This is a genomic window from Alcanivorax sp. 24 (genome assembly GCF_004360225.1).
GTDB lineage: Bacteria > Pseudomonadota > Gammaproteobacteria > Pseudomonadales > Alcanivoracaceae > Alloalcanivorax > Alloalcanivorax xiamenensis.
This window is the reverse complement of sequence record NZ_SNUA01000003.1, coordinates 173,015-229,128: the sequence shown is the minus strand read 5'-3', so window position 1 is coordinate 229,128 and position 56,114 is coordinate 173,015. Positions and strand designations below refer to the sequence as shown.

Below are 56,114 nucleotides of genomic sequence, written 5' to 3'. Positions count from 1 at the left end.
TCGGCGTCGGCGGAGCCCTCCACTGCGCCGGAATGTGCGGCGGCATCGCCGCCGCCCTGAGTTTCTCGATTCCCGAAGAACGGCGGTGTGGCAGCAGGCTGATCGCCTGGCAGGGACTGTTTGGCAGCGGTCGTCTGTTGACCTACGCGGGCCTGGGGGCGCTGGCCGGAGGTCTTGGCGGTCAATTGAGCAGAGGCTCGGCCGCCGGCGGCTGGCACTGGCCGGCATTGCTGTCGGCGCTGCTGATGGTGTTGCTGACCGCGCATTTCCTGGGGCGCAGCGCGCCAATCCGGGCTCTCGAACGTCTCGGCGCCAGGTTGTGGCGCCGGCTGTCCCCGCTGACCCGCCGCCTGATGCCGGTGGATCATCCGGTCAAGGCGCTGGCGCTGGGGGGGCTGTGGGGCTTCCTGCCATGCGGACTGCTGTATTCCGCCCTGGTGCTGGCCGCTGGCACCGGCGAATGGGGCGATGGCGCTCTGGTCATGGGCATGTTCGGCGCCACTACCCTGCTGCCGGTGGGGGCCGCCGGAGTATTTGGCGGGCAACTGTCGCGGTTGCGGCGGGGGCCCGCCCGATATGTGGCGGCGGCGATGACACTGGTGTTGGCGCTGGTATTTCTTCAACACGGACTGCCCGGAGACGTCCATGTCCATCACCACCCTTGATCTGCATCAAGGTCAACGATGCCAATAGTGGCATGATGCCGCCATTCCCCTTTGGAGCGCTGACATGACGCAATGGAATCCGGATCTGATCCGCCGATTCGGAGGTCCTGGGCCTCGCTACACTTCCTACCCACCGGCCACCCAGTTCCACGAGGAAGTCGGCGAGGAGGACTATCGGCGGGCCGTTGCTCGCGGCAATCAGGCCCGTCGGCCACTGTCCCTGTACTGCCACATCCCATTCTGCGCCACGGTGTGTTACTACTGTGCCTGTAACCGCATCATCACCGGCAACCGGGCCAAGGCCGAGGATTATCTGACCTTCCTGAAGCAGGAAATCAAAGACAAGGCGGCGCTGGTGGACCCGCAGCGGCCCGTGGTGCAGATGCACTGGGGCGGCGGCACCCCCACTTACCTCAGTGACGCGCAGATGACCGAGCTGGTCTATGACCTGGCCCGTCATTTCAACCTGCTCGAAGAGGACCGTGGCGAATACGCCATTGAAGTCGACCCGCGCACGGTGGATCGGGCCCGCCTCGGATTGCTGCGCGGACTGGGCTTCAACCGTCTCAGTATTGGTATTCAGGATCTCGATCCGGTGGTGCAGAAGGCGGTGAATCGGGAACAATCCCTGGAACTGATCACCAAGGTATTCGACGCGGCCCGGGACTTTGGTTTCCAATCCATCAATGCCGACATGATTTACGGTCTGCCCTGGCAGTCTTCTTCCAGTCTGGCCCGTTCCCTGGAACAATTGCTGGCGTTACGCCCGGAGCGCATCTCCCTTTACAACTACGCCCACATGCCGGCGCGGTTCAAGGTGCAGCGCCAGATCCAGGAAAGCGCTCTGCCGAGCCCGGAGGAGAAACTCGCCATGCTGAAACTGGCCGGCGAGACCCTGGAGGAAGCCGGCTATGTGTTGATCGGCATGGACCATTTTGCCTTGCCGGACGATCCCATGGCGGTGGCGCAAGTCAACGGCACTCTGCACCGTAATTTTCAGGGTTACTCACTGCATGGTGATGCGGACCTGCTAGGCATGGGCGTCAGTGCCATCAGCGCTTTCGACGATTTCTACGCGCAAAATCAGAAGATCCTGGGTGCTTGGCAGGAGGCCGTGCAAGAGGGCCGCATGCCGATCGAACGCGGTTTCCTGCTCGACTGGGACGATCGCCTGCGCCGTGACGTGATCATGGGGCTGCTGTGCGATCTGCGGCTGGATCTGGTCGCTTTCCGGCAGCGTTGGGAGGTGGATTTCGCCGATTATTTCAGGGATCAACTGGACGCACTGGAGCAATTCGAAAAATTGGGGCTGATCGATATGAACGGCCCCGTGCTGTTGGTCACCGATGCCGGGCGCCTGGTGGTGCGCGCTCTGGCGATGTTGTTCGACCGCTATGCCGGCACCCCCAACCCACAGCGATTCAGTCGCATTATTTAGCTCGCCGTTACCGATCCGGGAGACCATAATGTCTCAAGCCGTAATTGCAATACGCAGTGTATCCAATATGGAGGTGCGCAGCATGCCTCGTCACGTTTCATGCAACGACTGTAGTCTCAGCCCCATTTGCCTGCCGTTGGCGGTGGCGCCTTCCCAGCTCGACGAACTGGATGGCATCATTCGCCGTGGCCGCCCGCTGAAGCGCGGAGAGCACCTGTTTCGTGCCGCCGCCCCGTTCAGCGCCGTTTATGCCGTGCGCTCCGGCTCACTGAAGACCTATGTCCTCTCCGATGAGGGGGAGGAACAGGTTACCGGCTTCTACTTGCCTGGCGAGATCGTCGGCATGGACGGCATCAGTACCGCGCACCATGTTTCCAATGCCAAGGCGCTGGAAACCGCCACTGTGTGCGAGATTCCCTTCCATCGCCTGGAAGATCTGTCCCAACGCATCCCCTCCTTGCAGCATCACTTCTTCTCGCTGATGAGCAACGAGATCCGCGCGGACCGCGAACTGCACATGCTGTTGAGCAAGAAGAGCGCGGATGACAGAGTGGCTTCTCTACTGTTATCCCTGGCCGCGCGTCAACAGCGCAGGGGCTTGAGCAGCCGCCGCTTCCGCCTGCCCATGTCTCGCTATGACATCGCCAATTATCTGGGACTGGCGGTGGAGACGGTGAGCCGCATTTTCACCCGTTTTCAACAGCAGGATATGCTGCTGGTGGATGGCAGGGATGTGGAAATTGTGGACCGTGAGGCTCTCTGCGGCGGCGGCAGATTACATACGGAGGCACCATGACTATTCCGACCGATGGCATTCTCGTTGTCCTGGACCGCCAACTGATGGCCCCGCAGCCGGCGCTGAAGAAGGGGCGGCTGCTGGCCGCCGCACTGAACTGTCCACTGGTGGTAGCCGTCAATAGCGATTCCTCGGCCATGCGCCGGGCCGTGGGGCTTGACCAGAAACGTCGCCAAACGGCCGAGCAGCAAATCCGCAATGCCTGGGAGCGGCGTATACAGGATTTGCTGGCCGACACCGAGGCCACTGTGCATATCACCACGAACAAGGACCAGGATGAGGATTTGCGGCAGACGGTGATCGCCGCCAAACCGTGCCTGGTGGTGGTGCATACCAGCGAGGAAGGCACGCTGCGACGCCATTTGTTCACGCCCCGGGACTGGCTGCTGATCCGCAGGGCGCCCTGCCCGGTGCTTTGCGTACAGGACCGCCCGTGGAGCGAACCGCCAGTGTTTAGCGCGGCGATTGAGCCCGAGGAAGAGGACGAGAGCGGCCTGGATGCCACGGTGCTGGCCGCCGCCCGGGAATGGTCGGCGCCGCTGCGGGCATCACTCAACGCCGTGCATGTGCTGGAACATCCGGATGAAACCTTGTTGTTGGTGGCTGGCGAAGCATTGCCGGAGTACGCCGCCAGTGCCGAGAGCATTCGCAAAAGCCACCGCGAAGCTCTGGACCGCTTCGCCGAACGTCACGGTTTGCCGCTGGAGCGCACGGAAATGCTGGAGGGGCCGATTGCCGGCACTCTGGCGGACTATTGTGAAAACAACGGCACCGATGTGTTGGTGGTGGGAACCGTTCGCCGCAATAAAGTGGAACGGCTGCTGCTGGGTGCCACCGCTGAATCGCTGCTGGTGCATGCCCGCAATGATGTTCTGGTGATCAAACCGGACGGCTTTAACACCGACTGGCGGTGATGGGGCATACAGCCCATCCGCTGCCAAGGCAGCTTCCCACAGCGACATCACTACGAAGCCACCGTGAGAAGTTGCCTTGGCAGCGAATACAACCTGAATCCATGCCTCCATGACCAATAGACTAGCCACAGCTATCGGTTCGGCGGTTAACCACCCTGCTCCGCTCTTCGGAACACCGGTTTGGTGTCCGTGGAAGAGGCTTTGTCATATCGATACCCGGCTTCCTTGAACCGCTTCAGATCCTCCGGCTTTTCAATCCCTTTACGCAGTATCCAGGCCGCCATCAGCCCTCGGGCTTTTTTGGCATGGAAACTGATGACCTTGTATGTGCCGTTTTTCTCATCCTGAAAGACCGGTTCGATGACCGGGCCCGGCAGCAGTTTGGTTCGCACGGATTTGAAATACTCATTGGAGGCGAGGTTCACCAGGGTGTCGGTACCCGCGGCGCGCATGTCCTTGATCAACTGCCGGCTAATGCGGTCGCCCCAGAAAGCGTACAGGTCCTTGCCCTCCGACGTATCCAGCCTGGTACCCATTTCCAGGCGATACGGTTGCATCAGATCCAGCGGCCGCAGGACCCCGTAAAGACCGCTCAGCATGCGCAGTCGCTGCTGCGCGGCGGCCAGGTCATCCTTACTGAAACGGCTGACGTCGAGCCCGGTATACACGTCCCCTTTGAAGGCGAAGAGTGCCGGGCGGGCGTTGTCCTTGTTGAAAGGGCGTTGCCACAGAGCAAAGCGTTCGACGTTGAGGTGGGCAATCTTGTCACTCACTCCCATCAGGCTGGACAGATCCGCCGGTGACAGTTTGCGGGCTCTTTCCACCAATGTTTCACTGTCATCGAGCATGCGCGGTTGAGTAGCGCGCAGCGCCGGCAACGGTGACTCGTAATCCAGGGTCTTGGCCGGCGAGACCACTATCAGCATGGGTTTTCCTCCGTGGCGTGAAATCGCGAATACCGCCATCATAATAGTCCGGTAACCGCTCTGTTGGGGCGGTGCGGTGGCGGCTCAGGATCAAGCAGCCGTAGATGGTAGCGCAAGCGGCCATGGTTTTGACCATTGGCAGATATAGGCAGGGCCGGTTCCAATCCCGGTGATGCTGGCGAAGGGCCGTGGTATCACCGGGAAAACAAGACAGAAGGATAAAGAGCATGCGGTATTTGTTGGTTCTGGCGGTGGTTACCGCGGTGGTGATATTGCTGTGGGGCAGCTGGCAGGCCGGACGGCGTCCCTTCTATCTGGTGCTCGCCGGGGTCGGCGCGGCCAGCGCGGTGATGCTGATTTCCTTTCTGTTCACTGACCAGGAACGATTGCTGCCTGGTGATCCCGCCTCGGTCACCGTTACGGTCACCGGCGTCAGTCAGATGGAAACCGGCGTGCGGGTAAGCGGCGAGATCAGCAATCGGGGGGACCACGCCATCGCTCACGTAGTGCTGGATACCGTCGCCCTCTCCTGTCCGCCGGCGAAAGCCTGCGAAACACTGCATGAAGAGCGTATTCCGGTATCCATTCATGTGCCCGCTGGTGGCCGCTATCCGCTGGCGGTGGTGGCCGACCGTGACCGCGGCATGCCGCCCCCGGATCGCTGGGAGTTAAGGGTCCGGGAAGTACAAGTGTACGGTGAATAGCGCGGGCCGCCACCATACCGGGGGGTTTGCAAGCCGGGACTAAATGGTCACAATGCGCTTCCCGAACCAATGGAGTTACCATGGCGGCGCTGATCCCCGGCCAGTCCACGGCCATCGCTACCAACGCTTGGCGTGTGCTGGGCCGTAACCCCGGCATGATGACCGGCCCCGGCACCAACAGTTATCTGGTGGGTGGCCGAGCCCTGACGGTGATTGACCCCGGCCCCACGGATCCGGAACATACCCAGGCTCTGTTGGCCGCGGCCGAGGGGCTGGAGCGGCCAATCGAACGCATCATCGTCACCCACACCCATCGCGATCATTCCCCGGGCGCGCATGACCTGGCCGCCGCCACCGGTGCCGTGCTGGAAGGCCCCTGGGTGCCGGATGATGGTTTGCAAGACACCACCTGGGAACCGGCGCGGGAGCTCAAGGATGGTGATACCGTGGACTGCGGTGGTCTGACCCTCGAAGTGATCGCCACCCCGGGGCATGTCGGCAACCACCTGTGTTACCTGCTGAAGGAAGAGGCGCTGTTGTTCACCGGTGACCATCTGATTCAGGGCTCCACCGTGGTGATCGCCCCGCCTTCGGGATCCATGAATGCCTACCTGTCGTCCCTGGACAAGCTGCGGCAGTGGGATATCAAACGCATGGCGCCAGGGCATGGCGACGTCATCGATGAGCCGCTGGCGCTGGTGGACCACACCATCAAGCACCGGTTGGAACGGGAAAAGAAAGTCTTCGCCGCCCTTACCAACGACGCCACCAGCGTGCCGGATCTGGTGAAACGGGTTTACGACGATGTGCCTGAATTCCTGCACGGGGTGGCGTGTTTGTCACTGGAGGCGCATCTGATCAAGTTGCATGAAGACGGCCGCGCCCACCGTCAGAACGAACTCTGGTGCCTGCTTCCCTGAGACAGCCGGTCCGTGGTTGTGAGCGATCCCGTTTACACTCGGATTCGCTGCCAAGGGAGCTTCCCACAGCAGCTCTGTAGCTCTTCTGTGGGAAGCGTGTTTACACGCGAATCGGCGTGCCCGCGAATTTACAACCAACCTTTCCGCTTGAAATACCAGTACGGGGCGAAACCCGACAGGAACATCAGCCCGATCACCGCCGGGTAACCGAATTCCCAGTTCAACTCCGGCATCACCTGGAAGTTCATGCCATAGATACTGGCGATCATGGTCGGCGGCAGGAAGACCACGGCAGCGATGGAAAAGATCTTGATGATCTGGTTTTGCTCGATATTGATGAACCCCTGGGTGGAATCCATCAGGAAGTTGATCTTCTCGAACAGAAAAGTGGCGTGGGACATCAGCGTGTCCAGGTCATGCTGGATTTCCGAGCAGGTGCGGCGGCGCTCCTTGTCGGCCCGCACATAGCGCTGGATAAAGGAAATCGAGCGCTGGGTGTCCATCAGACACAGCCGGATTTTCCCGTTGCTGTCTTCCAGATGGGCCAGCTTCTCGATGCCGTCCTCCAGCTCCGCTTCCTCATCCTCCAGCACCAGGTAACTGACATCCTCCAGATCCCGGTGGATGTCCTCCAGCGTATCGGCCAGATTCTCGGTCTTCTGTTCAAGAATGCTCAGTAGAATGTCCAGCGGCTCCAGCGCCCGCACCCAGCCGCGCCGGATGCGCATACGCATGAGACGGAAATCCGGGGCACGTGAGTCACGGAAGGTCAACAGCCGGCCTGGCTGCAGCACGAACGCCACGGTCGAGGTGCGATGCCGTCCCTCGCTCTGATGAACGAACAGGGAATGCACATGAAGGCCGTGCTCATCATGGAAGAAACGGGCGGAGGATTCGATTTCCTCCACATCGTCGGATTCCGGCAGCGCCTGACGGAACAGATGCTGCACCTCCTGCCGTTCCTCATCGGTGGCGTCCACCAGGTCGATCCAACTGGCTTCCCTGGCGGTGTCCGGGGTCAGCCCCGCCACATCCCGCTCGCGGAGCACTCCGTCTTCAATATCGTAAACGTACAGCATGCTAGACTCCTGGCGACGGACCTTCCACTAACCGCGCATAGCATCATCCACGCGTACATAGAGGGTCAAAGGCGCTTAGATAGAGCAGGTTGCTATGACTGTCAACCACACCCTTTCCCGGCTCGACTCCCTGCCCTCTCCTCTGGAACTGGGGCAAGGGGCGCGTATCTGGCTGATTGAGCGGCTTCTCGGCCCTTCGGCCACTGCCCTGTTCAACACGCTTTGTAACGAACTCCCCTGGGAGCAACCCCGTGTACAGGTGTTCGGCCGCTCTCATCCGGTGCCACGACTGGTCTGTTGGCTGGGTGACGCCGGGGTCACCTACCGTTATTCAGGGCTCACCCACCGGGCCGGGGGCTGGCCAGATCCGTTGATGGCGTTGCGGTGCGCGGTGACCTCACTGACCGGATTGACGCCCAACGGTGCTCTGGCCAATCTCTACCGTGACGGGGACGACACCATGGGGTGGCACCGGGACAATGAGCCGGAACTGGGATCGGCCCCCTGGATTATCTCCTATAATCTCGGTGCCACACGGGACTTCTGCCTGCGCCGCCACGGCGAGCACCGGCAGAGCCACCGACTGCCACTGTCCCACGACAGCCTGTTGATCATGTCACCTCAGGTGCAGCGTTTTTATGAACATGCCCTGCCCCGTCGCCGGAGAGTGCGCGAGCCCCGCGTCAATCTTACCTTCCGCCATATCGTGACCGGGACGATGGGCGTGCCAGGCCAGAAACCCGGCGCGTTCAACCGAAAAACAGGTAGCTCATCAGAATCGCCGTGATCAGGCCGGCCGCGTCGGCGGCCAGGCCGCACCACAACGCATAGCGGAAGTTTCGCACTCCCACACTGCCAAAGTAGACGGCGAGAACGTAAAAAGTCGTCTCGGTGGAGCCCTGCATCACTGCCGCCATGCGGCCCGCCAGCGAATCCACGCCTTGCGTGTGCATGACATCCAGCATGGCGGCGCGGGCGCCGGACCCGCTTAATGGTTTCAGTAAAGCCACGGGCAGGGCGTCAACGAAACGGGTATCCCAACCAAGCCAAAGGGCGGCATGCCGGATCGCCGATAACACGGCTTCGAGCACACCGCTGGCGCGCAGCATGGCGATGGCGGCCAGCATCGCCACCAGGTACGGAATCAGCCTCACCGCCAGGGTGAACCCTTCCTTGGCACCCTCGATGAAAGCGTCATAGCTGTCCACCCGGGCCCGCCAGGCCGCCACGAAGAAAGCGCCGATCACCGTCAGCAACAGGCCGTTGCCAAGCAGACTGGAAATCTGGGCGCTGGCCTCGGCCGGCACCCACCACACCGCCAGCCCGAGCAATCCGAGCACGCCCAACCAGACGCCGGCGACGGCCAGCAATACCGGATCCCGCAGTCGTATACCCTGCAGGCGGGCGGTCAGCGCCACGCCGACAAAAGTGGACGCGGTGGTGGCCATCAACATGGGCAAATAGATGTCGGCGGGATCCGCCGCGCCCTGCTGGGTGCGGTAGAGCAAGACGGTTACCGGCACCAGTGTCACCGCCGAGGTATTCAGCACCAGGAACATGATCTGGGCATCGCTGGCCGTTCGCGGCCGTGGATTGCTTTCCTGCAGCGAGTTCATCGCCTTCAGGCCCAACGGCGTGGCGGCGTTGTCCAGTCCAAGCATGTTGGCGGCCATGTTCATGGAAATGCCGGCGCCGGCTCGTGAACCTTCCGGCACCGATGGCATCAGACGATGGAGTATCGGTTGGACCAGAGCGGCAAGCCGGTCGGCGAGACGGCTCTGCTCGGCCAGACGGAACAGGCCGCTCCACAGCGCCAGCACGCCGATCAGCCCGAGACTGACCTGAACCGCCAGATCGGCCGCTTCCCACAGCGCGCCCACCACGCGGGCGGGAGCTCCGGTATCACCGAGCAGCAGTTGCAGGATGGCGCCGGCGATGCCGATCAGGAAGAAGCCGGTAAACAGGCGATGCATGGTGTGCGGTGCTCTCCATGGTGGTGGATGGCATGGTGGCGGATGGCGTGGCGGTGGTCACACACAAATCAGGACCTCCCATACGAATTAATCAGAGGTTCCCGTATACTGCCAGTAAATGAATCATTGAGTGAGTCCATGAGCGTAATTCGCAAGCTGAGTGCCTTGATCGTCGCCGGGTTGCTGCTGGGCGGCGCCCTGCATATTGGAGACGGCCTGCAGGCGGCGGCGCCGGAGGTCCAGGGCAGCATCAAGCCGGATAAAGTGCATCGGGAAGCGGCGAAGGAAATCGTCGATCGCCTGAAATTGCATTACCGGCGGCTGGATTTCAATGATTCCCTGTCCGGGCAGATGCTGGACCAATACATCAAGGATCTGGATCCGAGCCGCCTGTACTTCACCGCCGAGGATATCGGTGAATTCAACCGCTATCGCGATCAGCTCGACGATCAGTTGCGAAGAGGCACTCTGGAAGCGGGCTACACCATCTTCAACCGTTTTCAGCAGCGGGTGGAACACCGTTTGCAGAAAGCGCTGACGCAGTTGCGTGGTGATATCGATAAATGGCAGTTCAGCAGCGACCGCAAAGTGCTGGTGGACCGAACCAAAGCCGATTGGGCGCCGGATCAGCAGGCCCTGGATCAAATCTGGGATGACTATCTGCGTAATTCCGTACTGTCCATGCGCCTTAATGGCACTCCGGAGAGTGAAATCCAGGACCGTCTGGTGCGCCGCTACGAAGGTCAACTCAGCCGGGTGCAGCAAAACAGTTCCGAGGATGTGTTTCAGCTCTATATGAACGCGCTGGCGCAGACGTTCGACCCGCACACCAATTATTTCACCCCGCACAATTCAGAGAACTTCGACATCAGCATGAGCCGCTCCCTGGAAGGCATCGGCGCCGTGTTGCAGTACGAGGATGGCTACACCAAGGTGGTGCGGCTGGTGCCGGGCGGTCCCGCCGCGAAGGCCGGGCAATTGAAACCAGCGGATCGCGTCATCGGGGTTGGCCAGGGTGAAAAAGATGCCATCGTCGACGTGGTCGGCATGCGCCTGGATGAAGTGGTAGATATGATCCGTGGCCCCAAGGGCTCGGAGGTGCGACTGGAGATCATTCCGGCTGGTGGCGCGGGAGAGCACAGTACCCGCACGATCACCATAGTGCGGAACAAAGTGGTGCTGGAGGAACAGGCCGCCAAGAAGGAAGTGATTGAACTGAATCACGACGGCGAGAACATCAAGCTGGGCATCATCGAAATTCCGGCCTTCTACCTCGACTTCAATGCCTTTCACCGCGGCGACCCGAACTACACCAGTACTACCCGGGACGTGGCCAAGCTGTTGGTGGAATTGCGCAAGCAGAATCCGGACGGCCTGATCATTGACCTGCGCAACAATGGCGGCGGCTCGCTGCTGGAAGTCAACAAGCTGGTGAGCCTGTTCATCAATCGTGGTCCCACCGTGCAGGTGCGTGAATCATCCGGCCGGGTCAGTGTCGAGAACGACCAGTACCCGGGCATGCTCTACACCGGCCCGATGGCGGTTCTGGTGAACCGTTACAGCGCTTCCGCCTCGGAAATCTTCGCCGGCGCCATGCAGGACTATGGGCGTGCGTTGATCGTTGGCGAGCCCACCTATGGCAAGGGAACGGTGCAAACCCTGCTGGATCTGAATCACGGCAAACTGAAAATGACCAACGCCAAGTTCTATCGGGTGTCCGGTTCCAGCAATCAGAACCTGGGCATTGTGCCGGACCTGCTGATGCCGTCGCTGATCGATACCAACGAGGTGGGCGAAGGCGCTCTGCCCAATGCCCTGCCCTGGGACGAAATCGACTCCGCGGACTATCAGCAGGTGGCGGATCTGATGCCGTTCCTGCAAACCTTGCGTCAGCGTCATGAGCGGCGCATCGAGAAGGATCCGGAGTTCGTCTATGTGGAGGAGCTGCGGGCCTTGCTGGACGAGGCCCGGGAACGCAAGGAAGTGACGCTGAACGCGGCCAGCCGGGAGTCTTGGCAGGAGGGCTTCGATCAGCGCCGTCTGAATATTGAAAACGCCCGCCGCGAAGCCCGCCATGAGGAACCGCTGAAGGACATGGCGGAGCTGCGTACGCTGGAAGAGCAACGGGCACTGGATCCGGAAGCGGCGGAGGATCCGATGAAGAAAGACCCCTATCTGCGTGAGACCGGCCACATCCTGGCGGATATGATCGAGCTGGCGCAGGCCCAAAGAGTGGCTGACAAACGGGACTGAGGCCGCGCCGCTTCAGGCCCCCGGAGTCACCACCCAGCTCTTCAACTCTCGCGCCAGCCAGTCCGGCGCGTCCAGGGAGAGATCGTGACCGGCCTCCGGGTGGACGCTCAGTGGCCGGTTCCAGGCCCGGGCCAGCGCTTGTGAGCAGCATGGACTCACCAGACGGTCCCCACCGCCATTCACGATAAGCACCGGGCTGCTCCCGGGCAGCCGCGCCGGAGCCTGGAAGCGGGCGGCGGCCCATAGCTGGCGAAGGCTGTTGGCCGTGGATACCGGCCGTCCGCCGGCAATCAAGGCCCATTCCCGGGCCACCTCCGTCAGGCGCTCCGGCGCCAGCAGATTAGTGGTGAGCTCAAGGATCGCCCGCTCCTTGTTTTCGGTGTCCCGGCTTAGCAACACATCGCGCAGCAGGCGTGGATAATTGCGCGCCCGCAGGCGCTGATGGAAAGGACTGAAACGTGCCGTGCTGCTATTAATCAGCGCGGCGCCACCAAGCTCACCTGGGAAACGCCGCAGCCAGTCCATTCCCACCATGCCGCCGAGGGACAGGGCCACCAGTCTGGGCCGCCGGCTCAGCACCTCATCGCCCAACTCGGCACGGGCGGCGTCCACCATCTCCGCCACCGTGGTGGGGCTACGCTCATGATAACGCTGGCCATTGCCGGGCAGATCGACACAGCGAACCTCGTGCTCTCCTCCCAGCACATCCGCCAGATGGCGGTCAAAGCCCTGCCAGTGGGCCTGCTCACGGATCAGCCCGCGTAGCAGAATCCAGGTTGTCGTCATAACGTTTCCGTTCTCCCGAGCCGGGGCGCCGCTGGCGGCGCCGGGTTGTTGTTTGCACCTGTTTCTGGCGATACCGGCGGCGCCTTGTTGTTGGCGCTGCCATACCACTAGGATCGGAGCCGGGCTACACTGCCCTCTATTAACCACGATTGGTGGCGGGTGGTTCCGCGCCGCCGTCCGTGGCTGATGCCATCGCCTTAGCAGATCTTGGAGTGCGCGCAAATATGGCACGAAAAACCGTCAAGAGGGTTAAAACCGGTTCTTTGGAACGGCGATTTACCCTTGCCCGCGCCGGCTTTCTCGCTGGTGCCCGCTACGCCACCGCCAGTGCCGGTACCTTGTTCTCCTCCCCGGACAAGCGAGAGGAAAGACGGAAAGCCATTCTCTCTCAACGGGCCGAGGAATTGGTGGCTGAGTTGGGTGAATTGAAGGGCTCGGTGGTGAAAATCGGGCAAATGATGGCCCTGTTCGGCGAGCATTTCCTTCCCGAGGAAGTCACCGCCGCCTTGCACACACTGGAAAACGACACCGCCGCGCTTGAGTGGCCGGCCATGGAGCGCCACCTCAAACAGCAGCTGGGTACTGTGAAACTGGCGGAACTGGACGTGGATCCGGAGCCGCTTGGTGCCGCCAGTCTGGGGCAGGTTCATCGCGCCCGGCGCAAAAAGGATGGCCGCGAGCTGGTGTTGAAAGTGCAATATCCCGGAGTCGCCGACGCCATAGACTCGGATATGCGCGCCCTGGTGCGGCTGCTAAAACTGAGTCGGCTGGTGCCGATCACCGACCAGTTCAATCAGTGGCTGGATGAGGTGCGTGCCATGCTTGGCCGGGAGGTGGACTATGATCTCGAGGCCCACACCACTCGCCATTTCCGTGAAGCGTTGCGCGAGGACCCCCGCTTCATCGTTCCTGAAGTGTTTTCCGAGTACTCCTCCCACAACATTTTGTGCCTTTCCTTCGAGGAGGGGCTGCATATCAGTGACCCCAAAGTGGTGGCCCTGAGCCAGGAACGCCGCAATTTTCTCGGCCGCGCGATCATGGAGCTGTGCTGTCGGGAGGTATTCGAGTGGAACAAGATGCAGACCGATCCGAACTTCGGCAATTATCTGTTGCAGATCGATGCGGAAGGCCACGACCGCATTGTGCTGCTGGACTTCGGTGCCATCCGTGATTTCGATGACGAGGTGCTGGGCCCCGGCCGGGAGATGATTCGCGGTGCCTGGTACCACGATACGGAGCGCCTGGTGCGGGCAATGAAGGCGCTGCATTTCCTTTCCGGCGACCCTCCTCGCCGGGTGCAGGAGGATTTCGCCGGTCTCTGCTTCGAGGCCATTGAGGCCTTGCAGGACCCGGAGCGCTTTCCGCCGCCGGCGTCGGTGGTCAATGAGAAAGGGGAATATCTGTGGGGGGAAAGCAACCTGCCCAGCCGGGTGCTGAATCGCGCCAGCCGCAACGCTCTGTCCGTGCACTTCGACGTACCGCCGAAGGAATTTATCTTTCTGCTCAGGAAGTTACTGGGGGCTTACACTTTTTTGCATGTCATCAAAGCGCAGGTGCGTGGCGATACCATCCTGGGTCCTTTTATCCATATGCATGAAGATGATGACAAGGCCCGTGTTGATCAACAATTAAGCAAAAATGCGAAGAAATCATGATCTTTATGATCAAAATCTAGCCATCTATCCGTCAAACCGCGATTTCTTGTTTGCCAAGCTCGCCACTCCACAATAAGGTTAGCAGCCTGCTCGACGGCCGGTTTTCTTGGAGCCTGTTCAAAGTCTCTACGCCACCGCGCCGGAGTTCCCTTTCTACTTGGTAGAGAGTGTCGTCAGGGCGTGATTTCGATTGTGCGGTGTAGTCACTCTACATAAACAAGCGTAATCGCGGTCTGACGGCACTCTCCACCTGGAGAAAGTGGGCCCGGCCCTTCGGGTTGCGCTGGAAAAACCGCCAGAGGGCGTTGTGGCCTTTGACTTTGGAACCACCAGAGCCTGCAGTCCCCAACGCCCTCTGGCGGTTTTTCCAGCGGCAACGCGGCGGCGTAGAGACTTTGAACAGGCTCCTAACCGGCCTTTTTGTGAGGGCCCCTGTGTATTTCCGGCTATTGCCGTGGCATGGGGGCTGCCCAACAAACCATATAAAACGGGGGTAACGCAGGTGATTATCGGTGTTCCCAAGGAAATTCGCCCCGGCGAGGAGCGCGTCGCCCTGACGCCCGCCAATATCGCGGCTTTATTGAAAAAGCACGATATCCAATTCCTCGTTGAAACGGGTGCCGGCGTCGCCGCCGGTTTTACCGACGGCCAATATGAAGCCGCCGGTGCCAAGCTTGCTGACCGGGATCAAATCTTCTCCAGCGCCCAGGCTATCCTGCAGGTGCAGACGCCAGGCAGCAATACGACCAATGGCCAGGACGATTTGGACAAGATGAAGAGCGGACAGTTCCTCATCGGCATGACCGATCCCCTGGCCAACCCGGGTTTCGCCCAGCAACTGGCTCAGAGCAATGTCACCGGCATTGCTCTGGAACTGGTGCCGCGGATTACCCGGGCCCAGGCCATGGACGTGCTGTCCTCCATGGCAATGATCGCGGGCTACAAATGCGTTCTGCTTGCGGCGGCCACCGCCAACCGTATGTTCCCCATGAACATGACCGCCGCCGGCACGCTGAACGCTTCGCGGGTGTTTGTCATGGGGGCTGGCGTCGCTGGTCTGCAGGCCTGTGCCACCGCCAAGCGCCTCGGCGCGGTGGTCGAGGCCTATGACGTCCGCCCTGCTGCCCGTGAGCAAATCCTGTCCGTTGGCGCCAAGCCGGTGGAGCTGGATCTGGATACCGGCGAAGCGGAAGGCAGTGGCGGTTACGCCAAAGCCCAGGGCGAGGATTTCCTCAAGCGTCAGCGTGAGCTGATGACCGACGTGATCAAGGAAATGGACGTGGTGATCACCACCGCGGCGGTGCCGGGCGCCAAGAGTCCGATCCTGGTCACCGCCGACATGGTCAAGGCGATGAAGCCGGGTTCGGTGATCGTCGATCTGGCCGCGGAACGGGGTGGTAACTGTGAACTGACCCAGTCCGGCAAAACCGTGGTCGAACATGGCGTGACCATCATCGGTCCAGAAAACGTGCCCTCCACCGTGCCGCACCATGCCAGCCAGATGTTCGGCAAGAACATGGAGAACCTGCTCAACCTGCTGCTTAACGACCAGGGTGAGCTGGCGCTGGACTTCGAGGACCAGATCGTGGCGGATACCGTTATCAGCCACAACGGCGACGTGCCGCACACACGCCTGCGTGAGCTGCTTGGTCTGCCCGCGCTGGAGAAACCGGAACCCGAGGCGGCGGATGCCGACAACGGGAAGGAGGAGAAGTAATGGACTTCGTAGCCGAACTAACGCTTTTCGTGCTGGCCATCTTTCTCGGCGTGGAGCTGATCACCAAAGTTCCCCCCACCCTGCATACCCCGCTGATGTCGGGCTCCAATGCCATCTCCGGTATTACGCTGGTGGGCGCGCTGATCGCCGCCGGTTCCGACGCCGGGCTGCTGGTGAAGGTGCTGGGTTTCATCGCCGTGGTACTGGCTACCATCAACGTGATTGGTGGCTTCATGGTGACCAATCGAATGCTGGCGATGTTCAAGAGGAAGTAAGCAATGCAGATTTCCCAGAACTGGATCGATATCGCCTATTTGATCGCCGCCGTGCTGTTCGTGCTCGGCATCAAGGGGCTGACCAAACCGAAAACCGCGGTGCGAGGCAACATGCTGGCTGGCGCCGGCATGGCGGTGGCCTGCGTGGTGACCTTGCTGCACCGGGACATCGTCAGCTATGAAGTCATCATCGCCGGCATCCTGGTCGGCGGCATTATTGGTGTGCTGCTGGCGAAGAAAGTGCAAATGACCGCCATGCCACAGCTGGTGGCGCTGCTTAACGGCTTTGGTGGCGGTGCTTCCTTCTCCGTGGCGGCGGCTGAGTTCTTCCGTGGCGGCCATCCGGACACGGTGGGCATCATCGCCACTGGTGCCGCGGTGCTGATCGGCGCGGTGACGTTCACCGGTTCCTTCGTGGCCTTCGCCAAACTGCAGGAACTGATCGACGGTAAGCCGATGGGTTTCCCGGGCATGAAAGCGGCCAATGCCGTGTTGCTGCTTGGCTCCATCGTGGCGATCGCCTACTTGGTCTCCAACCCCGGTTCACCGACGGTATTCTGGGGGCTGGCCATTGCCGCCGCTCTGCTGGGCATTTTGTTGGTCATGCCGATCGGCGGGGCCGACATGCCGGTGGTGATCGCGCTGCTGAACTCCTACTCCGGTGTGGCCGCTTCCGCCGCTGGTTTCGTCATGGGCAACAGCGCCCTGATCATTACCGGTTCCCTGGTGGGCGCCTCCGGCCTGATCCTGACCCAGATCATGTGTAAGGCGATGAACCGTTCTCTCACCAACGTGCTGTTTGGTGTGATGGCGGAAGGCGGCGAAACCATCGATCAGGATGAAGTCTACGCCGGCAAGATCAAATCCACCTCCGCGGACGAAGTGGCGATGCTGCTGGAAACCGCGCAGCGCGTGGTGATCGTGCCGGGCTTCGGTCTTGCCATGGCTCAGGCCCAGCACGCCGTACGCGAACTGGCCGATACCCTGGAAGCCAACGGGGTCGAGGTGGAGTACGCGATTCACCCGGTGGCGGGACGTATGCCAGGGCACATGAACGTGCTGTTGGCCGAGGCGGAAGTGTCCTATGACAAGCTCAAGGACATGGACACCATCAATCCGACCTTCGAGCAGACCGACGTGGCGATCGTACTGGGCGCCAACGACGTGACCAACCCGATGGCCCGCGAAGACAAAGGCAGCCCGATCTACGGCATGCCGATCCTCAACGTGGACAAGGCCAAGACCGTGGTGGTGGTGAAACGCTCCCTGAGCGCCGGTTTCGCCGGCCTGCCCAACCCGCTGTTCGCCAAGGACAACACTCTGATGTTGTTCGGCGATGGCAAGGGTGCGGTGGTGGACATTACCGCCGCTCTGAAGGAAGGTTGATCGACGCTTTTCTTCAAGTTCGCTTCAACGAAAAAGCCCGCTCAAGCGGGCTTTTTCGTGTCCGGCGATCACTCTCCAGCCTACATCTCGCTGATATCATCTCGCGGCGTCGCCGTACCGCCGGCTGACCCGGCGGGGCCGTGGGCGCCTTGCGGCGGAGTGGCGCCGGGGGTGGCGCGCGCCGTCCTGGACAGGGCATCGTGGATGCCCAGTGCCAGTTGCGCCACCTTCAATGGGTCGCTGTTGGCGGCCAGTACATAACCACGCCCGTTCTGGCTCCAGCGCACCAGGGTGACCGGTGACTGGGTCAGCACATGCAGCCAGCTATCTCCCGGGGCGCTCTGCCCTATCTCATACAGTGCCACGCGTCGTCCCTCGGCGTTCTCGAAGCGATACTCCTGAATATGCTGTCCGGAAACCAGTAGCGGCTGTTGACCGGACGCGCTCAGACCCAGGCGATCCAGCGGCAGCGCCGGGGCCGCGGCGGTATCGGGTATCACGGCGGGATTGCTGAAGGCATGGACGATGGCCTGGGTCAGGTCGATAGCGGGCTCCGTGGTGGCCGGAGACGTGGCCGGTGTTTGCCACCAAATCGCCATCATCACGCCCGCCGCCACCAGGGTGCCGGCAACTCCGACGATCTGCCGGCGGCGCCGGGAAACGGTGTTTGGGGCCTGTGTCGGAGACGACGACGGCGCGGCGGTGCTCTGCTCCCTGAAGGCGCGCCACAGCGTTTCGTCATGGCGCCAGTAATCGCGCAGCCGATCCGCGTAGGCCGGATGCCGCCGGATACCCGCCGCCACCCGGCGGGCCCGCCGGCGTGGTAATTCCCCGTCGGCGAAGGCGCTCAGTTCCTCCTCGCTAACCGCCTCGCGGGACAATAGCCCTCGTTCCCGCCAGCTCATTTTACTCTCCTCAACCGGGGGCGCCCGCCGTTCCGGGATGAATCGTCGAGCTCTTGGCGCAATGTCTCGCGGGCTCTGGAGAGGCGCGAGCGCAGCGTCCCCACTTTGACACCCAGGATACGGGCGGCCTCGGTGTAACCAGGGTTTTCCAATACCATCAACAACAATGCCGCCCGTTGCTCCGAGGGCAAGGCCCTGATCGCTTCCATTGCCTCGTGACAGGCCAGGAACGGCTCTTGGCGCGCCGCTTGAGGCCTTTCCAGACCGGCATCCGGGGTCAGTGACTCCCTCCGGTGCCGGGCGCTGGCACGGTCATTCAGATACAGCCGGTACAGCATTCTGAACAGCCAGGGGCGTACCGAACGACCGGGCATCCACAAATGGCGCTTGCGCAGCGCTCGCTCCAGGCAATCCTGTACCAGATCCTCCGCCTGTCCCGGATTGTCACACAGCGCCCGGGCGTAGCGTTGCAGGTGCGGGATCTGGTCGCAGATCCGGCGTTCAAAATTCACTCCGGCGGTTCCTTTCCGGCTGACCGTGAGGTCCTTACTAGTACCTACAGCCAGATAGCCGGTTTGGTTCCCAAAAAAGAATGTTGCCATGGAACCAAACCCCATCCCGCCCTGTAGACAGGAATGAGGCGGCGGCAAAATCGGTTTTCCGGCGCGTCCCGCCCGCTGAAGTCACCGGATGGATCGGGAGGTAGCAATGAAGTTCCACACAACGCTGTTGCTGATCCTCGGGGTTGCTTGTCTCGGCGCCACGGTCGCCGCCACGGCGGTGGACGGTAATCGCCCGGCCCGGGACCAGCCCGACTACCAGCGCACCATGCCGGCCCCGCCCGGGCCGCCAGCTGATCCGGACCGACCCGGCCAGCCCGCTTACGGCAATCCTGGCGGCCTGGACGGTGGCGCCGGAGAGAGGGGGCAGCCCGACGACCGGGGTTGGCCCACCGGAGAGGATCGCGACGGCGGCGACGATACACGGGGTGACGACCCCGGCCGCCCATGATTTCCGGGCGGCCTGGAACCGCCGACGCACAATCACTTAAATCGGAGGAAAGACCATGAAAGATGGAAAAATGGAACCGCGGACCGGGTTGCGAAGAGGCGTGGCCGGCACACTCGCCCTGCTGGTGATGGGATCGGTACTGGCCGCCTGTGATCCGAAGCAGCCAGACTCACCGGCCCCTGGGGACCCGCAGCAGCCTTCTCAGCCCGGCATGCAAAGTGGTGGCGACCCCGCTGGTGGCGGCTCCGCCGGGGGCGCGGGTGGCTACGGTGACACTCGGCAATAAGCACTTCACCGGCTCTGGGTTTCGGGATTCCGTTCCGGGCTCAGAGCCGGCTTTTCAACGATTGCCGCCAGCGTACCTGATAGCCATGCCGACTCTCATAGAGGATCACTTCATGGACATCAAACTCAATATGGTCTTCAGGTGGACCTTTGACTCTCTCGCCCGCCCTTGTCGTGGCAAGCCGGCCGCGGCCGCGAGCCAGCGTTACATGGGGTAAAAAGCCCCGCTCCTCGCGTTCCATCCCAAGATCCTCCAGAAGGCGCCAAACGCGCTTATGCAGTGCCATCAGCGCGGGGGATGGAAAGGCCCGTGCCGCCCACGGGCGGCCACCACTGGACGGGGCTCCTCTTGATGGGGAGCTTCTTTGTGGCGTCCCTCCCAGTGGCATTCCTCCCGGTGGAAAAAGGCCTCCACCAGAGAGCTTCAGGCTCAGGGGCTGTACGCCCTCCAGAGTCGCTTCCAGGCGTCGACAAAGCGTCTGTGTCCAGGAAAGCTCCCGTTCTCCGAGGAACGCCAGGGTCAGATGCAGATCCGCCAACGGCAGTCGCCGGCCGGCCCCATCCGGAACGCCCTGTAACAGAGCGCGACCCGCCTCCTTCGGCACCGGCAGTCCAATGAAACACCGCATATGGTTTTTTCTCCCGGGTCTGGCCGTCGCTGTCCCGGCCTCGTTACCAACCCAATAGGCATTCACACCGGGTTAATAGTAGAATGCCGCCCCGCTGACTGCGAGGTGGTTTATGTCCGGTAAGGTTGGATTTATCAGCCTGGGTTGCCCCAAGGCCCTGGTGGATTCCGAGCGCATTCTTACCCAGCTGCGCACCGAAGGGTACCAGGTGACGCCCAGCTACGATGACGCCGATGTGGTGGTGGTGAACACCTGCGGCTTCATTGACGATGCCAAGGCCGAGTCCCTGGAAGCCATTGGCGAGGCGCTGGCCGAGAACGGCAAGGTCATCGTCACCGGCTGCATGGGCGTGGAAGAAGACAACATTCGCAAAGCGCACCCGGCGGTGCTGTCGGTCACCGGACCTCAGCAGTACGAGCAGGTGGTCAGCGCCGTGCACCAGGCGGTGCCCTCTCGGGCCGACCATAACCCCTTCACCGATCTGGTGCCGCCCCAGGGCATCAAACTGACCCCGCGACACTACGCCTATCTGAAAATATCCGAGGGCTGTAACCACAAGTGCAGCTTCTGCATCATCCCCGGCATGCGCGGCAAGCTCGATTCCCGGCCGGTGGGCGATGTGCTCGACGAAGCGGAACGGCTGGTGAAGGCAGGGGTGCAGGAGCTGCTGGTGATCAGTCAGGACACCAGCGCCTACGGCGTGGACCGCAAGTACCAGACCGGTTTCTGGCAGGGCATGCCGATGAAAACCCGTATGCTGGAATTGTGTCAGGCGCTGGGGCAACTGGGAGCCTGGGTGCGGCTGCATTACGTCTACCCCTACCCCCACGTGGACGAGATCATTCCGATGATGGCCGCCGGCCATATCCTGCCGTACCTGGATATCCCGTTCCAGCACGCCAGCCCGTCGGTGCTCAAGGCGATGAAGCGCCCTGCTCACTCGGAAAACACGCTGGCGCGGATCCGCCGCTGGCGCGAAATCTGTCCGGACATCACCCTGCGCAGCACGTTCATTGTCGGCTTTCCCGGCGAAACCGACGACGATTTCGAGATGCTGCTGGATTGGCTGGAAGAGGCGCAACTGGATCGGGTCGGCTGCTTCACCTATTCGCCGGTGGACGGCGCTCCCGCCAACGCCCTGCCCGATCATGTCGACGAAGAGGTGGCACGCGAACGTCAGGAGCGCTTCATGAACGTCCAGGCGCGGATCAGCGCCGCCAAACTGCAACGCAAAATCGGTCAAACCCTGGAAGTCCTGGTGGACGAGGTTGGTGAGGACGGCGTGGTGGCCCGCTCCCAGGCGGACGCGCCGGAGATCGACGGCCTGGTGTATCTGCCCGACGATGCGGCGGTAAAACCCGGGCAACGCCTGCGGGTGACCGTCGAGGACGCCGACGACCACGATCTGTGGGCCCGGCCGGTCGCGTGAACAACGACCAGCCTCTGAAGGGCGCCTTATTGCTGATTCTGGGTGAAGGGTTGCTGGCGATCATGGCGGCCCTGATCAAGCATCTCTCCGACACGCTTTCCACAGAACTGATTGTCTTCGCGCGCAACTTTGTCGGGTTGCTGGTACTGATGCCGGTGTTGATGATCAGTGGCGGCATTCGCGACCTCGGTACTCGCCATCTCGGCCTGCATTTCATTCGTGGTTTCACCGGCGTCGCCGCCATGTTCTGTTTCTTTTACGCCATCGGGCATATCACTTTGGCGGAGGCGGTTCTGGTCAAGATGACGGTGCCATTCTTTCTGCCATTGGTGGCCTGGGCCTGGCTGGGCGATCGGGTATCGCTGCGGACCTGGATGGCTATCGCACTGGGCTTTGTCGGCGTCGCGGTGATTCTGCGTGCCGACCAGGGCCAGGTGGATCCGGTGATGTGGGTGGCGCTCGGCGGCGCCGCCATCATGAGCGTGGCAAAGGTCAGTATCCGGCGCATGGCGGTAAGCGAGCCGGCACACCGGGTGGTGTTCTATTTCTCGCTGTTCGCCACCCTGCTCTCCGCTTTGCTGTTACCCAGCGTCGAGCAATGGCCCAACGGCGTGGAAATGCTCTGGATGCTGGGGATCGCCCTGTTCGCCATCGCCGGCCAGTTCGCCATGACCACCGCCTATCAGGTGGCCCGTCCCGGCCAGGTCGGCGTTTACAACTACTCCGCGGTGGTGTGGGCGGCGATTCTCGGCTGGTTGTTCTGGGGCGAGGCACTGGCGCTGAGCACCTATCTGGGGACCTTGCTGATTATCGGTGCCGGCATCTGGAACCTGAAATCACGCTGATCGCGCCATATTGACCTCTCCGGCGGTGCCATCCGCCACGTCGATCCTCTACGGTGGCTTTTTCACGAGGAAAGAATAACAACCGGAGGGAACAAGGATGACATGGCGTCGTGTGGGGCTGATTCTGGCGGTAGCCGTTCTGGGTGCCGCGCTGCTTGGCGGGTGTGAAGACACCCGGCGCTGGGCCTACCATCAGGGCATTGCATTCGAACAATGGCGAGCGGGCCTCGAAAGCCTGCGAGTCTCCAGCGACAGCGGCCTCGACTGGCATTTGCTGCGCTCCAAAGATGGCGCGGAGGTGCCGGCGGTGCTGCTGATCCACGGTTTTGGCGCCGATGCGCGCAACTGGGTCCGTTTCGCCAATCAGCTGGAAGGCGAGTATCGTTTTATCATTCCCGATCTGCCCGGCCACGGCGCCACCCTGCCCCTGACCACGTCAATGGAGTACGGCATTGACAAGCAGGCCACCCGGCTGTTCGAACTGCTTGATCACTTGGGCGTCGAGCGCTTTCATGTGGCGGGCAATTCGATGGGGGGCGCCATCGCCATTGAAATGGCCCGGTGCCACCCGGACCGGCTGATCTCACTGGGGTTGGTGGACGCCGCCGGGGTTACCCTGCAAACACAGGAATTCCGCGATGTGCTGGCGCAATCACCGGGCAATCCTCTGATTCCCCGGCGGGCCAAGGACTTCCATACCACACTGGACTGGGCCGCCGAACGCTCGGTGGGCATGCCCGACTTCGCCATCACCCTGATGGGCGAGGAGAAAGCCGCCAATGCGGAAGTGGCGGAGAAAGTCTGGGCGGATATCAATTCGGATCCGGCGATGCGGTTGGGGCAAGCCGGGGTGCTGGCCTCCATCAATACTCCCACGCTGGTCCTGTGGGGACGTGAAGACCGACTTCTTGGGGTCGACAACGTCGAGGTCTTCACCCAGACCCTGCCAAATGCCCGGGCGGTGATCCTTGATGGCGTGGGTCACGTGCCGATGGCGGAAGCGGCCGGACAAAGCGCCGATGCCTTTCGGGTTTTCTGGAACCGGATCCCGGCCCGTCCGCGCTGATCATCCCGGTCTTGAAACAGACCAGTCTTGAACAACATCGCCGGCGCCCGTAAGGTCTTTCCTTTTTCCAGGCGCCGGCCAGCCATGACCCAATCCGACAATCCCATTCCCAAAATCCGACGGGGCGAAGCCCATACCATTCATACCCGTGGCATTACCCTGCTGCGTTCCGGCCACCGCGAGGTGCGCCGCTTGAAACGTGCCAATCACGTGCCCTCGATCCACGGCAACAAAGTGTGGAACTCCAGCTTCCTGATCATGGACCAGTTGACCCGCGACCGCCGGGCGCTGTCCCTGGGAGCGGATATCCATTTGATGGACATCGGCTGTGGCTGGGGCCCGCTGTCGATATTCGCCGCCAAGCGTCTTGGTTGCCGGGTGACCGCGGTGGACGCGGACGAGGATGTCTTTCCCTATCTGGAACTGCATGCCGCCATCAACAAAACCTCGGTGACGACCCTGCAAAAACGATTCGAGAATCTGACCAAAGCGCTGCTCGCCGATGTCGATGTCATTACCGGTGCCGACATCTGCTTCTGGGACGAGCTCACGCCAGTGCTGTTCAATCTGATACGCCGTGCGCTGAATCAGAAGGTGCGGCGGATCATTATCGCCGACCCCGGACGCTCCCCGTTCTATGCCCTGGCGGAACGATGTGAAGAAAAATTCGACGCCCGGCTGGTGGAACGGCGCACCCAGACCCCTCGTGAGCTCAGTGCCGATCTTTTGATCATCGACGGCCCGCGCTGAATCCGGCTATTGAAAACCGGTTCGGAGACTCCATTCAGATGACTGGTCGTGCGTCGCCTTCTTGTCGTAATGTCAACGGCGACGCTTCCCGTTTATGACGAGTGGATATCATGAACCAAGACGAGCAGGAAACCACCATCGAACAGCCCACCCCTCAGGGGGCCCTGGCCTTGCCGGATCATCATTTGCCACAACGGGTCTATCTGATACCAGTGCGTCATCGCCCGTTCATGCCCGGGTTGGTGCAGCCGATTCTTCTGAATCAGGAGCTGTGGCAGACCACCCTGGAGCGGGTTAGCCAGACCCCGCACCATGCCCTGGGCCTGATCTATGTGGGCGACCGTAACCCGGATGAGGTCTCGGTGGAGGATTTCCCGGAATACGGCTGTCTGGTGAAAATCCATGCCGTCAATCAGGAAGACGATCATCTGCAGGTGGTGGCCCAGGGGCTGGCGCGTTTCCGCGTTTCCGGCTACACCAATCGCAAACGCCCGTTCATGGCGGAAGTGGAATACCCTGAGCCCAAGGACGAGCTCTCCGATGCCCTGCGCGCCTATGCCATGGCGATCATCAACACCATCCGCGAGCTGCTGCCACTGAACCCGCTGTATAACGAAGGGCTCAAGCACTATCTGCAGAATTTCTCGCCGCGGGACCCCTCTCCTCTCACCGATTTCGCTGCCGCATTGACCAGCGCGAACGGGGACGATCTTCAGGACATTCTGGAGACCGTGCCGTTGAAGCCACGCATGGAGAAAGTGCTGACACTGGTGCGCAAGGAAGTGGAAGTCGCGCGCCTGCAGAACGAGATCAGCGAGGAGGTCAACGAAAAGATCTCCCGCCATCAGCGTGAATTTTTCCTCAAGGAACAGCTCAAGGTGATTCAGCGTGAGCTGGGTCTGGAAAAAGATGACCGCACCGCCGACGTGGACGAATTCCGCGCCCGCATGGAATCTCTGACGCCGCCGGAGGCGGTGGCCAAGCGCTTTGAAGAGGAAGTGCGCAAACTGGGCGTGCTGGAAAGCGGCTCGCCGGAATACGCGGTGACCCGCAACTATCTCGACTGGCTGACGTCCGTTCCCTGGGGGCGATTCTCCGAGGACAATCTGGACCTCAAGCACGCCCGCGATACCTTGAGTGCGCATCACAGTGGTCTGGACGACGTCAAGGATCGCATCGTCGAATTCCTCGCGGTGGGCGCCATGCGCGGCGAAGTCAAAGGCTCGATCCTGCTGCTGGTAGGACCTCCCGGGGTGGGCAAGACCAGTGTCGGGCGGGCCATCGCGGAAGCCCTGGATCGCCGTTTTTACCGGCTCAGCCTGGGCGGAATGCGGGACGAGGCGGAGATCAAAGGCCACCGGCGCACCTACATCGGCGCCATGCCCGGCAAGTTGATTCAGGCGCTGAAAGAGTCCGGCACCAGCAATCCTGTGATCATGCTCGACGAAATCGACAAGCTCGGCGCTTCGTTTCAGGGCGACCCGGCCTCCGCCCTGCTGGAAGTGCTGGACCCGGAGCAGAATCAGGACTTTCTCGATCACTATCTGGACGAACGTCTGGACCTCAGTCATTGCCTGTTTATCTGCACCGCCAATACCCTGGATTCGATCCCCGCTCCCCTGCTCGACCGCATGGAAATGATCCGCCTGAGCGGTTACATCACCGAGGAAAAGGTGGAAATCGCCAAACGCCATCTGTGGCCGCGCTCCTTGGAACGGGCCGGGGTCAAACCCGGGCAGCTCACCATCAATGCCAGCGCGTTGCGTCAGGTGGCGGAGGGCTATGCCCGTGAAGCCGGGGTGCGAAACCTGGAGAAACAGCTCAACAAGATCATTCGCAAGGCGGCGGTACGTTTGCTTTCCGGTGAGAAAAAGATCAGCGTCACCAGCAAGAACCTCGAGGAATTTCTCGGCCAGCCCTATTTCCAACGGGAGAAGACCCAGCGCGGTATCGGTGTCGTTACCGGCCTGGCCTGGACCTCCATGGGGGGCGCGACCTTATCCATCGAAGCCACCCAGGTGCATGTTCATCAACGTGGCTTCAAACAGACCGGGCAACTGGGCGATGTGATGAAGGAATCCGCTGAGATTGCGTACAGCTATGTCGCCAGCCATCTGCCGGCCTACGGTGGTGACAGCAGTTGGTTCGATCAGTCCTTTGTGCATTTGCATGTGCCGGAAGGCGCCACGCCAAAGGATGGGCCCAGTGCCGGCATTACCATGGCCACGGCCTTGATCTCACTGGCCACCGGCAAACGATTGCCGCGCAAATTGGCGATGACCGGCGAGCTGACGTTGACCGGTCAGGTGCTAGCCGTCGGTGGCATTCGCGAGAAGATCACCGCCGCTCGCCGTGTTGGTATTCGTGAAATCATTCTGCCAAAGGCCTGCGAGCGCGATTACAAGGAACTGCCGGAGCACCTTAAAAAGGGGCTGACGGTGCACTTCGCCGAGCGCTATCAGGATGTCCATGACGCCATCTGGGGATGACCCGGTGCGCTTGCCGCGGGCCCGGCAGCCGGAGCACTACATCGTGCCCCGTTGCCATGAGGAGGTGGTCATCCTGCACCGGGACGATCACCTTCTGGTGGTAAACAAGCCCGCCTTCCTGCTCAGCGTGCCGGGCCGGGCGCCGGAGAACAAGGACTGCGTGATCCGGCGTCTGGCGGTGGACTTTCCGGAAATACGGCTGGTGCACCGGCTCGATCTGGATACCTCCGGAATCATGGTGTTCGCTCTGACTCGCGAAGCGCAGAGCCAGCTCAGCCGCGCCTTCCAGCAACGCCGGGTATTCAAGGAATATCAGGCCGTGGTGGACGGCCTGGTGGAATACGGAGACGGCGCGGTGGACTTGCCGCTGATCGCCGACTGGCCCAATAGGCCGCTGCAGAAAGTCTGTTTCGAAACCGGCAAGGTGGCGCTCACCCAATGGAAAGTGCTGGAGCGGGACACCGTCCGAGGCCGCACCCGGTTACGGCTGCGGCCGGTAACCGGGCGCAGCCATCAGCTGCGTATTCACTGCCGGGAGCTGGGGCATCCGATTCTCGGCTGCGATCTCTACGCGCCCGAAGCGGTGCTCGCCGCCAGCGAGCGGTTGCTGCTGCATGCCCACAAGCTGGCCTTCAATCATCCTCACACCGGACTGTGGAGCGAGTTCGTTTCGCCGGTCCCCTTTTAAAAGGGGCTCCCGGACTACGCCCAATCCTCACCGTAATCGTGCAACAGTTCCTGCCCTGCCTTCACCGCTTTCAGCGTCACCACGGTGAGGTCGTCATAGTAAGCCACATTGGCCGGCCGGCCGTGATTGATGTAACGCAGCTCGCATAAAACCCGGTGCCGCTCCTCGCCGTCGTCATCCAGCCACAGCACATAGGGACCGTTGCGACGAGCGGGCTTGGTTTTCAGCACGCCGAGCACGGTGCCGGCGGGAAGACGTTGGCGGGCGAACAGCCCCTTGCCATGGATATCACTGGTCTGGACCAAAACCAGGTCGTGACGAACGTAGGGTTTCATGGGCATCGTGCTTGCAGTTGTTATCGTCAGCGTGGCATCTTGCCAGAAAAGCTATCAGGGCGCATGGCATGGGCTTCGCGGACTGCCCCTTCCGATCCCACTATGTATCGGTGCACGGGCAACGGCTGCATTATCTGGACGAAGGCTCCGGCCCCACCTTGTTGTTCGTGCATGGCAATCCCACCAGCAGTTATCTGTGGCGGAACGTGATCAAGCTTCTGCGTCACCGTTACCGCTGCGTCGCGTTGGACCTTCCCGGTTTCGGCCGCAGCGCCAAGCCGGATCTGGATTACCGGCTATGTACGCTCCATCACTTTCTGTCCGGTTTTGTTGAGCAACTGGCGCTTGAGCCGGTGATCCTGGTGCTGCACGACTGGGGTGGTCCGCTTGGTTTCAGACTGGCGCAGCAGCAGCCGAGCCAGGTCCGTGCCCTGGTCTTCATGGAGACCTTCCCTTTCACCTTTGACTGGCAAGAGTTTCCGCTGATCGCGCGTCCGCTGTATTTCGCTTTTCGTCAGCCAGCTCTGAGCCCCTGGTTGCTGCAACGCCACAATCTGTTCGTTAACACGGTATTGCCCATGGGCACCTTGCGGCGTTTGCCTCGCAGCGTCATGAACGTTTATCGTGCCGCGTTCCCCGATCGAGACAGCCGCCGGGCGATCCGTGCCCTGCCCTCCGAGTTGCCAATCGATGATCGCCAGGGGGAAACCTGGCTGGCGGTTGAGGAAATCGAAAAGCGTCTGCCGGAGATGGACCAGCCGATGTTGCTGTTGCACTTCCGCCCGGGCGCGGTGCTGCCCGAACAACGTATCCCCTGGTTCAAACAACGGCTGAAATACCTGGATGTGGTCCATGCGGGGCCGGGGCTGCATTTCGTGCCGGAGGATAATCCGGCGGTGATCGCCGATTCTCTGGACCAATGGTTCCAGGTACGCTTGGCGAATCCGCGATGAGCGCGGTAAAGGTCTGTTCAAAGGAAGCACGGACATCATGAATCTGCTGCACACCGGCCAGGATCTGCGCCGCCTCAATGAGCTGGCGGCGATTCTGCTGAAATACGGATTTGCTGACATGCTGCGCCGGTTGGGCCTGGCGCCGATGATCGAACACGCCGGGCGTTTGTTGCGCAGCGGGCTGGATCCCCGCTCCCTGCATATGGGCAGTGCCGAGCGTCTGCGTCATGCCATGGAGGAAATGGGGCCTACCTTCGTCAAGCTCGGTCAGGTGCTGGCGACCCGGGTGGATTTGTTTTCACCGGAATGGATCGAACAGTTTGAAAGGCTGCAGGATCGAGCCCGGCCGGTATCCTTTGCCAGTCTGACCCCGGCGGTGGAGGCGGCACTGGGGCGGCCGCTGGATCAGGTGTTCGCTTCGGTGGATGAGCGTCCGCTGGGTGTGGCGTCCATCGGCCAGGTGCACGCCGCGGTGACCCGCTCCGGTGATCGGGTGGTGATCAAGGTGAGAAAGCCTGGCATCGAGGCCAAGATTCAATCCGACCTGCGGCTGCTGGATCAACTCGCCAAACTGGCCTCCGACAATTCCCAGGAGCTGCGCCGCTACCGCCCGGTGGAACTGGTGCGCGAGTTTCATCGCTCGCTCACCCGGGAGTTGGATTTCACCATTGAAGCGCGCAATGCCGAGCGCATTCGCCAGAACGTCAAGGGGCTGCGCTGGGTGATGGTTCCGAAAGTCCACACCCGTCTCAGTTCCGCCACCTTGCAGGTGCAGCAACGGCTCAACGGTACGCCGGCGCGGGATCTGGCCCGGCTTGACGCGCTCGGCGTGGATCGGCCGCTGGTGGCGAGACGTGGCGCCATGGTGGCCTGGAAAATGGCCCTGGAGGACGGTTTTTTCCACGCTGACCCTCACCCTGGCAACGTACTGATTCTGAGCAACAACCGCATCGGCCTGCTCGACTTCGGCATGGTCGGCAAGCTGACCGATGGGCGGCGCGAACAGATCGTGCAATTGGTGCGTGCCATCATAACCCGGGAGTCGGAGCATGCCGCGGCGGTCCTGACCGGTTGGTCCGACGGCCAACCGCTCAACTTTGATCAGTTGGTGGCGGATGTGGAGGACGTGGTGTCCCGTTACTATGGTTTGCCGCTGGCGGACCTGGACCTGCCCGCCCTGCTCGGCGACATCACCGCCCTGATCCGCAATCACGGGCTGATCCTGCCCAGCGATATCGCCTTGTTGATCAAGGCCCTGATTACCCTGGAAGGCTTTGGCCGTCTGCTGAACCCGCGCTTCGACCTGATCCGTGAGGCGGAACCCTTGATGCACCGGCTGCTGCGACAACGCTATGGGCCTAAACGGCTGGTGCGCAGTCTCGGGCTGCGGGCCCTGGATGCGGTTGACCGGCTCTATGCTCCTCCCCCACCGGCGACGCTGGCTGGCGGGCGCGCTGATGGCGGTGTCGATCCGCGCCATCTGGAGCGTTTGGTGAGCCGTCTGGAGCGCGGTCAATACCGGCAGATACAAACGCTTTTGGTCTGCGCATCGATGATTGCTGGCGCGCTGATGCTGGCCGGACGGGTGCCGCCGACAATTTGGGATCTTTCCGTGCCCGGAGTGCTGGTATTATTGGCGTGTGGACTGTGGTCCACATGGTTGCTATGGATAGCCCGCCGCCATTTGCGCGAGTGGGAATAAGGAGGAAAACATTGATGAAAAGAATCGCCCTGCCCGTACTGGCCGCCCTGACGCTGACCGCCTGTGCCACTTCACCGCTGGGCCGCAGCCAGTTCTTGCTGATGCCCGCGGACCAGATGAATGAAATGGGCATGGCCGCTTACGATCAAATGAAAACGGAACAGAAGATCAGTACCAACAGTAAGCAAAAACGGTATGTGCAATGCGTGGCCGACGCGGTTACCGCCGAGTCCGGCAGTGACCAGCAGTGGGAAGTGACATTGTTCGACGATCCTGCCGCCAACGCCTTCGCTTTGCCTGGCGGCAAAATCGGGGTCTATACCGGCTTGCTGAAAGTGGCCAAGACCCAGGATCAACTGGCCGCGGTGCTGGGTCATGAAGTGGGTCATGTGCTGGCCCAGCACTCCAATGAGCGCATGTCGATTCAATACGCCACGGATACCGGCACGCAATTGCTGGCGGCCCTGGCCGGGGACAGCGGCGGTGCGGCCCAGCAAGGCCTGATGGCGGCCCTGGGGCTGGGTACTCAGGTGGGCGTGACGCTGCCCTTCAGCCGAAAGCATGAATCCGAGGCCGACATCATCGGCTTGCGGATGATGGCCCGAGCCGGATTCGATCCGCGTCAAAGCGTGGAGTTGTGGAAAAACATGGCTGCGGCCAGCAATGGCAGCCCGCCGGAGCTGTTGTCCACTCACCCCTCCAGTGGCACCCGTATCGAAGATCTGGAGGCCAGCATGTCTGACGCCCTGCCGCTGTATCAGCAGGCCCGCGCTGCGGGCAAAAGGCCAAACTGCGGATAATCGGAGGCAAACGAATCGTGGTCCGTGGAGTGGTGGCGTCCGACAGCTCGCTGGCACGCTAGACGCTATTCGCCGCTAAAGCGGCTTCCCACGGATCGGACTACGAAGCCGCTGTGGGAAGCTTGCTTGCAAGCGAAGTCGATAGTCGACCGGGAAATCAACTGTAGTAGGCGTTGTCGGTAACGCTGTGATCGGTCTTGTCCCGCACGCCGGTCAGTTCTGGCAGGCGCTCCTTGAGGGTACGCTCCACGCCATCACGCAAGGTGACATCCACCACCGAACACCCCTGACAGCCGCCGCCGAATTCCAGCACCGCCACATTGTCCTCGGTCAGTTCCAGCAGCTGCACGCTACCACCGTGAGCCGCCAGATTCGGGTTGATCTCCGCGTACAGGACATAGTTGATGCGTTCTTCCAGGCTGGCATCGGGGCTGATGTCGGGGACCCGGGATTTGGGGGCCCGGAAGGTCAGCTGGCCGCCCATGCTGTCCTTCTTGTAATCGATCACCGCGTCTTCCAGGTAGCGTACGCTCTTGCCCTCGATCCAGGCATGGAAGCCTTCATAGTCATAGCGCACATCCCCGTCTTCCTGCTCATCCGGCGGGCAATAGGCCATGCAGCACTCGGCATGGGGGGTGCCGGGGCGTTCGACGAAGATACGCACGCCCATACCCTCCTGGTCCTGCTTGGAAAGCAGGTCGCGGAGGTAATCCTGGGCGCTGTCGGTGATGCGGATCAGTTCTTCGCTCATTCCGGTTTCCGGTTGGGGTATTTCCTGACTATTTTAGTCAGGTACTGCGTGGTTGCAATGGGGCAGCGTTTTTCTCCGGGTTGATCCTGGGGGGCCTAGAGCCTGTTTATAGTCTTTACGCCGCCGCGCCGAAGCTCCCCTCTCCACCTAAAGAAAGTGGGCCCGGCCCTTCGGGTTGCGCTGGGGTAAAGACTATAAACAGGCTCTAGGACTTTCTGGTATGGTTGCCGCTTTCGTCAAAAAGCCGGAAATCACCTTGCCTCCACTGCATCGAAGCCGCCGCGTCCTCGCCCTGGGCCTGCCCATCATGGCGGCCATGATAAGCCAAAGCCTGCTCAATCTGGTCGACGCCGCTCTGGTCGGGCGGCTGGGCGGTGATGCTCTGGCCGGTGTTGGTCTGGGGGGCTATGCCGCCTTCCTGTCGATCAGCGTGGTGATCGGGCTCGGCGCCGGGGTGCAGGCCATGGTGGCGCGGCGCAAAGGAGAAGGCGACGAGCGTCAATATGCCCTGCCCCTGAATGCCGGATTGCTGGTGGGGCTGGTGCTGTCGCTGCCGTTGACCGCGCTGTTTCTGGCGCTCAGCGCACCGATGATGCATTTTCTTGCTCCCAATGCGCCGGTCGCCGGGCTGGCCGAGGGCTACTTTGACATGCGTTTGCTGGGCATCTGGGCGGTGGCGATGAATTTTTGCTATCGCGGCTATTGGAACGGCATCAGCCGCCCCGCGGTGTACATGCGCACCCTGATCACCACCCATGTGGCCAATGTGGTACTCAGCTATGGTCTGATCTTTGGCCGTCTGGGCCTGCCGGAAATGGGCGCCGCGGGCGCAGGCCTCGGTACCACCTTGTCGCTTTATCTCGGCAGTCTGCTTTACCTGCTGCAAACCTGGAAGCTGGGGCGTGAGCACGGTTTCATGGCCGCCTGGCCTTCCACCGCCACTTTGGGCAGTATCGCCAGGGTCAGTATTCCCAACTCGGTGCAACAGTTCTTCTTCTCCGCCGGCCTTACCGTGCTGTTCTGGATTATCGGCATGGTCGGCGCCGATGAAGTGGCGGTGGCCCATGTACTGATCACCTTGATCCTCCTGCTGATTCTGCCGGCCATCGGGCTCGGGCTGGCGGCCGCGTCGCTGGTGGGCCAGGCGCTGGGCCGCCGGGATACCGCCGATGCCTACCGCTGGGGCTGGGATGTCACCTGGCTGGCGGTGCTGATGTTGTTCATCACCGCATTGCCCATGTGGCTGGCGCCGGAGTGGATTCTGGGGTTATTCCTGCACCAGCCGGATCTGGTGGCATTGGGACGGGTGCCGCTGATGATCACCGGGCTGGCGATTTGCCTGGACGGCGCGGCCATCATCTTTACCCAGGCTTTGCTGGGGGCCGGCGCATCGCGGTCGGTCATGATGGTCACCCTTGTAGTACAATGGTGTCTGTTCCTGCCGCTGGCCTATATCGTTGGCCCCTGGCTGGGATTCGGACTGCTTGGCATCTGGCTGGCACAGGCTCTGCAACGGCTGGTGACCTCTTCCCTGTTGGGAGGGCTGTGGGTGCGCCGAAGCTGGGCTCACATTCAATTATGACGAGGTCTTCATGAGCGATCAGAACAATTCCGGCTCGGACCGCCCCAACTCCCTGCAAGTATTGAAAAGTATTCTTGCCGGACTGTTTGGTGTGCAGAGCCACGCCAACCGCGAACGGGATTTTAACAAGGGCAATCCCGGCGATTATATCGGTGTTTATGTGGTCCTGGTGTTGGGTCTGGTGATCGGTGTTTTCGTGGTAGTGAAAATGGTTCTCAGTGCCGCCGGGTCATAGCGGAACACACTAGGGATATAGCGATATATTTCTTTTAAGTATAAAAACCCTTTGCTAAAGTTCGCGCCACTCGGAATTGTAAGCCGCCAAACGGCTTGCAAATCAACGAATTAACACGGCGCGACACAGCAATGTACGTATATCAGGACTATGACCAACGGCTTCTGGAAGAGCGGGTGGCACAGTACCGCGACCAGACCCGACGTTACCTGGCGGGCCAACTGAGCGAGGACGAATTTCTCGCTCTGCGGCTGCAGAACGGGCTCTACATCCAGCGCTATGCGCCGATGATGCGTATCTCCGTACCTTACGGCATGCTCAACACCACCCAGGTGCGCAAGCTGGCGTCCATCAGCCGCGATTATGACAAGGGCTTCTGCCACGTCAGTACCCGTCAGAATATCCAGTTGAACTGGCCGGAAGTGGCGGACACTCCCGACATTCTCGCCGAGCTGGCCAGCGTGCAAATGCACGCCATTCAAACCAGCGGTAACTGTATTCGCAACATCACCACCGACGAATACGCCGGCGTTAATCCGCGTGAAATCGAAGACCCGCGCCCCTGGTGTGAAGTGATCCGCCAGTGGGCCACCTTCAACCCGGAATTCGCTTATCTGCCGCGCAAATTCAAAATCGCCGTGAACGCGGTACCGGACGCCGATCCTGCTTTGATCGGCGTGCACGATATCGGCGTACAGATCGTCCATGACCACGATGGCGAAACCGGCTTTCAGGTCTGGGCCGGCGGTGGTCTCGGCCGCACCCCGATGACCGGTGAGGTGATCGGCGAGTTTGTCCCCTGGCCGGATCTGCTTGCCTATCTGGAAGCGATTCTGCGGGTGTACAACAAATACGGAAATCGCGACAACAAGTACAAGGCCCGCATCAAGATTCTGGTGAAGGCTTTGGGCGCGGATAAGTTCCGCGAGTTGGCGGAAGCGGAATTCGCCGAGCTGAAAGGCGGCGCCATGACGCTGACCCGGGAGGAAGTGGCCCGCATCAAGGCCTGCTTCGTGGATCCGGATTATCGCGTTGATGTGGACAGCGCCGCGCTGCACAGTGCTCTGGATCAGCACCGTGCCTTCAACCGCTGGTACCACACCAACACCCGGGCCCATAAGAGGGGCGGCTACCGGGCGGTGACCCTGACGCTGAAGAAGACCGGCCGCATCCCCGGTGACATTACCGACGAACAACTGGAAGCAGTGGCCGATCTGGCGGACCGTTATGCGTTCTCCGAAGTGCGCACCACGCACCAGCAGAACATGGTTCTGGCTGATGTCGCCGAGGACGAGTTGTATGATCTCTGGCGACAGCTTGACGCGCTCGGGTTCGCCACACCGAATCTGGGACTGATCACCGACATCGTGTCCTGCCCCGGCGGTGACCTTTGCGCACTGGCCAACGCTAAGTCCGTGCCGATCGCGGAGGGTATCCAGCGCCAGTTCGACGACCTGGATTTTGTTCATGATCTGGGACCGCTGGATGTCAATATTTCCGGTTGCATGAACGCCTGCGGTCACCACCATATTGGCCACATCGGTATTCTCGGCGTGGACAAAAAGGGCAAGGAGTTCTACCAGATCACCCTGGGTGGTCGCGGTGACCGCCAATCCCGCATTGGCGAAAAAATGGGGCCGTCCTTCGAGTCCCATGAGGTCAACGGCGTGATCGGCAAGATCGTCCGCGTGTATCTGGACAATCGTCTGGAAAACGAGCCTTTCATCAGTACGTACGAGCGCATTGGCATGGACCCGTTCAAGGAGGTGGTATATGGCTAAGGTAATCGTCAACGGCGACATCGTAGACAATGCCTGGCAGCGGCTGACCTCCGAGGAATTGGAGCAACAAGGCGTTCCGGAGGCAGGCGCGGTGATCGTGCCGCTGACGTACTGGCTGTCTCATCGTGAGGCCCTGCTGGAGCGCTCGGCGCCGGTGGGAGTGTGCCTGGAACCCGGTGAAGAGCCCGCGGATCTGGCCGCGGACTTGCCCACCCTGCCCCTGGTGGCGGTGAACTTTCCCGCTTTCAAGGACGGCCGGGGTTATTCCTATGCCCGTGAGTTGCGCACCCGCTATGGTTTTGAAGGTGAGGTGCGAGCGGTGGGGGATGTGCTGCAGGATCAGCTGTTCTACATGCACCGGGTCGGCTTCAATGCCTTCGAGGTGCGTGCCGACCGTGATATCGAGGAAGCCCTGAATGGCCTGCGCCCGTTCTCGGTTACCTATCAGGGCGACGTTCACGACGAGCGCCCGATCTATCGCCGTCAATCCGCCTGATCATCAATCCGCCCCGTCCGGGGCGGACCTTCCTTCGGCAAGCGCCGGTGCCGAACCGTGTTTCACACCCAGCGTCGCCGGATCATCCACAGCAGGATGCCGGTGCTGGTAATCGCGAGCATTCCACTGAACCACCAGAATCCGTTGGGGTCCTCCAGCCACGGCAAGCCCCCCACATTGATACCAAACAGACCGGTCAGGAAGCCCAGCGGCAGAAAAATGGCGCTGATGATGGCCAGCAGGTACATGCGGTCGTTGATGGTCTCATTCTGGGCGGAAAAGACCTCCTCTTGCAGCAGGGTGGCGTGCTCGCGGGCCGCGTCCAGATCTTCCAGCAGGCGTTGCAGACGATCCGTGGCTTCACGAATGATCTCCGCGTCACCACTGCGAATACGGCTGTCGCCATGCAGTTTGGCCAGGGCATCCCGTTCCGGAGCCATGTAACGTCGAAGGGTAATCGCCCGGCGCCGCAATGCGCCGATCCGGCGGGTCTGATCGCGGTTGCCTGACCCGCCTTCCAGCCGTTCGGAAAAGTCCGCCACTTGATCCTCGATCTGCTCGATCACCTCTTCCATGCGCCAGACAAGCCCGTCCACCAGGCCGGCCAGCAGTTCCGACGGGGTCGCCGGCCCTTCTCCGGCATGCAAAGCGTCAACCAGCTCGGTAAGGGACTTCAATGTGCGCTTTTGCGTGCTGATTACCAGGCCATCCCGGATCCACAGCCGCACCGCGATCATATCCTCTGGCCGGGCGTCCGGAGACAGGTTCACGCCCCTGAGATAGACCAGCAATCCTCCGCCCACGTCGCTGACTCGCGGGCGGGTCTCCGGTGTCAACAGCGCTTCGCTGACCACCATCGGGATATCCGCCCGCGCTTCCAGCCAATCCCGGCTTTCCGGGCAGGTGTAATCCAGATGAATCCAGCGGGTGCTGTGGTCGCCGGCGGACAGCTGCGGCTCGAAGGGTGCCGCTCCGCCCTTGCCGTCCAGACGCAGTGCGAATTTAAGCCAGCCGGGGTCAGTCATGGTGCCTCCCGTATCAGTGGTCTGCCAGCGATCAACCGCCTATCTTGACCACCACGCGGCCGCGCACGCCGCCGGCGAGGATACGCTCGAACCATTCCGGCAGTTGTTCCCGAGTGATTTCCGCCGCTTCCAACGCGGCCAGATCCGGGGTCCAGTCCGAGGCCAGCAACTGCCAGATCTGCTGCTTCACTTCGCGCGGCAGTTCCACGCTGTCCACGCCGAGCAGATTGACGCCACGCAGGATGAACGGAAGCACCGTGGCATTATTGAGTTGCGGTGATCCCACCAGGCCGCAGCAGGCGGCGCTGGCGCCGTATTGCAGGCTTTTCAGGGCGTTCACCAGCATGTCGCCGCCGACGCAGTCCACCACCCCGGCCCAGCGTGGCTTCAACATCGGCTTATTGGCATCCGTCAGGGCGTCCTCGCGGGAAATGATGTCCGCTGCTCCCAGGGCTTTCAGCCAGTCGTGGGCGTCGCTTTTACCGGTAACGGCGACCACGCGAAAGCCCAGCCGGGACAGGATCGAGACCGCCACGCAACCAACACCGCCGGTGGCGCCGGTAACCAGCACGTCACCCTGGTCCTCCTGCAGGCCGGTATCCAGCAATGCCTCCACGCACAAGGCGGCGGTGAGGCCGGCGGTGCCCAGCACCATGGCGGAGCGTGGGTCCATGCCATCCGGCAGCGGCACCAGCCAATCCGCTGGCACGCGAATGTAATCGCCGTAGCCGCCGACGGTGTTCATGCCCAGGTCATAGCCGGTGCAGATGACCTGGTCACCGGGGCTGAACGGGCCCTGCTCCGCTTCTTCCACCACACCAACGGCGTCGATGCCCGGTGTATGTGGATAATGGCGGGTGACGCCCTTGTTGCCGCTGGCGCTGAGCGCGTCCTTGTAGTTCAGAGAAGACCAGCTCACCTTAACCAGAACCTCGCCTTCCGGCAGATCACTCAGCTCACGCTCCCCTACCCGGCTTTGGTAGCCATTGTCGGTGCTTTCGGTGATCAGGGCCTTGAATGTCATTACCAGCTCCGTTTGCTGTTGTCCGTCGGGTATTTATTGGAAGGGCCGCTGCGAGCCACGCTGCCAGAAGCGATCCGCCAGGCGCTGGGCCGCGGACGCCAGGGACAGGCTCAGCCGATCCGCGAGTTTACGCTTCTGTTCCCAGGTAACCTGGTAGATGTCGACCTGGGCTTTGCGCCCCTGCAAGTATTCATCACTGGTCATGATGTCGTCCACCAGCCCCAGTTCCTTGGCCCGGCTGCCGAACCAGTGCTCACCGGTGGCCACCGTGTCGATGTCCAGACCACGGCGGTGCTCACGGACAAAACTCTTGAACAGCTGGTGGGTCTCTTCCAGCTCTTGCTGGAACTTGGCGCGAGCCTTGTCGGTATTTTCGCCAAGCATGGTCAGGGTGCGTTTGTATTCGCCGGCCGTCATCAATTCCACATCCACGTCGTGCTTTTTCAGCAGACGATGGACATTGGGAATCTGTGCCACCACGCCGATGGAACCGATCACCGCGAAAGGAGCGCTGAGAATGCGGTCGCCGATACAAGCCATCATATAGCCGCCGCTGGCGGCCACCTGGTCCACCGCCACGGTGAGTTTCAAACCGCGCCCGCGCAGACGTTTCAGTTGCGAGGCGGCCAGGCCATAGCTGTGCACCAGTCCACCCGGGCTTTCCAGTCGCAGCAGGACTTCATCATCCGCCTCGGCCACTTCCAGGATGGCGCTGATTTCGTGGCGCAGGGTTTCCACATCACTGGCTTGAAGGTCACCATCGAAATCCAGCACGAACAGGCGCGGCGGCAATTTGTCTTCACCGCCGGCTTTCTTGCGCTGCTTGGCACGCGCCTTTTCTTCCTTGCGTTTTTTCTTGGCCTCGCTCTTGCGGCGCTGTTCCGGCCACACTTCGTCGATGATGCTCTCGCGCAGGTCGTCGAACTCCTCGTTGAGGTACTTGACGTGTAATTCGCCGTCGCGGCCACTGCGCTGGCGATTGCGCGCCGCCGCCGTGGCGATCCCGCCGATCACAAACAAAATCGCCACCACGAGGGTGGCGACCTTGGCGAGAAACATGCCGTATTCGGATACTAAATCGATGATCACCGTGTCTTGCTCACCTGTATGTATGGGTTAAATCGCCCGTCCCGCTCACTGGCACCGCATCCCGCTTATTGCCAGCCGGAAACCGCCTGCTGCGCACTGCCGTTGAGCGGCCGCCCCACCAGACCGGTGGGGGCAACCGTCACTTCAAAGATCGCCCCGTCCGCCATCGGCAGATAGGCGGCGCTACCATAGCGCGCATCGACAAGAAAACTCCAGCCCTCCCGGGCCTGGCGCCAGACGTCCAGCAGCGGTGGCGCGTCGTGGAAACTATACACGGTACGTTCCCGGGAGCGCTCGTCCTCCAGTGCGAAGTAACGCCCCTGGATACGATCCAGCTGATAGGCCGGCTTCAGTCCCAGCAAGGCGAAGGGGGTTTTCCACTTGATGATTCTGGCGTCCAGTTGCCACTGGTCTCCGGCCAGCCGGAAATCACGGGTGCGGCCATCACGGCCGGTGACCGTGGCGATGTAGGCCTGATTGTCGGTGGCACGGAAGCTGATCGTGGCCACCGGCGATTCCGCGTTCAGTTCGTGGTAGCTGTACAGACTGACCGCCACCAACACCAGATAGATGGCCCCGGCCACCAACAGCAGCCCCGCCGTGCCCTTGAGCCACTGCCACAGCCATTTCTGGCGCAACAGAATCCAGGCCCCGATCAGCACCAGAACCAAGCCAATGACCATAATCAAAAGCGGGGCGAACGAAAAGCTCATCGGGACTCCATCATCATGGCGGGCTGGGGGCGGCGCGTTAGCGGTAAGGCGCGCGCCATTGCTCGATCAGCGTGTGGGCGATGCTGCCCGGCGGTGGTGTGCGCGGCAACTGATCATGGCGGAACCAGCCGGCATCGACGATCTCGTCGTCATCGATAACGATGTCACCGCCGGCATAGTCGCCATGGAAACCGAGCATCAGGGAATGAGGAAAGGGCCAGGACTGGCTGCGTGTGTAGCGCAGATCGCCAACCTGAATGCCGGTTTCCTCCATGACTTCCCGGCGTACCGCCTGCTCGGCGGTCTCCCCGGCTTCCATGAAGCCGGCCAGGCAGGAATAGAATCCGGAGGGAAAACGCGCGGAACGACCCAGCAAAGCGTATTCGCCATCACTGATCAGGGCGATCACGCAGGGAGTGATGCGGGGGTACTGGCGATAGTCACAGGCCGGGCAGATCATCGCCAGCTCACGTTCATGGGGCATCGTGGGAGAGCCACAGCGGCTGCAGAAACGGTGATTCTGTCGCCAGCTCATCACCTGCAGCGCCCGCGCCACCATGGTGAAAGTGTCGTCGTCCAGTTGGCCGAGGATCTGCCGCAACGGGGTCGGGTGAAGACGCTGGTCGGCCAGTTCGTGTTCTCCCTCGTCACACACATAGCAGGGCTGGCCATGCAGCACGCCGATGTAGCGGTAATTGGGGTGCTGGCGCAGCAGGAAGGCCGGCAACCTGGGAATGCCCAGGTTGCCGGGCTGCTGGGCGAAATCGATGTACAGGTTTTGTTCATGGACCACGAAGCACCAGGCTTCGTCCGCGTCTCTCGGTTCCACCGAGGACAAGTCCAGGGAAAAGAAATGGTTCACGATGTCGCTCCGCCTGTGGGATAGCCAAGGGCACCCACGGCCTGCTCCGCCACATCCAGAACGCCTTCTCCAATCGGTTTCTGTTCTTCCATGCTCTCGAGGTAGTAATCGATGGCGGTCAGGGCATCCGCCAGGGTCTCCATGGCGGTGACCGTGGGTGCCTCGCTGCCACCGATCAACTCCTTCTCGATATAACACCGACAGGCGTTGGTTACGGCGCAGGCCCGCTCCAGGTCGAGGAAGGTCATCCCCCCCGCCACCGAAGCGAAAGTGCCCGGAAGATTACTGAGATGCATGGTATCCCACTGTTGCTCCATATAGGAGGCCAACGACCGCTTTGCCAGCGCCAGGCCGGCGCGGCACTCGCCCACCACCGTCATGCGCGCCTCGTCCAGCTGATAGCGGGAGATGTGCTCATTGTTAACTTCGCGACGCACATCATCCGCCGGCGCCAGACTGCGCTCCAGGGTGGCGATGGTGTTCTCCGCGGCAAGCAGATCGTCCACCAGGGCGTGAAAGGCGCCGCTATCCACCTCGCCATCAGAGCGCCAGCCGGCCACATTCTCGGCGCGCTGGCGCAATCCCCCGGCGCTTTGATTCTCGCCGATCATCTCCAGAGTGCTGGCGATGCGCCCGAGCCCTTCGGCGATAGCGCCATAATCGGTATCCGCCACGCCCTGGGCGGCCATGTCCAGGGTGTCCTTGATCTGGTTGATTTCCTCCTTCAGGGCGCCGGCCACGGAGCGGATCACGGAGCCCTTGGAACCGGTCATCAACGCCAATTCACGCTGCAGATCGGCGTCGGCGGGACGTTCCCGCAGCCCGAACGCGGAGCGTACCTCGGTGGCGGCGCCCCCTTTTCCGCTGCCCAAAGCCGTGAGGTACAGGCATTCGCGCAACAGCTCCCCCGGCGGCTCCTGCTCAAGAGCATCGCGCCCCTGGTACACCAGAGCCTTCAATTGCCGGTCATAGCGGGCCAGCAAGGTGCGCCGGGCCGCGGTGAGCGCCATGTCGTCGTGCAGCAGGGACTCCAGCGCCGCTCGCGCCAGCCACCAGCGTTTGCCGCCGGCAAGCCGGTCAATACGTTCCATGGCCCGCAGCATCAGGCGCAGGTGGGTCTGTCGGTCCTGCCCCTGCAGCAGGCCCAGCAGCCCCACCTGGTACATGTGGCGTAGCCGGCGGCTTTGCCGGGCCAGGCCATCCCCATCAGTAGGCGGCCCCGGCGGCATGCGCGGCAGGCCCTCATCCACCTTAAAAAAGCGGCTTTCCGGCAGCGGCGCGCGGCCGGCGGCCTGGCGCAATTCATTGATGCCAGCCACCAGAACCTCCGGCAGCGGACTGCCGCTGAGCTGGACGTATTCCAAATAGTGGCCGAGCAACACGATGGCGTTACCCAGTGCCTGGATCAGGGGCGCTTCCGGTCGCCTCTGAATCTCCCTGGCGGTCAGCACCATGTCCTCCGCCATTACAGTGGCGGCATCCAGTTCCAGCATCTGGCAGATGCCACGTAATTGCTGGAAGGCATCGATGCACCGCTCCAGAGCCGCCCCCTCGGCCTGGTTCTCGGCGAAGGCTTCCAGGCTGGATTCCGATTCCCCAAGGGTGGTGTCGATGGCTTCCTTGAGAAAGGTCAAGGAGGTGGTATTGGTGATCGCGACCATGGGTAGCCCACTCGCTTGTTTTGGTTTGAACTTGATGCCACGGGCCCGGCGGGCAACCCGACCCAAGATGAGCCCGGTGGCGAGAGCGAAATAATTTTCACTTTGTCACTGCTCAAACGGTGCGTCAACTTTCGCCTCTAAGCAACTGATTTTTCTGCGCATTGTTAACCAGGGCACAGCCGAAATCAGTACCTCCCTCTCATCGTACTTTAGTTGACCGTATCGTAAGAATTGAACGGCTTATGATTACCGCCTGGTTTTCGCAGCGGGATCGTGGACCGTTGGAGCGGATCATGGAACTATTTTGGCGGGAACGCGCCCGGCTCGCCTCGATCCCTGGCGGTGGACACAAAGTAAGCTCCGCGCGGGGGATTTCCCCCGGCACGGCATGCCAACTCAGGAGGTCAGAGCGGGAGTTCGCGGTTGCTGGCTTTGACGATTTCTTTTTTCAGATCTTCGTAACTGTGTACCGCCGGGAACTGGGGAAATTCCGCGATCACGTTGTCCGGAGCGTGGAACAGAATGCCCTGCTCCGCTTCCGACAGCATGGTGGTATCGTTGTAGGAGTCGCCCGCGGCGATGACCCGGTAGTTCAGGCTGTGCAGCGCCTTGACCGAGGCTCGCTTGGGGTCCTGCTGACGCAGTACGTAGTCGGTGATACGGCCACTACCGTCCACTTCCAGACGGTGGCAGAACAGGGTCGGCTGGCCCAGCTTACGCATCAACGGCAGTGCGAACTCATAGAAGGTGTCGGAGAGAATGATCAGTTGGAAATGCTCCCGCGCCCAATCGACAAAGGCCGGGGCACCTTCCAACGGCTCCAGGGTATCGATCACTGCCTGGATATCCGACAGACCGTAGCCGTGTTGGTCGAGCAGCCCCAACCGCATTCGCATCAGTTCGTCGTAATCGGGGATATCCCGGGTGGTGGCCCGCAGTTCCTCGATCCCGGTGCGCTCGGCGAAGTTGATCCAGATTTCGGGGATCAGCACCCCTTCCAGATCAAGACATAACAATTCCACGTTGATCCCCCTTGGGATTGAATAAAGATGGACGGTGTCCTTGGCCGCGAACGGCGGTCCCGGCGGCTCCGAGCCGGCACACCCCCAGGCTGGCACAATGTAGCCGCGCCCCGGCCGCTTTGCAACGCGCTCACCGGGATCGGAGCCCCTGAACCGGCGCTCACAGCATGGGCAGTTCGATGTTCTGAAACAGCGCTTCGCGTTCCTCACGGGTGCTGGCCCGTACCGCCGCATCAATGACCTCACGGGTCAGGTGCGGAGCGAACAGTTGGATGAATTCGTACATGAAACCACGCAAGAAAGTCCCCTTGCGGAAACCGATCCGGGTGGTGCTGGGCTCGAACAGATGACCTGCTTCCAGATTGACCAGCCCTTTGTCCTGAACCGGGTCCACCGCCATATGGGCCACGATGCCCACCCCCATGCCAAGGCGCACATAGGTCTTGATCACGTCCGCATCGGCGGCGGTGAACACCACTTTCGGTTCCAGGCCCTGCCGGGCGAAGGCATCGTCCAACTTGCTGCGGCCGGTGAAGCCGAATACATAGGTGACGATCGGGTACTCGGCCAGGGCCTCCAGGGTCAGCGGCTTGATCTTGGTCAGCGGGTGGCCTTCGGGAACCACCACGGTCCGGTTCCAGCGGTAGCAAGGCATCATCACCAGGTCGGTGAACAGCTCCAGAGCCTCGGTGGCGATGGCGAAATCGACGCTGCCGTCCGCCGCCATTTCCGAAATCTGCATCGGCGTGCCCTGATTCATATGTAGGGAGACATCCGGAAAGCGCTGGGTGAACTTCTGAATCACCGGTGGCAGAGCATAACGGGCCTGGGTGTGGGTGGTGGCGATGCTAAGGTCACCCTTGGTCTCGTCCCGGAATTCCTGGGCCACCCGTTTGATCGCCTCGGTCTGCTGGAGGATGTCACCGGCGATGCGCAGGATCGCCTCCCCCGCGGGAGTCACATGGGTCAGGTGCTTGCCGCTGCGGGCGAATACCTCCACCCCCAATTCATCCTCGAGCATGCGGATCTGCTTGCTGATGCCGGGTTGCGAGGTGTACAGAGCCTGGGCGGTGGCTGAGACATTCAGATCGTGGCGGGCCACTTCCCAGATATAACGAAGCTGCTGGAGTTTCATGGGCGCTCCCGGCCTATGCGCTGAACAGGTTATAAAAATATAAAGAACTATTCAGAGAAAGCATAGGGGGCAGCGTTTTTTCCGTTCAATGCGTGCGCCCGGTCTACGGTTCCGTCCGTGGCGCATTGGCGATGCCGTGTGGCACATGCCCGGCGGCCACGTGTTCACGGGCGGATTCGCAGTGGCCCTGCTGGTCGTCGAAGAAGACGTCGGCGCCGAAGGCGCGCAGGAACGGCCCCTTTGGCAACCCGCCCAGGAACAGGCTTTCGTCCAAACGGATCCCCCAGGCCCGGAGAGTCCGCACGACCCTTTCATGGGCCGGCGCCGAGCGCGCGGTGACCAGAGCGGTGCGAATCGGACACTGCTCCATGGGGAACGCCATCTGGATCTGGTGCAGCGCTTCCAGAAACGGCTTGAACGGCCCGTCACTGAGCGGCTGCCAGGCGGCTGCCTTCTCGCTCTCGGCGAACGCCTCCAGACCGCTGCTCTGGAACACCCGCTCGGATTCGTCGGAAAACAACACGGCGTCACCGTCGAAAGCAATTCGGAGGAGATCATCCTGTTGTTCCAGCGATCCGCCGGAAAGAATGTTGGCGGCGGCGAATCCGGCATCCAGCACCTGACGAACGTCATCCGGACTGGTGGACAGGAACAGGTGCGCACCAAATGCGGAGACGTAACGGTGCGGGCTTTGGCCGCCGGCAAAAGCCGCCCGGGTGATGGGGAGGCCGTAATGCTCTATGGAGTTGAAGACGCGCAAGCCGGTATCCGAACTGTTGCGCGACAGCAGAATCACTTCCACCCGGTCGCGGCCCTGCTCCAGCTTGTTGATGGCCAGCAGCTTGGTCACCAGAGGAAAGGCGTCGCCGGGCTTGAGGATGTCGTCCTCATGGGCGGTCTGGTACTCCTGAAAAGCGTCCAATCCTTCCTCTTCGTACACTTTGTGGCTGTCGCTGAGGTCGAACAATGCCCGGGAACTGATCGCCACCACCAGCTTGCCGTCAAAGGAAATCGCCATATTCATTTATCCTGTTGCGCTGCGGGCAGTATCCCCGCTGGCCTGGCAAAGCTCAATGGCGTTGCCGGAATGACGCGAATCGGCGGCGCTACGCTGTTGTCCAGCCCCAGGATGTGACATAAAGTTTCAGTGGCACCGCGGGGGATTCCGACCCGGTGCGCACTCAAAGCCCTCACACACATCCATCCGGGGAAAGGGAGTCATCCATGGCCGCGAATACAGTACGAAGCCGCCTTGACGATTTGCAGGCGCAGATTCGCAAGTTGGCGGAACGTTTCGATAACGAAAGGGATAAGCAGATCGCGCAGTTGGAAAAACAACTGGAGAAGGCTCGCCAGCGACTTAACCAGGAGGTCGAGCGCCGCCGCGACACGCTCAATCGACTCGAGAAGCTGCAGACGGAATACCGGGAGAAAGCCAATGCCACGGTCAAGCGTCAACTGGACCGCGCCCGCAAAGCGGTGGACGAAGCGCGTTCCCGGGTGGACGAATCGGAAGCTCGCAAGCGGTTCCTGGAAACCGAGGTAAAGGTACTCAAAGCCACCGCCAAACAGGCCAACAGCCTGGCCAAAGTAATCGGCCAGTACCAAAAGGATCTGGAAAAGCGGGCCAAGGAGATTGAAAAGAGAGTCGGCGGCGATGCGCCGAAAGCGGCCCCTAAACGGAAGAAAGCCGCGGTGAGGAAGAAAGCCCCCGCGCCTCGGAAGAAAGCAGCCGCCAAGAAAAAAGCCGCGATAAAAGCCGCACCGGCGAAGAAAAAGGCCGCCACGCGTAAGAAAGCCGCGACCCGGGCGTCCCCGACACCAGGCGACGCTTCCTGAATCGCTCCGCGCCGGCGGCGCTGCCGTCGGCGCGGTCTTGCCTTTAGGCGCTCAGAACCGGTGCAGCAGACTCTGATAGTAGGCCACCACCGGCTTGCGATGGCTGCGCTCCATGGCCGGTAATCCCTTGTCCACGGCTGAGGTGGAGGCCTTGTTGATGGTGGCGCGGGCAGTGGAGACGAGGCCGCGATTGATGGCGCCGAGCTTCAGACTGCCGAGGGTCTTGTCCAAATAGTTTTCAATAGCCCCATCGGTGATGCCATGCATCACTTCCACCAGGTGGGCCATCTCCCCTTCCCCGTTGGCGAACGATTCAAAAACCTGATTGGCGCGCTCGGCCAGATCCGGCGGCAATGGATAGCCGACAAAAATGTCGCCGCCCTTTTCCAGTCGCAGGGAACGGAAATGGTCCGCAAGAGCGTGTTGCTCCTCGACGCTGGCTTTGCGCATCAGGCGTCCCGCCAGCCCATGGGCTGCCTTACGGATCACTTTCATGGCCCCCATGATCATGTTCACCGCGGTACCGCGGGCGTTGACGGCTTCGATCGGCCCGGTGAAGTAGGTATGCAGGACTTCGTCGATGAAAGGATCGGTGATGCCATCCAGATCCGCGGCATGGTTGCCAGACGGGTTCTCCCGCATCTTGGCGAGAAAAGCGTCGATCCGCTGGCGCAGTGTTTCGCTGGCGGGAAAGGCCACGTACAGGGTGTCACTCATAATCTGAACTCGGCTTCCAATAACGGGTAAAAGTTTCAAACAATGGAAAGCGCCGATCATACCCAATGGTATACAAGGCGCCCGCAGCCGTGACGCCTGAACAGAATGTCTTTTCAGTCAGTCCGACGGCGCGGACAAAGCTGCCGCCGCCATTGCACCAGCACCCTCGCAAGCCGCTCGGTGGCCTGCATGAACGCCTCCGATTGCTCGTCCTCCAAGCGCAGTCGATCAAAGTCCTCCCGATTGCGCTGGGCCGGAGTAAGTGCCTTGCGAGCGTCGCCCCGGTGAAAATTTTCGCAGTCGTTGGCCAGTTGATGAATCGCCGCCAGATCCACTTTCGGTGCCACCCGCGCCGGCAGGCAATCCAATAACGCCGCCATTCTCAGACTGGCCTCGCCGGCATCGACCTGCCCTTGCATATAAGCCCGGCTGAGCACTTCCAGGCTCTCCAGAACCTGGGCATGGCGGTGCCGCTCAAGTTCCTCTTCACGGCGGCGGGACATCCAGCGCCAGATCAACAGCCCCAACACCACGCCGATCAGCAAGCCGATCGCGATTGCCAGGGCCAATTGCATGCCCATCCCCATAAAGTTCTCCTGGTTCACCGTGTCTTGATTGATTGGCCGCGCCGCCGGTCCGATGTTGTATGAAGGCGTATTGAAAATCATCATCGCCGGTCTCATATTGCGCCGGGAGGGTCGTCGATTCAGCCCTCCAGCCAGCACCATCGGCGCGCAGCGCAACATACCGGTTCCATCGGTCGGACGTCCAACCCGCCGGCCAGCGGACCACGCCAGGATTATGCACAGGCTCCAAGGAAACTTGAGAGGATTGCGAGAATTGTGAGGAGAGCCAAGCAGTGACGCCGAGCCTGCCCCCCTGGTTGCACCAACTGGGACAGACCCTGGAACCCTGGTTTCCCGCGCTCACTTTGATCGGGCTGCTGATGGCGGTCATTTCGACCCTGGCCATCCCCTGGCTGGTGATTCGCATGCCGGCGGATTACTTCACCGCCGAACGGCGCCCCACCCGCTATCGTCACCCCGGCCATTGGCTGCTGTGGGCATTGCGCAATGCCCTTGCAATAGTGCTGCTGGCCGCCGGCCTGCTGATGCTGGTATTGCCCGGGCAGGGCCTGCTGACCATGCTGATCGCGGTGATGGTCAGCACTTTTCCCGGCAAATACCGGCTGGAAAGGGCTATTGTCCGCCATCGCGGTGTGTTCCGGGCCGTCAACTGGATTCGCCGGCGCCGACGACGGGAACCACTTCACTATCCTCCATGACAATCACGAGAATGCTGATTCGCTGGCAAGCCGACTTCCCAAAGCGGTTTCGCGGCTCCTTGTGTGATGCCAGCGAATATAGCAATAGACGTCGCCATGAGATGCCGTCGTGACGGAGGACTGTTGTAGAATATCCGTCCCGGCCGGCGCCGGGCAACGCTTTCGCTACTTTCACGGAGATATTGATGGCCCTGGCGAGTCTCGCGATCCGCTGGCACGACACCGCGCTTGATCTGCTCGATCAGCGCGCCCTGCCCGCCGACACCATCTGGCTGCGCATCACCAACGCTCGGGAGGCCGCCCAGGCCATCCGCGACATGGTGGTGCGTGGCGCCCCCGCTATCGGTATCACCGCTGGCTATGGCCTGGCCATGGAAGCCCAGCGGCTTGGCGATCAGGCTTCCCTGGCGGCGCTGGCACCGGCCTTCGAAGTGCTGGCGGCGAGCCGCCCTACCGCGGTGAATCTGTTTTGGGCGTTGGACCGGCTGCGTGAGGCCGCCGGTGATCTCGCTGGCACCGCTCTGGTGCGGCGCTTGAGTGAACAGGCCGAGAGTCTGCACCGTGATGATCTGGCCGCTAACCGGCGTCTGGGCGAGACTGGACTCGCTCTGCTGCCACGGCAGGCCAGGATCTACACCCATTGCAACACTGGCGCTCTCGCCACTGGCGGCCACGGCACCGCCCTCGGCATCATCCGTTCCGCCTGGGAAACGGGCCGGTTGCGGTCTGTGTACGCCGGGGAAACCCGGCCCTGGCAGCAGGGTGCCCGGCTGACCAGCTGGGAACTGATGCAGGATGGCATCCCCGTCACCCTGGTGGCGGACAGCTGCGCCGCTATGTTGATGGCCCAGGGTGAGGTGGATGTGGTGATCGTTGGCGCCGACCGGATCGCCGCCAACGGTGACACCGCCAACAAGATCGGCACCTATTCCCTTGCCGTGCTGGCCCGCCACCACGGCATTCCCTTTATCGTCGCGGCGCCGGAATCCACCCTGGATCCGGCCATGCGGGATGGTGCCGGCATCGTGATTGAGCAGCGCCCGCCCGAGGAAGTGCGACAAGTGGCGGGGCACCCCTGCGCGCCGGTGGATTGCCCGGTCTATAACCCCGCCTTCGACGTCACTCCAGCGGCGTTGATCAACGCCATTGTCACCGAAAGCGGGATTATCCGGTCTCCGGATCCGGTCGCCATGGCGGCGCACTTCGCCCGGAGGGCCTCATGAGCCAGCGCCCGTACTCCACTGCCGTTTTCCGCGAAGCCGCCCGCACACTGGCGGCCACTGGCCAGCGTCTGTATCGGCATGGTTGGTCCCCCGCCACCAGCAGTAATTATTCGATACGACTGAATGCCGGCCACGCCGCCATCACCCGCTCAGGCAAGGACAAAGGCTTGCTTGATGAAACCGACATCATGGTGGTGGATATGCAGGGGCAGCCGGTGGGTGACGGCAAACCCTCGGCGGAAACCTTGCTGCACACTCAGCTCTACCGGCGTCACGAGCACGTCGGCGCGGTACTGCACACCCACAGCCACGCCTCCACTGTGTTGACCATGCACTGGCCGGCGGATCACCTTACCCTGGAAGGGTATGAACTGTTGAAGGCCCTGGAGGGCATCACCACCCATGAAACCCGGGTGACTCTGCCGGTGTTCGACAATACTCAGGATATCGCCGCTCTGTCGGCGCGTGTGGATCAGGCCATGGACCAGGGCCTGGCGCGCCACGCTTACCTGATCCGTGGCCACGGCCTGTATACCTGGGCTGGGGATATGGCCACCTGTTACCGCCAGTTGGAAGCGCTGGAAACGCTGCTGGCCATTGAACTGGACCGTCGCCGGCTGGGTTAACCCCACCCCGCCGCGACTTTGAACGAGGATCATCCCATGAGCAATCTGAAAATATTCCGTGATGGCGAGCCCGAAAACCCGCTACTGGTGGTGGACAGCAAGGCCGCCATGGTGGTGGAACTGGCCAAGGCCGGCATCCGCTACGAGCAATGGGAAGCCGGCCAGGAACTCAGTGCCAGCCCATCCCAGGAAGAAGTGCTAGCGGCCTATGCCCGGGACATTGATCGGCTGAAGCGTGAGGAAGGTTACCAGACCGTGGATGTGGTCAGTATGCAACCGGACCATCCCGACAAAGCCGTATTCCGGGAGAAATTCCTCGACGAGCATCGCCACTCGGAAGACGAGGTTCGTTTTTTTGTCGAGGGCCAGGGGTTGTTCACGCTGCACATCGGTAATCAGGTTTATGAGGTGTTGTGCACCAAGGGCGACCTGCTCTCCGTACCGGCCAACACCCCGCACTGGTTCGACATGGGGCCGAACCCGCGCTTCGTGGCGATCCGCCTGTTCAACAACCCGGAAGGCTGGGTGGCCAACTTCACCGGCAGCGACATCGCCGGCCGGTTCAGTCGTCTGGAGAACTGAACCGATGACGATCGATGCTATTGTTACCGACATCGAAGGAACCACCAGCAGCATTTCCTTCGTCAAGGAGGTGCTGTTCCCCTATGCCCACCGGGAAATGGAAACCTTTCTGCGGACCCATTGGGAACAGCCCGCCGTAGCGGAATGCGTGACCCGGGCCCGTGCCGAAAGCGGCCACCCCCTGGCGTCGCCGGAACAGGCCGCGGCCCTGTTCCGGGACTGGATCGCCGAGGATCGCAAGATCACTCCCTTGAAAACATTGCAAGGCATGATCTGGCAAACAGGCTACGAGAGCGGCGATTACCAGGCCCACATGTACTCCGACGCCGTGGAGCGGCTGCGGGAGTGGCAGGCCCGGGGGCTGAAGTTGTATGTGTATTCGTCCGGTTCCGTTGCCGCCCAGAAACTGTTCTTCGGCTACAGCGAGGCCGGTGACCTGACGCCCTTGTTCAGTGGCTATTACGACACCACTAGCGGCGGCAAGAAAGAGGCTGACAGCTACCGGCGCATCACCGCCGACATTGGCGTGCCCGCCGGGCGGGTGCTGTTTCTCTCCGACGTGGAAGCGGAACTGGACGCGGCCCGGGACGCCGGTTTGAACACCACCTTGCTGGATCGCGAAAAGGTGGTTCGAAACACAGCGCATGCCCGCGCCGAAACCTTTTACGACGTCGCGATCTGACCGCACCGGTAGAGGATGAATTTGGCGTTGCCGGCCACCACATCCACGTGCGCGAATGCCCGCCGCAACGGCGGGCGGTAAGGCAGATGTCGATTGGCCACCACCCACAGCGCTCCGGTCTCCGCTAAATGCCGGCGGGCATGGCGGAACAGCGTCAACGCGACCCGGTCGTCGACGGCGTGGCCCCGATGGAACGGTGGGTTCAGCACGATCAGGTCAAATCGTTGCTCCAGGCCATCCAATCCGTTACCCAGATGGAACCGGCAGCGCTCGGGTTCGGGAGCGTGGAGCATGACGTTACGGCGCGCGCTTTCCACCGCCAGAAAGGATTCATCGCAGAAGGTCACCCGCGCCCCGGGATTGTCCACCGCCAGCGCCAGACCAAGCACGCCGTTACCGCAGCCGAGGTCCGCCACTTCTCCCTCCACCTGCCGGGGCAGATGTTCCAGCAGGAAGCGCGCGCCGATGTCCAGGTGCTGGCGACCGAAGACTCCGGCCCCGGTATGCAGCCGCCAGTCTCGTCCCGGCACGCTGACCAGTGCCTCTTCCGGCTGAGGCCGAAGGACCTTGCCCGGAGCGAGCGCCGAGAACCGGCGCGCCTTTTTCCAACCCAACCCGGCCTGGCCGTTACCCAGATAGGCCTCCATCAAAGGCACCAGGTTTGGCGGCAGGTGCTTGTCCATCCCCGCCAGCCAGATTGGCGTCCCCCGCGGAAGAAAACGGGCCAGCCAGTCCAGTTGCGCCTCCAGCAGCGACGACTCCTTGGGAACCCGCATCAACACCTGGTCGGGATGGACCGACGGTGTTTGCCACGGCCAGCACCAGTCGTCCTTCGGCAGTGCCATGTCATTGTCGGCGGCGTTGGCCTCCGCCGCGCGCCAGGCCAACCAGGAATCCCCCTGACTGCAGGCCGGCCCACGCCGCAGTGCCGTCAACCACAGAGCTCCGCACTGGTCGTTCACCACCAGGGTGACCGGCCCGGCGCCCTGCTCTTGCAGCGTTCTGAGTAAGTATCGGTCCGCCGCGTCCCAGGCTTGCAGCCGCTCGTCGCGCCGGCGGGGCCAGCGCCGCAGGCGCAGATCATCCAGTTGTTCAGGTATTTCAGGCATCAAAACTGCTGTCAGAGTGGCTGGGAAAGGCGCATTGTACGGCCAATTGAGCAGAATATGGACAACCAGAAAGATTCCCGTTGCAAAACAGTAGCATTCTGAAAATTCGCTGCTAGAATACGCCCCCACATTCGGAGTATAGCTCAGCCTGGTAGAGCACTACGTTCGGGACGTAGGGGTCGCAGGTTCGAATCCTGCTACTCCGACCAAATTAAAAAGCCGGCCTCAGGGCCGGCTTTTTAATGCCCGTTTGCCAACGCCACAACCAGGACACCAACACCCCATCTCTGCCCGATTCCGCGGCCTTGACCACGAATGAGCCGTATCAGTGTGTTCCGTGTAAGCGGCCCGCTCCACCACAGTGATCCGCGGACCGCGGTAACCGTCAGAACGTGTACACGACCGAGACCCGGGTTTCCTGGTCGCTGCGGTGACTGCCGTCATCCGGCACCTTGGAGTTGCGTTTCAGCAGGTGGCTCAGACGCAGTGAGAAATGATCGTTGATCTTGGATGTCAGTGAGGTTTCCGCCCGCACCACGGTATTTTCATCGCCCACCTCAGTGGTGAAATCTTCCTTGAACGAAGCGGTTTCGGAGATTTTCCACTCGTACTTGGCGGCAAAGCGGCCGATTAAGCTTTCTTCCTTATCCTGACAGCTGGTGTAGGAATCGGAGGGGTCGAGACAATCCACGCGATAACCGGGGCCAGCTTCCAGGTCCAGGGTATGGGTTTCGGTATCCAGGAAACGGCGACCGAGACCGACGGCGTAACTGGCCTGATAGTGGTAGCCGGAGAAGTTGTCTTTATCGTAGGTGACGATGTTGAAGATGTAATTCCGGCCCTCATAGCCGAATTTGCGATCCAGTTTATACGAGCCGTAATAGCGTTCGGCGGTGCGCTCGTCCTCGCGGGTTTCATCGTTGCGGGACATCTCATTGACCGCTTCCATCTTGCCGGTATGACGCCACAGCCGGCCGTCGTGGGTCAGATTGGCCACGGCAGCCAGGTTCTGGGAACGCGTATTCCCTGATTTCAGAAGATAGGACCCTTCCAGTTCGATATCCCAACCTCGCGGTTTCGCTGTTTCTTCCGCTTCCTGGGCGTAACTCAGGGCCGGCCCCGCCGCCAGGGCGCATGCCAGGACCAAGCATTGTTTGCGCATCATGCCTCCTACGCTATGTTTGTGGTTCAAGGCCCGTTCCAGGGCCACTAAAAGGGCGCATTATGCGCAAACGCGCGCGCCCGCCCCACCATCTGCGACGCTTTGGTGGGTATTTTTACAATAGGACTGTCTACCGGTCACGATCCGGCACCCGCGAAGGTGCCATGAACAAGGCACCATGAACAGAGCCACGGCAACGACGCTCAGTATAGCGGGCACTCAGGTGCGTTGGGCAACACCGCCCCAACCGCTATAATGCGCCCCGGTCACCCAACGGAGCAGTTCATGTCCAACCAACGCCGCGCACAGCTCAGTTCTCTCATGCAGGAACGCATTGTCATCCTGGATGGAGGCATGGGCACCATGATTCAGCGCCTCAAGCTCAGCGAAGACGACTTTCGGGGCACTCAGTACGCGGACTGGCACTGCGATCTGAAGGGCAATAACGACCTTCTGTCCATTACTCAGCCGGACAAAATCGAAGCGTTGCATCGTGCTTATCTGGAAGCCGGCGCCGATATCATCGAAACCAACTCCTTCAACAGCACCGCCATCGCCATGGCGGACTACGACATGCAGGCGCTGGCCCACCAGTTGAACAAGGCCTCCGCGGAGGTGGCACGTCGCGCCGCCGATGCGGTGGCCACGCCGGAGCGTCCGCGTTTTGTCGCCGGGGTGCTCGGCCCGACCAACCGGACCGCCAGTATCAGCCCGGACGTCAATGATCCCGGTTACCGGAACGTCAATTTCGACACTCTGGTGGGAGCGTACCTGGAGGCTGTGGACGGTCTGGTTCAGGGCGGCTCCGATCTGATTCTGATCGAAACCATCTTCGATACCCTGAACGCCAAGGCGGCGGTGTTCGCGGTGGATCAGTATTGTTACGAGCGGGGACTGGATCTGCCGGTAATGATCTCCGGCACCATAACCGATGCCTCGGGCCGCACACTCACCGGACAGACCACGGAGGCCTTCTACAACTCGTTGCGCCACGCCCGGCCGATTTCCATTGGCCTGAACTGCGCCCTGGGTCCGATGGAGTTGCGTCCTTATATAGAAGAGCTGTCGCGCCTTTCCGAGTTCGCGGTTTCCGCCCACCCCAACGCGGGTCTGCCCAACGAGATGGGCGAGTACGATCTGGACCCGGATACCATGGCAAAGGAAATCCGCGGTTGGGCCCAGAAGGGCTTCCTCAACATCATTGGCGGCTGCTGCGGCACCACCCCTGAACATATCGCCGCCATGGCGGCGGCGGTGCGGGACTGCTCACCACGGGCTCTGCCGTCGATACCGGTGCACTGCCGCCTGTCTGGTCTTGAACCTTGCAATATCGCGCCGGACTCGTTGTTCGTTAACGTGGGCGAGCGCACCAATGTCACCGGTTCCAAGCGCTTTCTCCGTCTGATCAAGGAAGGCGACTACGATACAGCCTTGGATGTGGCCCGGGACCAGGTGGAAAACGGCGCCCAGATCATCGACATCAACATGGACGAGGGCATGCTCGATTCGCTCGAGTGCATGGTCCGCTTCCTTAACCTGGTGGCGTCCGAGCCGGAAATCTCCAAGGTGCCGGTGATGATCGACTCCTCCAAATGGGAAGTGATCGAAGCCGGCCTGAAGTGCATCCAGGGCAAGGGCGTGGTGAACTCCATTTCCCTCAAAGAGGGGGAAGAGGCGTTCCTGAATCAGGCACGCCTGATTCGTCGCTATGGCGCGGCCACCGTGGTCATGGCCTTCGATGAAGAGGGCCAGGCGGAAACCCGTGAACAGAAAGTGGCAATCTGCAGCCGGGCTTATAAGTTGCTGACCGAGGAAGTGGGCTTCCCGCCGGAAGACATTATCTTCGACCCCAACATCTTCGCCATCGCCACCGGCATCGAGGAACACAACAATTACGCGGTGGACTTCATCGAGGCGGTGGCGGAAATCAAACGTACCCTGCCCCATGCACTGATTTCCGGTGGTGTCTCCAACGTGAGCTTCTCGTTCCGGGGCAATAACCCGGTGCGTGAAGCGATTCACGCGGTGTTTTTGTACCACGCCATCAAGAACGGCATGGACATGGGGATCGTCAACCCGTCTCAGCTGGCGATTTATGCGGATATTCCCGAGGAACTGCGCGACGCGGTGGAAGACGTG

At 61.5% G+C, this 56,114-nt stretch carries 56 protein-coding genes and 1 tRNA gene (2 of these 57 running past the window's edge); 35 read left to right on the top strand and 22 right to left on the bottom strand.

The window, feature by feature from the left end; genetic code table 11:
- From E0L37_RS05920 to E0L37_RS05905, 4 genes are all read left to right on the top strand, one after another.
- Positions 1-665, top strand: partial view of a sulfite exporter TauE/SafE family protein gene (locus tag E0L37_RS05920; protein ID WP_133490849.1) — the 3' portion only. Its footprint begins 46 nt before the window's first position; only the last 665 of its 711 coding nucleotides appear in the window; the start codon falls outside the window, past its left edge; its stop codon occupies positions 663-665.
- A gap of 64 nt (positions 666-729) precedes the next feature.
- The gene (gene hemN / locus E0L37_RS05915; protein WP_133490848.1) at positions 730-2,103 is read left to right on the top strand and encodes an oxygen-independent coproporphyrinogen III oxidase; all 1,374 of its coding nucleotides are present in this window, start codon (positions 730-732) and stop codon (positions 2,101-2,103) included.
- 82 nt (positions 2,104-2,185) lie between these two features.
- Complete coding sequence (fnr, locus tag E0L37_RS05910) at positions 2,186-2,899, top strand: fumarate/nitrate reduction transcriptional regulator Fnr (RefSeq protein ID WP_133491010.1); 714 nt, start codon at positions 2,186-2,188, stop codon at positions 2,897-2,899.
- On the top strand, positions 2,896-3,813 hold the full coding sequence (locus E0L37_RS05905) for a universal stress protein (RefSeq protein ID WP_133490847.1): 918 nt from the start codon (positions 2,896-2,898) through the stop codon (positions 3,811-3,813). The genes fnr and E0L37_RS05905 overlap by 4 nt, the downstream gene beginning before the upstream one ends.
- Positions 3,814-3,959: 146 nt before the next feature.
- Here E0L37_RS05905 and yaaA read toward each other — a convergent pair whose 3' ends face one another.
- Positions 3,960-4,739, bottom strand: a complete 780-nt coding sequence (yaaA, locus tag E0L37_RS05900) for a peroxide stress protein YaaA (RefSeq protein ID WP_133490846.1) — start codon at positions 4,737-4,739, stop codon at positions 3,960-3,962.
- 227 nt (positions 4,740-4,966) lie between these two features.
- Between yaaA and E0L37_RS05895 the strand changes: the two genes are divergently transcribed.
- Entirely contained in the window at positions 4,967-5,443 is a 477-nt protein-coding gene (locus tag E0L37_RS05895) for a hypothetical protein (RefSeq protein ID WP_133490845.1), read from the top strand.
- 80 nt (positions 5,444-5,523) lie between these two features.
- Entirely contained in the window at positions 5,524-6,363 is an 840-nt protein-coding gene (locus E0L37_RS05890; protein WP_133490844.1) for an MBL fold metallo-hydrolase, read from the top strand.
- Positions 6,364-6,491: 128 nt separating this feature from the next.
- Here the strand turns inward: E0L37_RS05890 and corA are convergent, their stop codons facing one another.
- A complete protein-coding gene (corA, locus tag E0L37_RS05885; protein ID WP_133490843.1) occupies positions 6,492-7,442 on the bottom strand; it encodes a magnesium/cobalt transporter CorA in 951 nt (316 codons plus the stop codon).
- Positions 7,443-7,536: 94 nt separating this feature from the next.
- On the opposite strand from corA, the gene E0L37_RS05880 reads away from it, so the two are divergent.
- On the top strand, positions 7,537-8,229 hold the full coding sequence (locus E0L37_RS05880; protein WP_240687430.1) for an alpha-ketoglutarate-dependent dioxygenase AlkB: 693 nt from the start codon (positions 7,537-7,539) through the stop codon (positions 8,227-8,229).
- Here the strand turns inward: E0L37_RS05880 and E0L37_RS05875 are convergent.
- Positions 8,192-9,415, bottom strand: coding sequence for a nucleoside recognition domain-containing protein (locus E0L37_RS05875; protein ID WP_133490842.1), 1,224 nt, complete (start codon positions 9,413-9,415; stop codon positions 8,192-8,194). The two genes, E0L37_RS05880 and E0L37_RS05875, sit on opposite strands and share 38 nt — an antisense overlap.
- A 138-nt stretch (positions 9,416-9,553) precedes the next feature.
- Here E0L37_RS05875 and E0L37_RS05870 point away from each other — a divergent pair, with 138 nt between their 5' ends.
- Positions 9,554-11,668 (top strand): carboxy terminal-processing peptidase, encoded by a 2,115-nt coding sequence (locus tag E0L37_RS05870; RefSeq protein ID WP_133490841.1) that lies wholly within the window; start codon positions 9,554-9,556, stop codon positions 11,666-11,668.
- Positions 11,669-11,680: 12 nt separating this feature from the next.
- Here E0L37_RS05870 and E0L37_RS05865 read toward each other — a convergent pair whose 3' ends face one another.
- The gene (locus E0L37_RS05865; RefSeq protein ID WP_133490840.1) at positions 11,681-12,454 is read right to left on the bottom strand and encodes an alpha/beta fold hydrolase; all 774 of its coding nucleotides are present in this window, start codon (positions 12,452-12,454) and stop codon (positions 11,681-11,683) included.
- A 224-nt stretch (positions 12,455-12,678) separates the two neighbouring features.
- On the opposite strand from E0L37_RS05865, the gene E0L37_RS05860 reads away from it, so the two are divergent.
- The 4 genes from E0L37_RS05860 to E0L37_RS05845 all read left to right on the top strand — a co-directional run bounded on the left by E0L37_RS05860 (position 12,679) and on the right by E0L37_RS05845 (position 17,487).
- Complete coding sequence (locus E0L37_RS05860; RefSeq protein WP_133490839.1) at positions 12,679-14,109, top strand: AarF/ABC1/UbiB kinase family protein; 1,431 nt, start codon at positions 12,679-12,681, stop codon at positions 14,107-14,109.
- A gap of 502 nt (positions 14,110-14,611) precedes the next feature.
- The gene (locus E0L37_RS05855) at positions 14,612-15,826 is read left to right on the top strand and encodes a Re/Si-specific NAD(P)(+) transhydrogenase subunit alpha (protein WP_133490838.1); all 1,215 of its coding nucleotides are present in this window, start codon (positions 14,612-14,614) and stop codon (positions 15,824-15,826) included.
- On the top strand, positions 15,826-16,101 hold the full coding sequence (locus E0L37_RS05850; RefSeq protein WP_133490837.1) for an NAD(P) transhydrogenase subunit alpha: 276 nt from the start codon (positions 15,826-15,828) through the stop codon (positions 16,099-16,101). Before E0L37_RS05855 ends, E0L37_RS05850 begins: the two co-directional genes overlap by 1 nt.
- Positions 16,102-16,104: 3 nt before the next feature.
- On the top strand, positions 16,105-17,487 hold the full coding sequence (locus E0L37_RS05845; protein ID WP_240687429.1) for an NAD(P)(+) transhydrogenase (Re/Si-specific) subunit beta: 1,383 nt from the start codon (positions 16,105-16,107) through the stop codon (positions 17,485-17,487).
- 80 nt (positions 17,488-17,567) lie between these two features.
- Here the strand turns inward: E0L37_RS05845 and E0L37_RS05840 are convergent, their stop codons facing one another.
- Both E0L37_RS05840 and E0L37_RS05835 read right to left on the bottom strand, forming a co-directional pair.
- Positions 17,568-18,392: a hypothetical protein gene (locus E0L37_RS05840; protein WP_133490836.1), complete on the bottom strand. Its 825-nt coding sequence runs from the start codon at positions 18,390-18,392 to the stop codon at positions 17,568-17,570.
- Positions 18,389-18,904 (bottom strand): RNA polymerase sigma factor, encoded by a 516-nt coding sequence (locus E0L37_RS05835; protein ID WP_205655585.1) that lies wholly within the window; start codon positions 18,902-18,904, stop codon positions 18,389-18,391. The genes E0L37_RS05840 and E0L37_RS05835 overlap by 4 nt, the downstream gene beginning before the upstream one ends.
- A 196-nt stretch (positions 18,905-19,100) precedes the next feature.
- On the opposite strand from E0L37_RS05835, the gene E0L37_RS05830 reads away from it, so the two are divergent.
- Entirely contained in the window at positions 19,101-19,403 is a 303-nt protein-coding gene (locus E0L37_RS05830; protein ID WP_133490834.1) for a hypothetical protein, read from the top strand.
- Positions 19,404-19,458: 55 nt separating this feature from the next.
- Positions 19,459-19,689: a hypothetical protein gene (locus E0L37_RS05825; RefSeq protein WP_133490833.1), complete on the top strand. Its 231-nt coding sequence runs from the start codon at positions 19,459-19,461 to the stop codon at positions 19,687-19,689.
- A 40-nt stretch (positions 19,690-19,729) separates the two neighbouring features.
- On the opposite strand, the gene E0L37_RS05820 is transcribed toward E0L37_RS05825, so the two are convergent.
- Positions 19,730-20,317 carry a 2'-5' RNA ligase family protein gene (locus tag E0L37_RS05820; RefSeq protein ID WP_133490832.1) on the bottom strand — a complete coding sequence of 196 codons (588 nt, stop codon included), beginning with the start codon at positions 20,315-20,317 and terminating at the stop codon, positions 19,730-19,732.
- A gap of 112 nt (positions 20,318-20,429) precedes the next feature.
- On the opposite strand from E0L37_RS05820, the gene rimO reads away from it, so the two are divergent.
- The 6 genes from rimO (at position 20,430) to E0L37_RS05790 (ending at position 27,584) form a co-directional block, all read left to right on the top strand.
- Positions 20,430-21,746 carry a 30S ribosomal protein S12 methylthiotransferase RimO gene (gene rimO, locus E0L37_RS05815; protein WP_133490831.1) on the top strand — a complete coding sequence of 439 codons (1,317 nt, stop codon included), beginning with the start codon at positions 20,430-20,432 and terminating at the stop codon, positions 21,744-21,746.
- A complete protein-coding gene (locus E0L37_RS05810; RefSeq protein ID WP_133490830.1) occupies positions 21,743-22,591 on the top strand; it encodes a DMT family transporter in 849 nt (282 codons plus the stop codon). The genes rimO and E0L37_RS05810 overlap by 4 nt, the downstream gene beginning before the upstream one ends.
- A gap of 97 nt (positions 22,592-22,688) precedes the next feature.
- On the top strand, positions 22,689-23,657 hold the full coding sequence (locus E0L37_RS05805) for an alpha/beta fold hydrolase (RefSeq protein WP_133490829.1): 969 nt from the start codon (positions 22,689-22,691) through the stop codon (positions 23,655-23,657).
- An 84-nt stretch (positions 23,658-23,741) separates the two neighbouring features.
- Entirely contained in the window at positions 23,742-24,407 is a 666-nt protein-coding gene (locus E0L37_RS05800; protein ID WP_133490828.1) for a methyltransferase, read from the top strand.
- A 110-nt stretch (positions 24,408-24,517) separates the two neighbouring features.
- Positions 24,518-26,896 carry an endopeptidase La gene (gene lon / locus E0L37_RS05795; RefSeq protein WP_133490827.1) on the top strand — a complete coding sequence of 793 codons (2,379 nt, stop codon included), beginning with the start codon at positions 24,518-24,520 and terminating at the stop codon, positions 26,894-26,896.
- Positions 26,877-27,584 carry a pseudouridine synthase gene (locus tag E0L37_RS05790; RefSeq protein WP_166643012.1) on the top strand — a complete coding sequence of 236 codons (708 nt, stop codon included), beginning with the start codon at positions 26,877-26,879 and terminating at the stop codon, positions 27,582-27,584. The genes lon and E0L37_RS05790 overlap by 20 nt, the downstream gene beginning before the upstream one ends.
- Positions 27,585-27,598: 14 nt before the next feature.
- On the opposite strand, the gene E0L37_RS05785 is transcribed toward E0L37_RS05790, so the two are convergent.
- On the bottom strand, positions 27,599-27,919 hold the full coding sequence (locus E0L37_RS05785; protein WP_133490826.1) for an SET domain-containing protein: 321 nt from the start codon (positions 27,917-27,919) through the stop codon (positions 27,599-27,601).
- Between the two features lie 68 nt (positions 27,920-27,987).
- On the opposite strand from E0L37_RS05785, the gene E0L37_RS05780 reads away from it, so the two are divergent.
- From E0L37_RS05780 to E0L37_RS05770, 3 genes are read left to right on the top strand one after another with little or no spacing between them, the layout of a single operon-like run.
- Positions 27,988-28,872 (top strand): haloalkane dehalogenase, encoded by an 885-nt coding sequence (locus tag E0L37_RS05780; protein WP_133490825.1) that lies wholly within the window; start codon positions 27,988-27,990, stop codon positions 28,870-28,872.
- 37 nt (positions 28,873-28,909) lie between these two features.
- Entirely contained in the window at positions 28,910-30,574 is a 1,665-nt protein-coding gene (locus E0L37_RS05775) for an AarF/ABC1/UbiB kinase family protein (RefSeq protein ID WP_133490824.1), read from the top strand.
- A gap of 14 nt (positions 30,575-30,588) precedes the next feature.
- Positions 30,589-31,374: a M48 family metallopeptidase gene (locus tag E0L37_RS05770; RefSeq protein WP_133490823.1), complete on the top strand. Its 786-nt coding sequence runs from the start codon at positions 30,589-30,591 to the stop codon at positions 31,372-31,374.
- A gap of 157 nt (positions 31,375-31,531) precedes the next feature.
- Here E0L37_RS05770 and nfuA read toward each other — a convergent pair whose 3' ends face one another.
- Positions 31,532-32,125: a Fe-S biogenesis protein NfuA gene (gene nfuA, locus E0L37_RS05765; RefSeq protein WP_022995099.1), complete on the bottom strand. Its 594-nt coding sequence runs from the start codon at positions 32,123-32,125 to the stop codon at positions 31,532-31,534.
- A gap of 220 nt (positions 32,126-32,345) precedes the next feature.
- Between nfuA and E0L37_RS05760 the strand changes: the two genes are divergently transcribed.
- The 4 genes from E0L37_RS05760 to E0L37_RS05745 all read left to right on the top strand — a co-directional run bounded on the left by E0L37_RS05760 (position 32,346) and on the right by E0L37_RS05745 (position 36,219).
- Entirely contained in the window at positions 32,346-33,707 is a 1,362-nt protein-coding gene (locus E0L37_RS05760; RefSeq protein ID WP_133490822.1) for an MATE family efflux transporter, read from the top strand.
- Positions 33,708-33,717: 10 nt separating this feature from the next.
- Positions 33,718-33,942, top strand: a complete 225-nt coding sequence (locus E0L37_RS05755) for a DUF2970 domain-containing protein (RefSeq protein ID WP_133490821.1) — start codon at positions 33,718-33,720, stop codon at positions 33,940-33,942.
- Positions 33,943-34,073: 131 nt separating this feature from the next.
- Positions 34,074-35,723: a nitrite/sulfite reductase gene (locus E0L37_RS05750; protein ID WP_133490820.1), complete on the top strand. Its 1,650-nt coding sequence runs from the start codon at positions 34,074-34,076 to the stop codon at positions 35,721-35,723.
- Complete coding sequence (locus E0L37_RS05745; protein ID WP_133490819.1) at positions 35,716-36,219, top strand: DUF934 domain-containing protein; 504 nt, start codon at positions 35,716-35,718, stop codon at positions 36,217-36,219. The genes E0L37_RS05750 and E0L37_RS05745 overlap by 8 nt, the downstream gene beginning before the upstream one ends.
- A gap of 62 nt (positions 36,220-36,281) precedes the next feature.
- Here E0L37_RS05745 and E0L37_RS05740 read toward each other — a convergent pair whose 3' ends face one another.
- The 9 genes from E0L37_RS05740 to E0L37_RS05700 all read right to left on the bottom strand — a co-directional run bounded on the left by E0L37_RS05740 (position 36,282) and on the right by E0L37_RS05700 (position 45,768).
- Positions 36,282-37,244, bottom strand: coding sequence for a zinc transporter ZntB (locus E0L37_RS05740; RefSeq protein ID WP_133490818.1), 963 nt, complete (start codon positions 37,242-37,244; stop codon positions 36,282-36,284).
- Between the two features lie 31 nt (positions 37,245-37,275).
- Entirely contained in the window at positions 37,276-38,268 is a 993-nt protein-coding gene (locus tag E0L37_RS05735; RefSeq protein ID WP_133490817.1) for a YhdH/YhfP family quinone oxidoreductase, read from the bottom strand.
- 33 nt (positions 38,269-38,301) lie between these two features.
- Positions 38,302-39,354, bottom strand: a complete 1,053-nt coding sequence (gene sohB, locus E0L37_RS05730; RefSeq protein ID WP_201303737.1) for a protease SohB — start codon at positions 39,352-39,354, stop codon at positions 38,302-38,304.
- Positions 39,355-39,422: 68 nt separating this feature from the next.
- Positions 39,423-40,070: a hypothetical protein gene (locus E0L37_RS05725; protein ID WP_133490815.1), complete on the bottom strand. Its 648-nt coding sequence runs from the start codon at positions 40,068-40,070 to the stop codon at positions 39,423-39,425.
- Positions 40,071-40,107: 37 nt separating this feature from the next.
- The gene (gene nudC, locus E0L37_RS05720; protein ID WP_133490814.1) at positions 40,108-40,932 is read right to left on the bottom strand and encodes an NAD(+) diphosphatase; all 825 of its coding nucleotides are present in this window, start codon (positions 40,930-40,932) and stop codon (positions 40,108-40,110) included.
- Positions 40,929-42,593, bottom strand: coding sequence for a hypothetical protein (locus E0L37_RS05715; protein ID WP_133490813.1), 1,665 nt, complete (start codon positions 42,591-42,593; stop codon positions 40,929-40,931). The genes nudC and E0L37_RS05715 overlap by 4 nt, the downstream gene beginning before the upstream one ends.
- A gap of 404 nt (positions 42,594-42,997) precedes the next feature.
- Complete coding sequence (thrH, locus tag E0L37_RS05710; protein WP_133490812.1) at positions 42,998-43,615, bottom strand: bifunctional phosphoserine phosphatase/homoserine phosphotransferase ThrH; 618 nt, start codon at positions 43,613-43,615, stop codon at positions 42,998-43,000.
- A gap of 160 nt (positions 43,616-43,775) precedes the next feature.
- Positions 43,776-44,750: an HTH-type transcriptional regulator CysB gene (cysB, locus tag E0L37_RS05705; protein WP_133490811.1), complete on the bottom strand. Its 975-nt coding sequence runs from the start codon at positions 44,748-44,750 to the stop codon at positions 43,776-43,778.
- Positions 44,751-44,853: 103 nt separating this feature from the next.
- A complete protein-coding gene (locus E0L37_RS05700) occupies positions 44,854-45,768 on the bottom strand; it encodes a 5'-nucleotidase (RefSeq protein ID WP_133490810.1) in 915 nt (304 codons plus the stop codon).
- Positions 45,769-45,974: 206 nt separating this feature from the next.
- On the opposite strand from E0L37_RS05700, the gene E0L37_RS05695 reads away from it, so the two are divergent.
- Complete coding sequence (locus E0L37_RS05695) at positions 45,975-46,589, top strand: hypothetical protein (RefSeq protein WP_133490809.1); 615 nt, start codon at positions 45,975-45,977, stop codon at positions 46,587-46,589.
- Between the two features lie 51 nt (positions 46,590-46,640).
- Here the strand turns inward: E0L37_RS05695 and E0L37_RS05690 are convergent, their stop codons facing one another.
- The gene (locus E0L37_RS05690) at positions 46,641-47,306 is read right to left on the bottom strand and encodes a hypothetical protein (RefSeq protein ID WP_133490808.1); all 666 of its coding nucleotides are present in this window, start codon (positions 47,304-47,306) and stop codon (positions 46,641-46,643) included.
- Positions 47,307-47,419: 113 nt separating this feature from the next.
- On the bottom strand, positions 47,420-47,977 hold the full coding sequence (locus tag E0L37_RS05685; RefSeq protein ID WP_236564040.1) for a DUF2489 domain-containing protein: 558 nt from the start codon (positions 47,975-47,977) through the stop codon (positions 47,420-47,422).
- A 188-nt stretch (positions 47,978-48,165) separates the two neighbouring features.
- Between E0L37_RS05685 and E0L37_RS05680 the strand changes: the two genes are divergently transcribed.
- The 5 genes from E0L37_RS05680 to mtnC all read left to right on the top strand — a co-directional run bounded on the left by E0L37_RS05680 (position 48,166) and on the right by mtnC (position 51,704).
- Entirely contained in the window at positions 48,166-48,591 is a 426-nt protein-coding gene (locus tag E0L37_RS05680) for a hypothetical protein (protein ID WP_133490807.1), read from the top strand.
- Positions 48,592-48,776: 185 nt separating this feature from the next.
- Positions 48,777-49,814 carry an S-methyl-5-thioribose-1-phosphate isomerase gene (gene mtnA, locus E0L37_RS05675; protein WP_133490806.1) on the top strand — a complete coding sequence of 346 codons (1,038 nt, stop codon included), beginning with the start codon at positions 48,777-48,779 and terminating at the stop codon, positions 49,812-49,814.
- Positions 49,811-50,440, top strand: coding sequence for a methylthioribulose 1-phosphate dehydratase (locus tag E0L37_RS05670; RefSeq protein WP_133490805.1), 630 nt, complete (start codon positions 49,811-49,813; stop codon positions 50,438-50,440). Before mtnA ends, E0L37_RS05670 begins: the two co-directional genes overlap by 4 nt.
- Before the next feature lie 36 nt (positions 50,441-50,476).
- Positions 50,477-51,022, top strand: a complete 546-nt coding sequence (locus E0L37_RS05665; RefSeq protein ID WP_133490804.1) for an acireductone dioxygenase — start codon at positions 50,477-50,479, stop codon at positions 51,020-51,022.
- A 4-nt stretch (positions 51,023-51,026) separates the two neighbouring features.
- Positions 51,027-51,704: an acireductone synthase gene (gene mtnC, locus E0L37_RS05660; protein WP_133490803.1), complete on the top strand. Its 678-nt coding sequence runs from the start codon at positions 51,027-51,029 to the stop codon at positions 51,702-51,704.
- On the opposite strand, the gene E0L37_RS05655 is transcribed toward mtnC, so the two are convergent.
- Positions 51,686-52,813 (bottom strand): methyltransferase, encoded by a 1,128-nt coding sequence (locus E0L37_RS05655; RefSeq protein WP_133490802.1) that lies wholly within the window; start codon positions 52,811-52,813, stop codon positions 51,686-51,688. The two genes, mtnC and E0L37_RS05655, sit on opposite strands and share 19 nt — an antisense overlap.
- A gap of 132 nt (positions 52,814-52,945) precedes the next feature.
- Between E0L37_RS05655 and E0L37_RS05650 the strand changes: the two genes are divergently transcribed.
- Positions 52,946-53,022, top strand: a tRNA-Pro gene (locus E0L37_RS05650).
- Positions 53,023-53,198: 176 nt separating this feature from the next.
- Here E0L37_RS05650 and E0L37_RS05645 read toward each other — a convergent pair.
- Positions 53,199-53,975: a YdiY family protein gene (locus E0L37_RS05645; RefSeq protein WP_133490801.1), complete on the bottom strand. Its 777-nt coding sequence runs from the start codon at positions 53,973-53,975 to the stop codon at positions 53,199-53,201.
- Positions 53,976-54,260: 285 nt separating this feature from the next.
- Between E0L37_RS05645 and metH the strand changes: the two genes are divergently transcribed.
- On the top strand, positions 54,261-56,114 hold the 5' portion of the coding sequence (gene metH, locus E0L37_RS05640) for a methionine synthase (protein WP_133490800.1). 1,848 nt of this gene lie beyond the right edge of the window; the window shows 1,854 of its 3,702 coding nt (coding positions 1-1,854); its start codon is at positions 54,261-54,263; the stop codon falls past the right edge of the window.

Coding starts and splice junctions, on each gene's coding strand:
- hemN (WP_133490848.1), top strand. CDS start 730: ATGACGCAATGGAATCCGGATCTGATCCGCCGATTCGGAGGTCCTGGG.
- fnr (WP_133491010.1), top strand. CDS start 2,186: ATGCCTCGTCACGTTTCATGCAACGACTGTAGTCTCAGCCCCATTTGC.
- E0L37_RS05905 (WP_133490847.1), top strand. CDS start 2,896: ATGACTATTCCGACCGATGGCATTCTCGTTGTCCTGGACCGCCAACTG.
- yaaA (WP_133490846.1), bottom strand. CDS start 4,739: ATGCTGATAGTGGTCTCGCCGGCCAAGACCCTGGATTACGAGTCACCG.
- E0L37_RS05895 (WP_133490845.1), top strand. CDS start 4,967: ATGCGGTATTTGTTGGTTCTGGCGGTGGTTACCGCGGTGGTGATATTG.
- E0L37_RS05890 (WP_133490844.1), top strand. CDS start 5,524: ATGGCGGCGCTGATCCCCGGCCAGTCCACGGCCATCGCTACCAACGCT.
- corA (WP_133490843.1), bottom strand. CDS start 7,442: ATGCTGTACGTTTACGATATTGAAGACGGAGTGCTCCGCGAGCGGGAT.
- E0L37_RS05880 (WP_240687430.1), top strand. CDS start 7,537: ATGACTGTCAACCACACCCTTTCCCGGCTCGACTCCCTGCCCTCTCCT.
- E0L37_RS05875 (WP_133490842.1), bottom strand. CDS start 9,415: ATGCATCGCCTGTTTACCGGCTTCTTCCTGATCGGCATCGCCGGCGCC.
- E0L37_RS05870 (WP_133490841.1), top strand. CDS start 9,554: ATGAGCGTAATTCGCAAGCTGAGTGCCTTGATCGTCGCCGGGTTGCTG.
- E0L37_RS05865 (WP_133490840.1), bottom strand. CDS start 12,454: ATGACGACAACCTGGATTCTGCTACGCGGGCTGATCCGTGAGCAGGCC.
- E0L37_RS05860 (WP_133490839.1), top strand. CDS start 12,679: ATGGCACGAAAAACCGTCAAGAGGGTTAAAACCGGTTCTTTGGAACGG.
- E0L37_RS05850 (WP_133490837.1), top strand. CDS start 15,826: ATGGACTTCGTAGCCGAACTAACGCTTTTCGTGCTGGCCATCTTTCTC.
- E0L37_RS05845 (WP_240687429.1), top strand. CDS start 16,105: ATGCAGATTTCCCAGAACTGGATCGATATCGCCTATTTGATCGCCGCC.
- E0L37_RS05840 (WP_133490836.1), bottom strand. CDS start 18,392: ATGAGCTGGCGGGAACGAGGGCTATTGTCCCGCGAGGCGGTTAGCGAG.
- E0L37_RS05830 (WP_133490834.1), top strand. CDS start 19,101: ATGAAGTTCCACACAACGCTGTTGCTGATCCTCGGGGTTGCTTGTCTC.
- E0L37_RS05825 (WP_133490833.1), top strand. CDS start 19,459: ATGAAAGATGGAAAAATGGAACCGCGGACCGGGTTGCGAAGAGGCGTG.
- E0L37_RS05820 (WP_133490832.1), bottom strand. CDS start 20,317: ATGCGGTGTTTCATTGGACTGCCGGTGCCGAAGGAGGCGGGTCGCGCT.
- rimO (WP_133490831.1), top strand. CDS start 20,430: ATGTCCGGTAAGGTTGGATTTATCAGCCTGGGTTGCCCCAAGGCCCTG.
- E0L37_RS05805 (WP_133490829.1), top strand. CDS start 22,689: ATGACATGGCGTCGTGTGGGGCTGATTCTGGCGGTAGCCGTTCTGGGT.
- E0L37_RS05800 (WP_133490828.1), top strand. CDS start 23,742: ATGACCCAATCCGACAATCCCATTCCCAAAATCCGACGGGGCGAAGCC.
- lon (WP_133490827.1), top strand. CDS start 24,518: ATGAACCAAGACGAGCAGGAAACCACCATCGAACAGCCCACCCCTCAG.
- E0L37_RS05790 (WP_166643012.1), top strand. CDS start 26,877: ATGACGCCATCTGGGGATGACCCGGTGCGCTTGCCGCGGGCCCGGCAG.
- E0L37_RS05785 (WP_133490826.1), bottom strand. CDS start 27,919: ATGAAACCCTACGTTCGTCACGACCTGGTTTTGGTCCAGACCAGTGAT.
- E0L37_RS05780 (WP_133490825.1), top strand. CDS start 27,988: ATGGGCTTCGCGGACTGCCCCTTCCGATCCCACTATGTATCGGTGCAC.
- E0L37_RS05775 (WP_133490824.1), top strand. CDS start 28,910: ATGAATCTGCTGCACACCGGCCAGGATCTGCGCCGCCTCAATGAGCTG.
- E0L37_RS05770 (WP_133490823.1), top strand. CDS start 30,589: ATGAAAAGAATCGCCCTGCCCGTACTGGCCGCCCTGACGCTGACCGCC.
- nfuA (WP_022995099.1), bottom strand. CDS start 32,125: ATGAGCGAAGAACTGATCCGCATCACCGACAGCGCCCAGGATTACCTC.
- E0L37_RS05760 (WP_133490822.1), top strand. CDS start 32,346: ATGGTTGCCGCTTTCGTCAAAAAGCCGGAAATCACCTTGCCTCCACTG.
- E0L37_RS05755 (WP_133490821.1), top strand. CDS start 33,718: ATGAGCGATCAGAACAATTCCGGCTCGGACCGCCCCAACTCCCTGCAA.
- E0L37_RS05750 (WP_133490820.1), top strand. CDS start 34,074: ATGTACGTATATCAGGACTATGACCAACGGCTTCTGGAAGAGCGGGTG.
- E0L37_RS05745 (WP_133490819.1), top strand. CDS start 35,716: ATGGCTAAGGTAATCGTCAACGGCGACATCGTAGACAATGCCTGGCAG.
- E0L37_RS05740 (WP_133490818.1), bottom strand. CDS start 37,244: ATGACTGACCCCGGCTGGCTTAAATTCGCACTGCGTCTGGACGGCAAG.
- E0L37_RS05735 (WP_133490817.1), bottom strand. CDS start 38,268: ATGACATTCAAGGCCCTGATCACCGAAAGCACCGACAATGGCTACCAA.
- E0L37_RS05725 (WP_133490815.1), bottom strand. CDS start 40,070: ATGAGCTTTTCGTTCGCCCCGCTTTTGATTATGGTCATTGGCTTGGTT.
- E0L37_RS05715 (WP_133490813.1), bottom strand. CDS start 42,593: ATGGTCGCGATCACCAATACCACCTCCTTGACCTTTCTCAAGGAAGCC.
- cysB (WP_133490811.1), bottom strand. CDS start 44,750: ATGAAACTCCAGCAGCTTCGTTATATCTGGGAAGTGGCCCGCCACGAT.
- E0L37_RS05700 (WP_133490810.1), bottom strand. CDS start 45,768: ATGGCGATTTCCTTTGACGGCAAGCTGGTGGTGGCGATCAGTTCCCGG.
- E0L37_RS05695 (WP_133490809.1), top strand. CDS start 45,975: ATGGCCGCGAATACAGTACGAAGCCGCCTTGACGATTTGCAGGCGCAG.
- E0L37_RS05690 (WP_133490808.1), bottom strand. CDS start 47,306: ATGAGTGACACCCTGTACGTGGCCTTTCCCGCCAGCGAAACACTGCGC.
- E0L37_RS05685 (WP_236564040.1), bottom strand. CDS start 47,977: ATGATGATTTTCAATACGCCTTCATACAACATCGGACCGGCGGCGCGG.
- mtnA (WP_133490806.1), top strand. CDS start 48,777: ATGGCCCTGGCGAGTCTCGCGATCCGCTGGCACGACACCGCGCTTGAT.
- E0L37_RS05670 (WP_133490805.1), top strand. CDS start 49,811: ATGAGCCAGCGCCCGTACTCCACTGCCGTTTTCCGCGAAGCCGCCCGC.
- E0L37_RS05665 (WP_133490804.1), top strand. CDS start 50,477: ATGAGCAATCTGAAAATATTCCGTGATGGCGAGCCCGAAAACCCGCTA.
- mtnC (WP_133490803.1), top strand. CDS start 51,027: ATGACGATCGATGCTATTGTTACCGACATCGAAGGAACCACCAGCAGC.
- E0L37_RS05655 (WP_133490802.1), bottom strand. CDS start 52,813: ATGCCTGAAATACCTGAACAACTGGATGATCTGCGCCTGCGGCGCTGG.
- E0L37_RS05645 (WP_133490801.1), bottom strand. CDS start 53,975: ATGCGCAAACAATGCTTGGTCCTGGCATGCGCCCTGGCGGCGGGGCCG.